Origin of the sequence: Streptomyces sp. N35 (genome assembly GCF_016464295.1) — a bacterium.
Taxonomy (GTDB): Bacteria; Actinomycetota; Actinomycetes; order Streptomycetales; family Streptomycetaceae; genus Streptomyces.
This window is the reverse complement of the sequence record NZ_JAEIMH010000031.1, coordinates 1-50,925: the sequence shown is the minus strand read 5'-3', so window position 1 is coordinate 50,925 and position 50,925 is coordinate 1. Positions and strand designations below refer to the sequence as shown.

45 protein-coding genes and 1 riboswitch are annotated in these 50,925 nt (G+C 70.2%); of the genes, 24 read left to right on the top strand and 21 right to left on the bottom strand.

Annotated features, from left to right (window positions below):
* The 5 genes from JAO81_RS18825 to JAO81_RS18805 all read right to left on the bottom strand — a co-directional run.
* Positions 1-742, bottom strand: a 742-nt coding sequence (locus JAO81_RS18825; protein WP_199549032.1) for an ABC transporter permease, incomplete at its 3' end; no start/stop codon positions are given.
* 14 nt (positions 743-756) lie between these two features.
* Entirely contained in the window at positions 757-1,668 is a 912-nt protein-coding gene (locus JAO81_RS18820; RefSeq protein WP_199549031.1) for an ABC transporter ATP-binding protein, read from the bottom strand.
* A gap of 41 nt (positions 1,669-1,709) precedes the next feature.
* Positions 1,710-2,612 carry an ABC transporter permease gene (locus JAO81_RS18815; RefSeq protein ID WP_199549030.1) on the bottom strand — a complete coding sequence of 301 codons (903 nt, stop codon included), beginning with the start codon at positions 2,610-2,612 and terminating at the stop codon, positions 1,710-1,712.
* Complete coding sequence (locus JAO81_RS18810) at positions 2,609-3,586, bottom strand: ABC transporter ATP-binding protein (protein ID WP_307813473.1); 978 nt, start codon at positions 3,584-3,586, stop codon at positions 2,609-2,611. The genes JAO81_RS18815 and JAO81_RS18810 overlap by 4 nt, the downstream gene beginning before the upstream one ends.
* A gap of 129 nt (positions 3,587-3,715) precedes the next feature.
* Complete coding sequence (locus JAO81_RS18805; protein WP_199549028.1) at positions 3,716-4,513, bottom strand: hypothetical protein; 798 nt, start codon at positions 4,511-4,513, stop codon at positions 3,716-3,718.
* 190 nt (positions 4,514-4,703) lie between these two features.
* On the opposite strand from JAO81_RS18805, the gene JAO81_RS18800 reads away from it, so the two are divergent.
* The 5 genes from JAO81_RS18800 (at position 4,704) to JAO81_RS18780 (ending at position 10,146) form a co-directional block, all read left to right on the top strand.
* On the top strand, positions 4,704-5,546 hold the full coding sequence (locus tag JAO81_RS18800; RefSeq protein ID WP_199549027.1) for a M24 family metallopeptidase: 843 nt from the start codon (positions 4,704-4,706) through the stop codon (positions 5,544-5,546).
* Positions 5,547-5,584: 38 nt separating this feature from the next.
* Complete coding sequence (locus JAO81_RS18795) at positions 5,585-7,378, top strand: SDR family oxidoreductase (protein ID WP_199549071.1); 1,794 nt, start codon at positions 5,585-5,587, stop codon at positions 7,376-7,378.
* Positions 7,375-8,331, top strand: coding sequence for a metal-dependent hydrolase (locus tag JAO81_RS18790; protein WP_199549026.1), 957 nt, complete (start codon positions 7,375-7,377; stop codon positions 8,329-8,331). Before JAO81_RS18795 ends, JAO81_RS18790 begins: the two co-directional genes overlap by 4 nt.
* Positions 8,332-8,397: 66 nt before the next feature.
* Positions 8,398-9,354 (top strand): MerR family transcriptional regulator, encoded by a 957-nt coding sequence (locus JAO81_RS18785; protein WP_199549025.1) that lies wholly within the window; start codon positions 8,398-8,400, stop codon positions 9,352-9,354.
* A gap of 249 nt (positions 9,355-9,603) precedes the next feature.
* Entirely contained in the window at positions 9,604-10,146 is a 543-nt protein-coding gene (locus tag JAO81_RS18780) for an RNA 2'-phosphotransferase (RefSeq protein WP_199549070.1), read from the top strand.
* On the opposite strand, the gene JAO81_RS18775 is transcribed toward JAO81_RS18780, so the two are convergent.
* The gene (locus tag JAO81_RS18775) at positions 10,103-10,909 is read right to left on the bottom strand and encodes an aquaporin (RefSeq protein WP_199549024.1); all 807 of its coding nucleotides are present in this window, start codon (positions 10,907-10,909) and stop codon (positions 10,103-10,105) included. The two genes, JAO81_RS18780 and JAO81_RS18775, sit on opposite strands and share 44 nt — an antisense overlap.
* 239 nt (positions 10,910-11,148) lie before the next feature.
* Between JAO81_RS18775 and JAO81_RS18770 the strand changes: the two genes are divergently transcribed.
* The 4 genes from JAO81_RS18770 to JAO81_RS18755 all read left to right on the top strand — a co-directional run bounded on the left by JAO81_RS18770 (position 11,149) and on the right by JAO81_RS18755 (position 18,288).
* The gene (locus tag JAO81_RS18770; protein WP_199549023.1) at positions 11,149-13,014 is read left to right on the top strand and encodes an HSP90 family protein; all 1,866 of its coding nucleotides are present in this window, start codon (positions 11,149-11,151) and stop codon (positions 13,012-13,014) included.
* Complete coding sequence (locus JAO81_RS18765) at positions 13,011-16,145, top strand: hypothetical protein (RefSeq protein WP_199549022.1); 3,135 nt, start codon at positions 13,011-13,013, stop codon at positions 16,143-16,145. Before JAO81_RS18770 ends, JAO81_RS18765 begins: the two co-directional genes overlap by 4 nt.
* Positions 16,146-16,272: 127 nt before the next feature.
* Positions 16,273-17,208: an LLM class flavin-dependent oxidoreductase gene (locus JAO81_RS18760; RefSeq protein ID WP_199549021.1), complete on the top strand. Its 936-nt coding sequence runs from the start codon at positions 16,273-16,275 to the stop codon at positions 17,206-17,208.
* Between the two features lie 189 nt (positions 17,209-17,397).
* The gene (locus JAO81_RS18755; protein WP_199549020.1) at positions 17,398-18,288 is read left to right on the top strand and encodes a Cof-type HAD-IIB family hydrolase; all 891 of its coding nucleotides are present in this window, start codon (positions 17,398-17,400) and stop codon (positions 18,286-18,288) included.
* A gap of 12 nt (positions 18,289-18,300) precedes the next feature.
* Here JAO81_RS18755 and JAO81_RS18750 read toward each other — a convergent pair whose 3' ends face one another.
* The 5 genes from JAO81_RS18750 to JAO81_RS18730 all read right to left on the bottom strand — a co-directional run bounded on the left by JAO81_RS18750 (position 18,301) and on the right by JAO81_RS18730 (position 27,802).
* Positions 18,301-19,365: a M23 family metallopeptidase gene (locus tag JAO81_RS18750; protein WP_233415573.1), complete on the bottom strand. Its 1,065-nt coding sequence runs from the start codon at positions 19,363-19,365 to the stop codon at positions 18,301-18,303.
* 205 nt (positions 19,366-19,570) lie between these two features.
* The gene (locus JAO81_RS18745) at positions 19,571-21,325 is read right to left on the bottom strand and encodes a GAF domain-containing sensor histidine kinase (RefSeq protein ID WP_199549019.1); all 1,755 of its coding nucleotides are present in this window, start codon (positions 21,323-21,325) and stop codon (positions 19,571-19,573) included.
* A 330-nt stretch (positions 21,326-21,655) separates the two neighbouring features.
* Positions 21,656-25,201 carry a thiol reductant ABC exporter subunit CydD gene (gene cydD / locus JAO81_RS18740; RefSeq protein WP_233415572.1) on the bottom strand — a complete coding sequence of 1,182 codons (3,546 nt, stop codon included), beginning with the start codon at positions 25,199-25,201 and terminating at the stop codon, positions 21,656-21,658.
* Between the two features lie 75 nt (positions 25,202-25,276).
* Complete coding sequence (cydB, locus tag JAO81_RS18735) at positions 25,277-26,281, bottom strand: cytochrome d ubiquinol oxidase subunit II (protein ID WP_199549017.1); 1,005 nt, start codon at positions 26,279-26,281, stop codon at positions 25,277-25,279.
* A gap of 15 nt (positions 26,282-26,296) precedes the next feature.
* On the bottom strand, positions 26,297-27,802 hold the full coding sequence (locus JAO81_RS18730) for a cytochrome ubiquinol oxidase subunit I (protein ID WP_199549016.1): 1,506 nt from the start codon (positions 27,800-27,802) through the stop codon (positions 26,297-26,299).
* Positions 27,803-28,107: 305 nt separating this feature from the next.
* Between JAO81_RS18730 and JAO81_RS18725 the strand changes: the two genes are divergently transcribed.
* Positions 28,108-28,482: a cyclophilin-like fold protein gene (locus JAO81_RS18725; RefSeq protein ID WP_199549015.1), complete on the top strand. Its 375-nt coding sequence runs from the start codon at positions 28,108-28,110 to the stop codon at positions 28,480-28,482.
* A 14-nt stretch (positions 28,483-28,496) separates the two neighbouring features.
* On the opposite strand, the gene hisC is transcribed toward JAO81_RS18725, so the two are convergent.
* The gene (gene hisC / locus JAO81_RS18720) at positions 28,497-29,573 is read right to left on the bottom strand and encodes a histidinol-phosphate transaminase (protein ID WP_199549014.1); all 1,077 of its coding nucleotides are present in this window, start codon (positions 29,571-29,573) and stop codon (positions 28,497-28,499) included.
* Positions 29,574-29,984: 411 nt separating this feature from the next.
* On the opposite strand from hisC, the gene JAO81_RS18715 reads away from it, so the two are divergent.
* The 3 genes from JAO81_RS18715 to JAO81_RS18705 all read left to right on the top strand — a co-directional run bounded on the left by JAO81_RS18715 (position 29,985) and on the right by JAO81_RS18705 (position 33,538).
* Positions 29,985-31,097, top strand: coding sequence for a LacI family DNA-binding transcriptional regulator (locus JAO81_RS18715; RefSeq protein WP_199549013.1), 1,113 nt, complete (start codon positions 29,985-29,987; stop codon positions 31,095-31,097).
* A gap of 275 nt (positions 31,098-31,372) precedes the next feature.
* Positions 31,373-32,494, top strand: coding sequence for a metallophosphoesterase (locus tag JAO81_RS18710; RefSeq protein WP_199549012.1), 1,122 nt, complete (start codon positions 31,373-31,375; stop codon positions 32,492-32,494).
* Between the two features lie 183 nt (positions 32,495-32,677).
* Positions 32,678-33,538: a hypothetical protein gene (locus tag JAO81_RS18705; RefSeq protein WP_199549011.1), complete on the top strand. Its 861-nt coding sequence runs from the start codon at positions 32,678-32,680 to the stop codon at positions 33,536-33,538.
* Between the two features lie 111 nt (positions 33,539-33,649).
* Here the strand turns inward: JAO81_RS18705 and JAO81_RS18700 are convergent, their stop codons facing one another.
* A complete protein-coding gene (locus JAO81_RS18700; RefSeq protein ID WP_307813467.1) occupies positions 33,650-34,057 on the bottom strand; it encodes a helix-turn-helix domain-containing protein in 408 nt (135 codons plus the stop codon).
* A gap of 24 nt (positions 34,058-34,081) precedes the next feature.
* On the opposite strand from JAO81_RS18700, the gene JAO81_RS18695 reads away from it, so the two are divergent.
* Complete coding sequence (locus tag JAO81_RS18695) at positions 34,082-34,495, top strand: DUF4440 domain-containing protein (RefSeq protein ID WP_199549009.1); 414 nt, start codon at positions 34,082-34,084, stop codon at positions 34,493-34,495.
* A gap of 266 nt (positions 34,496-34,761) precedes the next feature.
* Here JAO81_RS18695 and thiC read toward each other — a convergent pair whose 3' ends face one another.
* Positions 34,762-36,552 (bottom strand): phosphomethylpyrimidine synthase ThiC, encoded by a 1,791-nt coding sequence (gene thiC / locus JAO81_RS18690; protein WP_233415571.1) that lies wholly within the window; start codon positions 36,550-36,552, stop codon positions 34,762-34,764.
* A riboswitch (TPP riboswitch) is annotated at positions 36,545-36,680 on the bottom strand. (Overlaps the previous gene by 8 nt.)
* Positions 36,681-36,751: 71 nt before the next feature.
* Between thiC and JAO81_RS18685 the strand changes: the two genes are divergently transcribed.
* Positions 36,752-38,149, top strand: coding sequence for a YibE/F family protein (locus JAO81_RS18685; RefSeq protein WP_199549008.1), 1,398 nt, complete (start codon positions 36,752-36,754; stop codon positions 38,147-38,149).
* A gap of 19 nt (positions 38,150-38,168) precedes the next feature.
* On the opposite strand, the gene JAO81_RS18680 is transcribed toward JAO81_RS18685, so the two are convergent.
* The 4 genes from JAO81_RS18680 to JAO81_RS18665 all read right to left on the bottom strand — a co-directional run bounded on the left by JAO81_RS18680 (position 38,169) and on the right by JAO81_RS18665 (position 40,538).
* Complete coding sequence (locus tag JAO81_RS18680; protein WP_199549007.1) at positions 38,169-38,600, bottom strand: SsgA family sporulation/cell division regulator; 432 nt, start codon at positions 38,598-38,600, stop codon at positions 38,169-38,171.
* A 249-nt stretch (positions 38,601-38,849) separates the two neighbouring features.
* Positions 38,850-39,563 (bottom strand): IclR family transcriptional regulator, encoded by a 714-nt coding sequence (locus tag JAO81_RS18675; RefSeq protein ID WP_199549067.1) that lies wholly within the window; start codon positions 39,561-39,563, stop codon positions 38,850-38,852.
* 282 nt (positions 39,564-39,845) lie between these two features.
* A complete protein-coding gene (locus tag JAO81_RS18670; protein ID WP_165333456.1) occupies positions 39,846-40,061 on the bottom strand; it encodes a DUF5326 family protein in 216 nt (71 codons plus the stop codon).
* 159 nt (positions 40,062-40,220) lie between these two features.
* Positions 40,221-40,538, bottom strand: coding sequence for a cupin domain-containing protein (locus JAO81_RS18665; RefSeq protein ID WP_199549006.1), 318 nt, complete (start codon positions 40,536-40,538; stop codon positions 40,221-40,223).
* An 82-nt stretch (positions 40,539-40,620) separates the two neighbouring features.
* Here JAO81_RS18665 and JAO81_RS18660 point away from each other — a divergent pair, with 82 nt between their 5' ends.
* The 5 genes from JAO81_RS18660 (at position 40,621) to JAO81_RS18640 (ending at position 44,498) form a co-directional block, all read left to right on the top strand.
* On the top strand, positions 40,621-40,998 hold the full coding sequence (locus tag JAO81_RS18660; RefSeq protein ID WP_199549005.1) for a phage holin family protein: 378 nt from the start codon (positions 40,621-40,623) through the stop codon (positions 40,996-40,998).
* 3 nt (positions 40,999-41,001) lie between these two features.
* Positions 41,002-41,526: a low molecular weight protein-tyrosine-phosphatase gene (locus JAO81_RS18655; protein WP_233415570.1), complete on the top strand. Its 525-nt coding sequence runs from the start codon at positions 41,002-41,004 to the stop codon at positions 41,524-41,526.
* Between the two features lie 104 nt (positions 41,527-41,630).
* Positions 41,631-42,785 (top strand): cystathionine gamma-lyase, encoded by a 1,155-nt coding sequence (locus JAO81_RS18650; protein ID WP_199549004.1) that lies wholly within the window; start codon positions 41,631-41,633, stop codon positions 42,783-42,785.
* A gap of 234 nt (positions 42,786-43,019) precedes the next feature.
* Positions 43,020-43,925, top strand: a complete 906-nt coding sequence (locus JAO81_RS18645; protein ID WP_199549003.1) for a LysR family transcriptional regulator — start codon at positions 43,020-43,022, stop codon at positions 43,923-43,925.
* A 90-nt stretch (positions 43,926-44,015) separates the two neighbouring features.
* On the top strand, positions 44,016-44,498 hold the full coding sequence (locus JAO81_RS18640) for an NUDIX domain-containing protein (protein WP_199549002.1): 483 nt from the start codon (positions 44,016-44,018) through the stop codon (positions 44,496-44,498).
* Between the two features lie 20 nt (positions 44,499-44,518).
* On the opposite strand, the gene JAO81_RS18635 is transcribed toward JAO81_RS18640, so the two are convergent.
* Together JAO81_RS18635 and JAO81_RS18630 are read right to left on the bottom strand one after the other, a co-directional pair.
* The gene (locus JAO81_RS18635; protein ID WP_199549001.1) at positions 44,519-45,817 is read right to left on the bottom strand and encodes a globin domain-containing protein; all 1,299 of its coding nucleotides are present in this window, start codon (positions 45,815-45,817) and stop codon (positions 44,519-44,521) included.
* A 403-nt stretch (positions 45,818-46,220) separates the two neighbouring features.
* Positions 46,221-46,853 carry an HAD family phosphatase gene (locus JAO81_RS18630; protein WP_199549000.1) on the bottom strand — a complete coding sequence of 211 codons (633 nt, stop codon included), beginning with the start codon at positions 46,851-46,853 and terminating at the stop codon, positions 46,221-46,223.
* Between the two features lie 75 nt (positions 46,854-46,928).
* On the opposite strand from JAO81_RS18630, the gene JAO81_RS18625 reads away from it, so the two are divergent.
* On the top strand, positions 46,929-47,498 hold the full coding sequence (locus tag JAO81_RS18625; protein ID WP_199548999.1) for a DUF2269 domain-containing protein: 570 nt from the start codon (positions 46,929-46,931) through the stop codon (positions 47,496-47,498).
* Between the two features lie 5 nt (positions 47,499-47,503).
* Positions 47,504-48,373 (top strand): GNAT family N-acetyltransferase, encoded by an 870-nt coding sequence (locus JAO81_RS18620; RefSeq protein ID WP_199548998.1) that lies wholly within the window; start codon positions 47,504-47,506, stop codon positions 48,371-48,373.
* A 125-nt stretch (positions 48,374-48,498) separates the two neighbouring features.
* Here JAO81_RS18620 and JAO81_RS18615 read toward each other — a convergent pair whose 3' ends face one another.
* The gene (locus tag JAO81_RS18615; protein ID WP_199548997.1) at positions 48,499-49,719 is read right to left on the bottom strand and encodes an MFS transporter; all 1,221 of its coding nucleotides are present in this window, start codon (positions 49,717-49,719) and stop codon (positions 48,499-48,501) included.
* Between the two features lie 173 nt (positions 49,720-49,892).
* Between JAO81_RS18615 and JAO81_RS18610 the strand changes: the two genes are divergently transcribed.
* Both JAO81_RS18610 and JAO81_RS18605 read left to right on the top strand, forming a co-directional pair.
* Positions 49,893-50,351: a MarR family winged helix-turn-helix transcriptional regulator gene (locus tag JAO81_RS18610; RefSeq protein ID WP_199548996.1), complete on the top strand. Its 459-nt coding sequence runs from the start codon at positions 49,893-49,895 to the stop codon at positions 50,349-50,351.
* A 35-nt stretch (positions 50,352-50,386) separates the two neighbouring features.
* Positions 50,387-50,839 (top strand): GNAT family N-acetyltransferase, encoded by a 453-nt coding sequence (locus JAO81_RS18605; RefSeq protein ID WP_199548995.1) that lies wholly within the window; start codon positions 50,387-50,389, stop codon positions 50,837-50,839.
* Positions 50,840-50,925 lie beyond the last annotated feature (86 nt).

The following is a 50,925-nucleotide window of genomic DNA, read 5'->3' as shown; positions in this document are numbered from 1 at the left end:
GTGGGCCGAGGGAACAGTCGTCGCCCGCCAGCGTCAGCGTGCGCAGCTCCTGGCCCGCGTACCAGGTGGCCAGACCCGTGACCGCGGCGAGCAGGACGACCGCGGCCGGCAGGCCCACGTCGGACTTCACCAGGTCGCTGCCCGCGACCTTCTCGGCCAGGGCCAGGGCCCACTGCTGGACGCTCAGGGTGCGGGCGCCCGCGACGAGGGAGCCGAAGAGGGTCTCCCAGACCAGGGCGTAGACCAGGCCGAAGACCACCGCGTGCTTGGTGATGGTGCCCAGGAGGAGGAAGAGGGCCGCGTATGCGATCGAGGCGACGAGGGCCGCGATGGTGTACGCGACGGCCACCTGCTGGCCGTTGCCGTTGAGGATCATGCCCGCGATGAACGTGGGGATGGCCGAGAAGGCCATGGTCACGCCGATCGCGACGATCAGCTTGGTGAAGATGATCGAGGGGCGCTTGACCGGCTTGGAGAGCAGATAGACGACCGAGCCGTCGTCGATCTCCGGACCGATCGCTCCCGTGCCGGCGATGACGCCGATCAGCGGGACCATCGTGGCGAGCGCGAACCCGCCGAGGACGTCGGCGGCGACCTGGTCGTCCGCGCCGGTGAGCGCACGTACCGCGACCGAGATCGCGATGAGCAGGACCGGCAGCGAGAACAGGATCAGCGCGCGCCTGCGGCCGAGCAGGGCCCGGTAGGTGAGCCGGGCGACGGTGGGGTTATACGCCAGAGGCATAGTCGTAGCTCCCTTCAGGCCGTGACGAGGTAGGAGAAGACGGATTCGAGGGACTCGTCGGACGGCGAGACCGTCAGGAGCCGGATGCCCTGGTCGCGGGCGACGCGGGGCAGGAGCTCGGTGAAGCGGCCGAAGTCGACGGCCTGGATCAGCAGCGCGCCCTCGGTGAGGTCGACTTCGATGCCCGCCGTGGACGGGTCCGCGATCAGCGCGGCCGCGAGCTTGCGGTCGTCGCTCGAGCGGACGGTGTAGCGGTGCGGGCGGTCCGTCATGAGGCGGCGGATGCGGCGGAAGTCGCCGCTGGCCGCGTGGCGTCCGGCCACGATCACCTCGATGTGCGAGGCGAGTTGCTCGACCTCTTCGAGGATGTGGGAGGAGAACAGGACCGTACGGCCCTCGTTGCCCATCCTCCGCAGCAGGTCCATGAGGTGCATGCGCTGGCGCGGGTCCATGCCGTTGAACGGCTCGTCGAGCAGCAGCACCGACGGGTCGTGGACCAGGGCGGACGCCATCTTTACGCGCTGGCGCATGCCTTTGGAGTACGTGGAGATCTTGCGGTCCTGCGCGTACTCCATCTCGACCGTGGCGAGGGCCAGTTGGGCGGCCTTCTTGCCGAGGCCGTGCAACTCGGCGTTGGCGACGACGAATTCGCGGCCGGTGAGGAAGTCGTACATCGCCTCGCGCTCGGGGACGAGGCCGATCTCCTTGTAGATCTCCTCGTTCTTCCAGATCGGGCGGCCGTCGAGCGTGACGCTGCCGGTGGAGGGCGACAGGAAGCCGCCCATCATGTTGATCAGGGTGGACTTGCCGGCGCCGTTCGGGCCGAGCAGGCCGGTGACGCCCGGGCCGATGGTCATCGTGACGTCGTTGACGGCGACGACATTGCCGAACCAGCGGCTGGTGTGGTCGATTTCGATGGTGGCCATTGCTCAGCGCCCGGCCTTTCGGTATTCGATGCTGGCCATGGTCAGAGCCCGGCCTTTCGGTAGCGGCGCATCAGGGCTCCGTACGAGCCGGCGATCAGCGCGAAGACGACCAGGAGGTAGACGACGCCGAGTCCCGCGCCGGGTCCGTGTTCGCCCGGGAAGGCTGAGGTCGCGCCGAGGAAGGCGGTCTGCACACCGTCGATCAGGGTGATCGGCGAGAACAGGCCCAGCCACTCGACCGCGTCCCACGAGCCCTGCGCGTCGGCGATGGCCTGGACGGTGGAGACGGCCCCGTACGAGATCGTCAGTACGGCGATCACGGCGGCGACGCCGAAACCGCGGCGCGGGGTCAGGGCGGCCATCACCAGGCCGATCCCCGCGAAGAGCAGCGAGAGCAGCAGCACGGAGACCATCCCCTGGGCGAATCCCTTGGTCTGGGTCGTGAAGTCCATCTTGGCGAGCAGCGAGCCCACATAGAGGACGATCACCGGCGCCCCGGTGAGGATGAGCAGCGCCGTGGCCATGGCGGCGAACTTGGCGACCACGTAGTCGACGCGTTCGATGGGGCGCGAGAAGTACAGCGGCACGGTCTTGAAGCGCAGGTCGCGCGAGACCGACTGCGGTGCCTGGGCGGCCAGGTAGAGGCCGATGATCGCCTGCGTGATGATCGCGTAGCGGGTGTACTCGATCGGCAGCTTGGTCGCGTTGGTCGCGACGGCGACCGCCACGATGATCGCCGCCGGTACGCACATCACGGCGAACAGGATCATCGGCGTGACCTTGGACTTCGCACTGCGCCCGAGACCGTACGCGCCGCGCAGGGACTGCGAGTAGAGCGAGCGGCGGGCGTAGGCGCGGCCGAGGCGGGGGCCGTCGTAGTTGCGGTAGCCGATGTTGTGGATCTGGGTCTGAGCAGTCTGGGCTGTGGTGTTGGGGGTGCTCATCGGGCTTCCACCTCCGCGGGCTCGCCGATATGGGCCTTCGCGGGGCCGTCCTTGAACACCTCGGAGATGTGGTGCCTGCGCTGTTCCATCCGGACGAGGCCGAGGCCGAGTTCGGCGACGGTGTCCCGTACGAGGTCGTAGGTGTCCTCGCCGGTCGCCTCGAGAAGGAGGATGTGGCCGGCGCCGGGCAGGCCCTCCTCCGTCGTGGTCTGGAGGGTGACCCCGCGGGCGGCGAGCGCTTCGCGTACCGCCTTGGTGCCGTCCGGGTGCGTGTCGGTGTCGGTGACCTCGACCGCGATGGTGCCCATCGTCTGCGTGTAGTCGCTGGTGGAGCTGGAGCGGAGCAGCTTGCCGCCGTCGATGACGACGACGTGGTCGCAGGTGCGCTCCAGTTCGCCGAGGAGGTGGCTCGTCACCAGGACGGAGATGCCGAAGTCCGTGTGGACGCGGCGGATCAGGCCGAGCATCTCGTCGCGGCCGACGGGGTCGAGGCCGTTGGTGGGCTCGTCGAGGAAGACCAGGTCGGGGTCGTGGACGAGCGCCTGGGCCAGCTTGACCCGCTGCTTCATACCGGTCGAGTAGCCGCCGATGGGGCGGTAGCGCTCCTCGTACAGGCCGACGTGGCGAAGGGTGTCGGCCGTGCGCTCGCGCGCCGCGGCCGGCGGCAGTCCCGACATCCGGGCCATGTGGACGACGAACTCGGTGGCCGAGACGTCCGGCGGCAGGCAGTCGTGCTCGGGCATGTACCCGACCCGCTCGCGGATCTCGCCCCCCTTGGTCGCGACGTCCAGACCGAGCACGGCGGCTTGGCCCTCGGTGGCGGGGGACAGTCCAAGAAGAATCTTGATCAACGTGGACTTGCCGGCTCCGTTGGCACCGACGAGTCCGGTCACACCCGGGCCGATGTCCATGGAGAGCCGGTCAAGAGCGGTCACCCTGGGGAACCGCTTGCTCAGGCTTTCGGTCGCGATCACAGTCACATTCCGAAGGTAGTGGCGCGGGTCACCTCCGGCGTCAGACCCTGCTCCTGTCTGCGTATCCGACTTGGGGTGTACGGGCCCGTAGGGGTCCGACTTTGGGTGGGGGCCGTTTCGCCCGGGGGGTCAGCTGGTGGCGGCTTCGCCGCCGAGGGACGCCTGGACCTCCGCGAGCGGAACGACCTCGTCGTCGCGCGGCAGGTCGATGGTGAGGACCTCGTCGAAGTGGCTCAGGTCCTGGGTGGACTCCGGACCCGATGTGCGCACCAGGTACGGCTTGCCCCGCAGGGCCAGGTACATCGTCTGCGTGCCCTTGCCGTCCTCTGTCACCTCGAGGGGCAGCACGGGGATCCCGTCGATCTCGGTGGGCTCACCCTTCTTGTACGTGGTCCCCGGTGCGTCCTGCGTGCTCTCCAGGCTGAAGCCCTGGAAGTCACAGGGCTTCAGCATCTGTACGTACGCCATGGGGTCGGGCTGCGAGTCCAGGATCCACTTGCCCCGGAAGCGCTTGGCCGCCTCGGGGCCCGCCTGCCGCGTGAGGGACTTCTCGTCTCCGCGCATGTAGATGCCCCGCTCACCGACCCGCACCTCCATGGTGCCGGTGTCGCCCACGTCGTAGGTGATCGAGCAGCCGTTCTTCAAGTCCGACCGCGCGACGACACCCGGGGCGGCCTCGGCCGGCAGCGCCGGGGTGTAGACCCTCTGGAACGACTGCAGGTCGGCCATCACCTCGCGGGAGCGCTGCATCGCCTCCGCGCCGGAGAGCTTCTCGATGCCGTTGGACTCCTCGGCACGCCGATCGGACCGGGCCGGCTTCGCCTTGCCCTCACCACTCGCGCCCTGCGTCCCGCACCCCGCGAAGGCGAGCGCGCCGGCAGCAACAAGTGCGGGAATCCTGCGGCGGGCGCACGTACGGGGGCTCATAGGCGGAACTTATCCACCCCTTACGCAGACGATGGCCGCCGATCGTCCCGAAACGGACAGGCCCAACTGCCCGTTCCGGCAGGGTTATCCACAGCCCGTGCACACCCCTTGACGTCGCCGCCGTGCATTGTCACATTCATCAGTGTCAAGTTACGGACGCGTAGCGCACACCTGACCAGGGCGGGGTGGCATGGGCTCAACGGTTGAACTCGACACGCGACTACGGGGCTTCAAGGAGGTGCAGGCGCTCGCGTACGAGTGCGCGGAGGCGGTCGCCGCCCAGCTCACCCCCGGTGTGACCGAGCGCGAGGCCGCCCGGATGCAGCGGGTGTGGCTGCGGGAGCGCGGGGTGCGGGACTGGTTCCATCTGCCCTTCGCGTGGTTCGGGGACCGTACGGCCTTCACCGGCTTCAGGATCCCGCTGCAGTTCTTCCCGACCAACCGCGCGCTCGAGCCGGGGATGCCGTACATCCTCGACATGGCTCCCGTCTTCAACGGCTATACGGCGGACATCGGTTACTCCGGTTGCCTCGGCCCGAACCCGTTGCACGACAAGCTGCTCGACGACCTCGAAGCCCATCGCGAGCTGATCCTGCGCGAGGTGCGCGAACGGCGCCCGCTGCGGGAGATCTACGAGGACGTGGAGCTCCTGATGCGGCGGCAGGGATACGCGAACCGGCATCGCGCCTACCCGTTCGGTGTGATCGCGCACAAGGTGGACCAGGTCAAGGAGCGGCGCTTGTCACCGCATGTGTTCGGCTTCGGCACCCAGTCCCTCAAGGGCCTCGCGAGCGATGCGCTGCACGGGCACCGGGACGGCTGGTCGCCGCTGTGGTCGCCGTACAAGTTCTCCGACCACCCGCCGCAGCCGGGGCTGTGGGCGGTCGAACCGCATCTCGGATTCCGGGGCACGGGCGCGAAGTTCGAGGAGCTCCTCGTCGTGACGGATTCCAGGGACCCGGTCGAGAGCGCGTTCTGGCTGGACGACGAACTGCCGCACGTACAGCGGTGGGGACGGGAGAAGGCGGCGTGAGCACGAGCGAGGGACGCGGGAAGACCGGGAGCCAGTACATGAGCGGCGGGAGCGGACTGTTGAAGGGTGCACGCGAGCGCTGGGTGCGGACCGGGGGCGTGGAGCTGTGCGTCGCCGAACTGGGCGAGCCGGACCGGCCCACCGTGTTCCTGGTGCACGGATACCCGGACTCCAAGGAGGTCTGGTCGGAGGTCGCCGTACGGCTCGCCGAGCAGTTCCATGTGGTGCTCTACGACGTACGGGGCCACGGAAGGTCCACGGCGCCGACCCCGCTGCGCGGCGGCTTCACCCTGGAGAAGCTGACCGACGACTTCCTGGCCGTCGCGGACGCGGTGAGCCCGGACGAGCCGGTGCACCTGGTGGGGCACGACTGGGGCTCGGTGCAGTCCTGGGAGTTCGCGACGGTGGAGCGTACGCAGGGCAGGGTGGCGTCCTTCACCTCGATATCCGGTCCTTCGCTCGACCACTTCGGGCACTGGATCAAGAAGCGGATGACCCGTCCGACCCCGCGCAAGGTCGGCCAACTCCTCGGCCAGGGCGCCAAGTCCTGGTACGTGTACATGCTGCACACCCCCGTGCTGCCGGAGCTCGCCTGGCGCGGACCGCTCGGCAGGCAGTGGCCGCGGCTGCTCGCGCGGGTGGAGAAGGTGCCGGCCGGCGACTACCCCACGCCTTCGCTGCCGAGCGACGCCGCCCACGGCGCGTGGCTCTACCGGGACAACGTACGGGCGCGGCTGAGCCGGCCGCGGGCCGACGCCCATGCGCACGCGCCGGTGCAGCTGATCACGCCGACCGGGGACATGTTCCTGTCGCCGAAGCTCTACGACGATCTCGAGCAGTGGGTGCCGCGGCTGACGCGCAGGACGGTGGCGGCCAAGCACTGGGTGCCGCGGACCCGGCCGGATCAACTTGCCGCGTGGATCGGCGAGTTCGTGACATCGGTGGAGACCCCCGCGCAGACGGTGGCCGCCGTTCCCGTCAAGCGGGCCAAGCGCGCCCATGCCTATGCCCAGCGGTTCGCCGGCCAGCTCGTGCTCGTCACGGGTGCGGCGAGCGGGATCGGACGGGCGACGGCGTTCGCGTTCGCGGAGGCCGGGGCGCGCGTGGTCGCGGTGGACCGCAATGGTGAAGGGGCCGCGCGTACCGCGGAGTTGGCGGGTCTGATCGGCGCGCCCGAGGCCTGGGGCGAGCAGCTCGACGTGTCCGACGAGGCCGCCATGGAGAAGCTGGCCGAGAAGGTCGCCACGGAGTACGGCGTCCTCGATGTGCTGGTCAACAATGCGGGGATCGGCCTGTCCGGCTCGTTCTTCGCCACCACCAGCGAGGACTGGAAGAAGGTCCTCGACGTCAATCTGTGGGGCGTGATCCACGGCTCCCGGATCTTCGGCGGACAGATGGCCGGGCGCGGACAGGGCGGCCACATCGTCAACACCGCGTCCGCGGCGGCGTATCAGCCCTCGAGGGCGCTGCCCGCGTACTCGACGTCGAAGGCCGCTGTCCTGATGCTCAGCGAGTGTCTGCGGGCCGAACTGGCCGGGCAGGGCATCGGCGTCTCCGCGATCTGCCCCGGCTTCGTGAACACCGACATCACCGCGACCGCCCGCTTCGCCGGGGTCGACGCCGCCGAGGAGAAGCGCCGGCAGAAGCGCACCTCGCGGCTGTACGGGCTGCGCAACTACCCGCCGGAGAAGGTGGCCGACGCCATCCTGAACGCGGTGCTCACCAACCAGGCGGTGGTGCCGGTGACTCCGGAGGCGCGCGGCGCCCATCTGCTGTCCCGCTTCACACCCAGGGCGCTGCGGGCGATCGCACGCTTGGAGCCGCCGGTATGAGCGAGGGGGAAGGCCACTACGCGATCGTGCCGCGCCGGGTCTCCTTCGACTGGGACTCCACCCCGCTGCACTGGATACCGGACGAGCCGACGGCCACCCATGTCATCAATGTGCTGCATCTGCTGCTTCCGGCGGGCGAGCGCTGGTTCGTGAAGGTGTTCAAGGAGGCGCTCCCGCTGGTCGGGGACCCGGTGCTCCTGAAGGACGTCAAGGGCTTCATGGGCCAGGAGGCGACGCACAGCGTGCAGCACGCGCACGTGCTCGACCACCTCGCGGCCAAGGGCCTTCGGACGGAGCCGTACACGCGCTATGTGGATCTGCTCTTCGACCGGCTGCTCGGCGAACGCCCGCCGCTGGGCGCACCGATAGCGGCCCAGGAGTGGCTGCGTTTCCGCCTTGCGGTCATCGCGGCGATCGAGCAGTTCACCGCGGTCCTCGGCAACTGGGTGCTCGACGCGGACGGGCTGGACGAGGCGGGCTCGGATCCGGTGATGCTCGATCTGCTGCGCTGGCACGGCGCGGAGGAGGTCGAGCACCGCTCCGTCGCCTTCGACATGTACGAGCACTGCGGCGGCGAGGGACTGCCCCGCTACACGCGGCGCATCGCCGGCATGGCGGTGACCGCGCCGGTGATGCTCTACCTGTGGGTGTGGGGCGCCGCGTATCTCCTGCGGCACGATCCTTCCCCGCGCGCTTCGGGCAGGGGCGCCGATGGGCTGCGGAGCCCCGGGCCCGCCGGCCGGCTCAGGTACTCGCTGCGCGAGCACAACCGGGCCGTACGCAAAGGGCTGCTGCCCACCTGGAAGGAGATCGGCGCGGCCGTACCCCGCTATCTGCGGCGGACGTACCATCCCTCGCAGGAGAGCTCACTGCGCAAGGCGGTGGAGTATCTGGCCGCATCCCCTGCGGCGCGCGTCGCGGCGGGGGCGATCGGACGGTCGGCCATCGCATGAGGGGCACGCCGGTGAGCGCGTCAGTGAGCGCGCCGGGTGCGCGGCGCTGAGGAGAGGGCGGGGAGCGTGGCGGAGCAGACGTCGGGCGCGGGGCACCGGGCCGAGTACCGGATCGAGGACCTCGCCCACCACAGCGGCGCCACGGTCCGTACGATCCGCGCCTACCAGGACCGCGGCCTGCTCCCCCGCCCCGAGCGCAGGGGCCGGTCCAATGTGTACGGGGACGCCCATCTCGCCCGGCTGCGGCAGATAGCCGACCTCCTGGACCGCGGCTACACCCTGGCGTCGATCAAGGAACTCCTCGATGCCTGGGACTCCGGCCGCGGTCTCGGCGGGGTGCTCGGTCTGGTGGCCGAGGTCGACGGCCCCTGGACGGACGAGAAGGCCGACCGGATCACCCGCGCCGATCTCGACCTGAAGTTCGGCGGAGAACCGGATGAGGCGGCGGTCGAGGAAGCGGTCGAACTCGGCGTACTGGAAAGGATTCCGGGCCGGGACGACGAGTTCCTCGTACCGAGCCCTCAAGAGCTGGCCGTGGCAGCCGAATTGCACGCGGCAGGAGTGCCGCTGCACGCGATCGCCGGACATCTGCGGGAGTTGCGGGTCCAGGTCGAGCACATAGCGTCCCGTTTCCTGGAGTTCACGACCGAGCACGTCTTCCAGCGCTACCTCGAACAACAGCCGCCGACGGACGCGGACGCGACCGAGGCCGCCGCGCTCGTCCGCAGACTGCGGCCGCTCGCCCAGCAGACCGTGGACGCCGAACTCGCCCGCGCCATGCGTACGTTCGCGACACGTCATCTGCAGCAGCATCTGGGCGCGGCGCTGCCGCCGCCCACGCCGTCGGGCGACGTTCCGGTGGCGCTGCCCGTCCACACAATCGACATCGTGCGCGGCCTGGTTGGCGCGGAGGGCATCTCCGTATTCATCGCGACAGCCGCCGAACGCGAGGTGCACGCCAGGACTTTGGATGCCTTGGCCGCAAAGCCGAACGGGGAACCGGAAGTTGATCAAGTGCCCTGAGGGGGACGGGAGTTGTCCACATAATCCTCAATCAGCCTGTGGATAACCCGGGTTACCTGTGGATCATGCCTAAGTCCCGTTAAATTTCGGGGAATTCAGGACCACCTGGATCTACCTGGCTCCACCTGGCTCTACCTGGATCCAGCTGGAGCCGGACCGAGGGAAATCCGGATGCGAGAACCGGAGGGCGCCCGGCATTCTGGGGCGATGACTGACAGAGCACCCGACGAGATCAACGAGATCGCGGGGATCGACGAGAGGCGGACCGTACGCGTTTCCAAATACCTCTCCAAGCACCTGCGCCACCAGCCGGAGCGGATCGGCCTCACCCTTGACGCCAACGGCTGGGTCGAGATCGACACCCTGATCGCCGCGGCGGCCGCGCACGGATTCGTGTTCAGCCGGGCCGAGCTGGAGCATGTGGTCGCGCACAACGACAAGAAGCGTTTCGCGGTCGACGGCAGCCGGATCCGCGCCAGCCAGGGCCACACGGTCCAGGTCGACCTGGACCTGCCGCCCGCCGCACCGCCGCCGTACCTCTACCACGGCACCGTCGCCCGCAATCTGGACGCGATCCGCAGCCACGGCCTGAGCGCGATGGCCCGCCATGACGTGCATCTCTCGGCCGACCGGGAAACCGCCACGCGCGTCGGCGCCCGCCGCGGCCGCCCCGTGATCCTCTCCGTGGACGCGGGCGCGATGCACCGCGACGGCCATGTCTTCAAGGTCAGCGCGAACGGGGTGTGGCTCACGGCATCCGTACCGCCGCGGTATCTGCGCTTTCCGGGCTGACCCGACTGTCGCGACCAGGACCAGAGGCAGAGACAGAGGCAGAGGCAGAGGCAGGGCGGGCACCCGAGGCGTCCCCGCCCGCCGGCTTCCCGTAAAGGACCGCGGCCAGGGCCAGACCCAGGGCGCCACCGGCCAGTTGGGCCACGATGAAGCCCGGCAGCGAACCGGGGGAGATCCCGGTGAACGAGTCGGTGAACGCGCGCCCGACCGTCGCCGCCGGATTGGCGAACGAGCCGGACGACGTGAACCAGATCGCCGCGGCGATATACGCGGCCACCGCGACCGGCGCGAGCTGCGTACGCCCGATCCGGGTGAGACCGCAGATCAACAGCACAAGCCCCGCGGTGGCGACGACTTCACCCAGCAGCAGCCGGTCCCCGATCCGCTCCTGCGTCGACCAGACGACCTCCGCGCGCCCGAACATCGCCTCCGCGAGCAGCGCACCGGCGACCGCCCCCACCGTCTGCGCCGCGACATACGCGAGCGCTTCGCGCGGGCCCGGTCCGCTGCCGTCGCGCCGGCCCAGCCACCAGGCCGACAGCGTCACCACCGGATTGAGCTGTCCGCCCGAGACCGGCCCGAACAGCGCGATGAGCAGCCCGAGTCCGATCGCCGAGGCCAGGGAATTGGCGAGGAGCTGGACCCCGGTGTCCTCCGTCAGCCGGGCGGCCTGCAGTCCGGAACCGACGACGACGGCCACCAGGGCCGCGGTGCCGATGAGTTCGGCCGCGGCCTTACGGACCGGCGAAGCGCTGCTGTGCACGGGACTCCCCTCTTCTGTTCGCCGGGGGTCGACCCGATGCCCGATTCATTGCGAGATGAGCACCCCCGTCACCACATCGCGGAAAATGTATTCCGTAGATTGGAATTTCAACAGAGGGTGGAGGGAAATTGCCGAGCTCGATGTCAGTCCCTGGCTCTACGCTTCACCCGTCTTCGCGATCTGTGAGGGGGGGCCTCGCGGTCGCCATCCGTCCGTGCGCACACGCGAGGTGATCACCCATGACGTCCGCCGAGACCGGCAGCCCGCCGACCTCCCCCAACACCTTCCAGGTCGATCTGCGCGGCCTGGTCGACCTGCTCTCCCACCACCTGTACTCGAGCCCTCGGGTCTACGTACGGGAGCTGCTGCAGAACGCGGTGGATGCCGTGACCGCCCGCCGGGCCGTGGACGCTGACGCACCGCAGCACATCCAACTGACCGCGTGCGGCGGCCGAGTGGCGATGAGGGACAGCGGCATCGGTCTCACCGAGGCCGAGGTGCACACCCTGCTCGCCACGATCGGGCGCAGCTCCAAGCGCGGTGGAGCCGAAGGTCTGGAGAGCGCGCGGCAGGAGTTCCTGGGGCAGTTCGGGATCGGACTGCTCGCCTGCTTCGTGGTCGCGCGCCAGATCCGGGTGATCACCCGGTCCGCGCGTTCCCCCGAGGCGCCGCCCGTGGAGTGGCTGGCCTCGGACGACGGCTCGTACACCGTGCGCGTCCTGCCCGATGAGGCCAGGACCGAGCCCGGCACCACGGTGTACCTGGAGCCGCGGCGGGGCGCCGAGGAGTGGACGGCCCGGGCCCGCGTGGAGGAACTGGCCCGGGACTTCGGTGCCTTGCTCCCGTACGACATCGTCTTCGACGACGGCTCGACGCAGCGGCAGATCACCGAACTGCCGGCCGTCTGGGACCGCGGCTTCCCGTCACCGGCGGCCCGCCGCGTGGCGCTCGCCGGGCACTGCACCAGGACCTTCGGCTTCACGCCGCTCGACTCCATCGACCTCGATCTGCCGGTCGCGGGCGTCCGAGGGGTGGCATACGTCCTGCCGGAGCCGACCAGCCCCGCGCATCGCGCCGGTCACCGCGTGCACCTGAAGGGCATGCTGCTCACGGACCGTGCGGACAATCTGCTGCCGGACTGGGCCTTCTTCGTGCGCGCCGTGGTCGACACCGACACCCTGCGCCCGACCGCCTCACGCGAGAGCCTCTACGACGACGAGACCCTCGAAGCCGTACGGGAAGCGCTCGGCGGCCGCGTACGGGAGTGGCTGGCAGGGCTCGCCGTCGGCGATCCGCAGCGCCTGTCCGCCTTCCTCCAGGTGCACCACCTGGGCGTGAAGTCCCTGGCGCGGCACGATCCCGAACTGCTCGAACTCATGCTGCCGTGGCTGCCGTTCGAGACCAGCGACGGCACTGCCAACCTGGCCGAGTTCACGGCGGCGCACCAGCAGATCCACTTCACGCGCACCGTCGAGGAGTTCCGCCAGATCGCCCCGATCGCGGCGGCGCACGGCCTCGGCGTGATCAATGCCGGCTATACGTACGACGCCGAGCTGCTCGCTCTGCTGCCCGGGATCCGGCCGGGTGTGAGCGTCACCGAACTGGATGCGGGCGCCGTCACCGACCGCCTCGACACGGTCGAGGTCTCCACCGAACTGGCCCTTGCCCCGTTCCTGGCGACGGCGCGGGCCCGGCTCGACGCGCTCGACTGCGATGTGGCGCTGCGCGCCTTCCAGCCGGTGGCCGTGCCGGCGCTGTTCCTCGACGACCGGCAGGCGCGCCATGAGCGCGACCGGGCGAGCGCCCAGGAGGGCGCGCAGGCGAGCGGCGATGCGCTGTGGAGCAGCATCCTCGGCTCGCTGCGCGGCTCGGCGCCGCGCGCCCGGCTCGTCCTGAACCACAACAATGCGCTGATCAGGCGGATTTCGGCGCTCCCGGACACGGAGCTGACCGGCATGGCGATCGAGTCGCTGTACGGCCAGGCCCTGCTGATGTCGCAGCGCCCGCTGCGGCCCGCCGATACGACGCTGCTCAACCGGTCGTTCCTGGGGCTCCTGGAGTGGGCGACTCACAGCGCGGCCGAGAAGGGGGAGGGTTCGCTGTGAATCTCTCGGATCCGCAGGACATCCGGCAGGCGATCCGCCAGAACAACGGCACGCCGTACGGCACGGCCCGCTCCGCCCGCGCGGAGGAGCTGTCCGCCGCCGCCGAGCGGTCGGGCGACGCGGCCGTCCTTCGCCAAGCGCTTTTCGCGCTGGTCGACGCATACACGTGGAGCTCGGAGCGGACCAAGGCGCTCGTGCCGTTCTCCCGGCTGCTGCAGGAGTACGACCGCGACCCGGGTGCGTTCGAGGGCTGGCAGACCCACAGTCTGTTCTGGTCGTTCAAGTGGGTGACCGGCGACATCATCGACCTGCCCGAGGTCGCGATCGCCGATGTCGAATCCTGGTTCCAGGAGATGGAACGCCGCTACCGGCTGGCCGGACACAGCGAACGGGCCGTACGGCAGAGCGAGTTCTATCTCGCCGAGTCGACCGGGGACCTGGAGCGCGCCGACCGTGCCGTGGCCGGCTGGATGGCGGCCCGGCGCGACCGGATGAGCAACTGCCACGCCTGCGAACTGGGAACGCAGGGCCGCTACTGGGCCAGTCGCGGACAGGACGAGAAGGCCATGGACATCTGGCGGCCGGTGACGAGCGGCAGCTCGGCCTGCCGTGAGGAGCCCCACCGGGTGCTCGGGTACTCCCTGCTGCCCCTGCTCCGCCTGGGCCGCTTCGCCGAGGCCCGCACCCACCACCTGAAGGGCTACCGCCTCGCGCGGGGCAACGACAGTCTGCTGCGGACCATCGGCCAGCACATCGAGTTCTGCGCGCTGACCGGCAATGAGCCGCGCGGCCTGGAGATCCTCACCGAGCACGCCGCCCACCTGGGCCCGCTCGCGGACTCGGACGCCCAACTCTCCCTGAACGGCGGCATCCTGGTGCTGCTGCGGAGGCTGAAGGAGCTGGGGCACTCCGATCTGACGGCGATACGGCACGGCGGCGCCGAGCGCACGGTGGGCGAGCTGTACGACCTGCTGTACCAGCAGGCGCGTGCGATCGCCGAGCGCTTCGATCTGCGCAACGGGAACACGTACATCTCCGACCGGTTCGAGGAGCGCGTGGCGCGGCAGCCGCTGACGGACGCGCTGCCGCTGGGCATCCGCAGCGAGCGGCTGTCGGGGGTGGTGCGCTCTGGTGGGGCCGGTGGGACGGTCGGGGTGGCTGGTGTGGCCGGGGCTGGTGCGGTGGGTGGGGCTGGTGCGGTGGCCGGGGCTGGTGGCGTGAGTGCGGTGGCCGGGGCTGTCGGGTCCGCCGCGGCTGCCGAGCAGGTGGCCGGCCGGAGCTCCGCGGCGCCCTCCGGGCTGCCCGAACTCATCGAGGGGGCGCGGACGTTGCGTGACCGGCGCCACCCCGGCGCCCGGCTCGCGTGGGAGCGGGTGGCCGAGGCCGTCGGTGCGCGGGAGCCCACCGACCCGGCCCTGCCCGCCGAACTGCTCGAGCACCGAGCGGTGACGGCCGCCGAGGACGGCGCCGGGGACGCGGGCGCGCTGCTGCGTGCCTGCTCTGCCGCCTACCGGGCCGCCGGACAGGCGGCCCGGGCCGCGCTGGCCGAGCTGCATCTCGCCGTGCACGCCGCCTCGGCGGGGGAGGCGCCCGAGTCCGTACGGGAGCAGCTGGCCGTGGCCGCACAGGCCGCCGAGTCGCTGGACCCCGCGGATCCCTGGCGGTCGCGGCGGATCGCCTCGGCTGCGCTGGTACGGATCCGGATCGAGGCACAGCTGCGGGAGCGGGCGGCGGCGGAGCGGGCGGCGGCGGGGCGGGACGATGGGGACGATGCCGATGGGCGGGCCGGTCGAGCTGACCCCGTGTACGTATCCGAACTGCGGGCGTTCGTCGCGGAGACCGGTGACGGGACTGACGGGACTGACGGGGCTGATAGGGCCGACCTCGCCGATCTTGCCAACCTCACTGTCCTCACCAACCTCACCGACCTCACCGACCTCGCCGCCGAGGCGGAGACGACGCTCGCCCGACTCGCCCTGGTCGACGAGGACATCACAGCGGCCGAACTGCTGCTCGCCTCGGCAGCCGCCCGCTTCCGTGCCCCGGGCCGCCCTTGGGACGCGGCCGAACCGCTCGGCCGGCGGGCGGAGCTGCTGCTGTCCCTCGACCGGACGGAGGAGGCCGAGGCCTCGGCCCGTGCGGCACTCGACGCCGGCGCCGAGCTGACCGACCCGGAGCAGCAGGGGACTGTACGACTGGTCCTTGCGGACGTGCTGATGCGGCGCGACCAGTCGGCGGAGGCGGCCGAGCATGCCCTGGAAGCGGCGCACTGGTTCGACCAGGGCGGACTCGAAGCGGACGGCGGCGCCCATGCGCGCCGGCTGCTCGCCCAGGCGTACCGGGCACAAGACCGTGTCACGGAGGCGGCGGAGGTATTGCAGTCCGCACTCCCGGATCTCGTACGCCAGGGCCCGCGGGCCGAAGCACAGGCGCGTTCCCTGCTGGCCGAGCTGCTGCGCGAGCTGAACGATCAGCGGGCCGCGGCCGAGCAGTTCCTGCGGGCCGCCGAGGTCGCCAAGGACTGGGACGACCCGCTGCCCCAGGCCCGGTTCGCCCATGGCGCGGCCGATTGCCTGGCACGTGCGGGCCTGGAGGACGCGGCGGACGCGGCCTACGGCCGGGCCCTGGAGCTGTGGCGCGAGGGCGGTGACCGGGCGGGCGAGGTGCGGGTGCTGCGGTCGCTGGCGTGGCGCCGTTTCTGGGCCGACGGGATGGACGACCTCGAGTACGCGAGCGCCGAGAGCCTCGCACTCGCCCGCCCGCTGATGGACCGCGCACTCGCCGTACTGGACGGCGCCCAGGACCCGGACCTGCGCTACGAACGCGCGCAGACCCTGGACCAGTACGCGGAACTGCTTGCCGATTTCCTGGACGAGTACGAAGACGAAGACGAAGACGGCGGGGACGAGTACGAGGACAAGGACGGAGACGAAGACGGCGGGGACGAGCGGGAGCAGTCCCCGGACCTGAGCCTGCTCGGCGAGGCGGTGGACCTGTTCTCCCGCGCGGCACAGGAGTACGGAGCACTGGGCGACGCCCATACGGCGGCCCGGTCCAAGGCTCTGGACCGGGCAGGCAGCCTCCAGAAGCCGGCCGCGTCGGCGGTCGAGGCCGGCCCGTCCGGCGGCTGAGGCCGAGCGCCGTCAAGGCGCACCGCGAGCAGGGGACCCGGGAGTGAAGCGCTCGGGCCCCCTGCTCGCAGTGCCACTCGAACCCGCGCCTCGACGCGTGTCGACACCCCCGACGTACGCTGACGGCATGCGCCTCAGCACCGTCATCCTCCCCACCACCCCTTGGCACAACGGCGGCCGCGACAAGTGGCAGCGCGCCGAGGAGCTCGGTTTCCACGCCGCGTACACCTATGACCACCTCGCCTGGCGGACCTTCCGCGACGGCCCCTGGTTCGGCGCGATTCCGACCCTCACCGCTGCCGCCACGGCGACCAGCACCCTGCGCCTGGGCACCCTCGTGACCTCGCCGAACTTCCGGCACCCCGTCACGCTCGCCAAGGAACTGATCTCCCTCGACGACATCTCCGGCGGGCGGATCACCCTCGGCATCGGCGCGGGCGGCAACGGCTTCGACGCCACCACGCTCAAGAAGCCGGGCGAGGAGCAGTGGACGCCGAAGGAGCGGGCGGACCGGTTCGCCGAGTTCGTGGCGCTGCTCGACCGGCTCCTGAGCGAGCCGGCGGAGGTCACCAGCGAGGGCACGTTCTACTCAGCGACCGAGGCGCGCAATCTGCCCGGCTGTGCCCAGTCCCCGCGCCTGCCCCTCGCCGTCGCGGCCACCGGCCCGCGCGGGCTGCGGCTCGCCGCACGGCACGGCCAGGCCTGGGTGACCACCGGCGACCCGAAGCTGTACGAGGCCGGCACCCCCGAGCAGTCCGTCGAGGCCGTGGCCACCCAGATCGCCAAGCTCGGCAAGGCGTGCGCGGAGCAGGGCAGGGACGTGGCCGGCCTGGACAAGGTCCTGCTCACGGGCTTCACCCCGGAGTTCAACCCGGACACCCATGCCGCCGACGCCCACCCGCTGCGCTCGGTCGACGCCTTTGTCGAGTTCGCCCGGCCGTATGCCGCTCTCGGCTTCACCGAGCTGGTGATCCACATGCCGATCGCGGACTCGGTGTTCGCCGCCGACGAGCGGGGTTACGAGCAGATCGCGAAGGAAGCGGCCGCCCGGCTGAGCTCCTGAGCCTCGCGGGCCCTGAGCCTCGTACATCCTGAACCCTGTAGGTCCTGAACCCTGTAGGTCCTGAACCCCGCAGGCCCTCAGCCCCGACACCCTCAACTGCGTTACCCCAGAGCCCCGGTGGGACAGAAAGCCACTCACCGGGGCTCGCCCCCACTCAGATGTGCACCCGGCAGCCCGGCGCTCGGGCATATGCGGAACAATGCCGTTGTGACGACCTCCGCAGCAGACCAGCATCCCGTGCCCGCCCACCCCCGCCCCCGGCTGATCGCCACGGATCTGGACGGCACGCTGCTGCGGGACGACAAGTCCGTCTCCCCGCGTACGGTCGCGGCGCTCGCCGCCGCCGAGGAGGCCGGGATCGAGGTCTTCTTCGTCACCGGCCGCCCGGCCCGCTGGATGGATGTCGTCAGCGACCATGTGCACGGCCACGGCCTGGCGATCTGCGGAAACGGCGCCGCCGTGGTCGATCTGCACGGCGGCCCCGGGCAGCACCGCTTCGTGAAGCTGCGATCGATGCAGCGCGAGACCGCCCTGGACGTCATCCAGGTGCTGCGCGCGGCGGTCCCCGGCACGTCGTTCGCCATCGAGCGCACCGGCGGCATCTGCCATGAACTCGCCTATCCGCCGCTGCACATGGACCCGATCATCACCATCGCCCCCGTCGAGAAGCTGCTCGCCGAGGACTTCGACCTGGCCGACCAGCCGGTGCTCAAGCTCCTGGCCCACCACGGCGAGCTCACCCCCGACGAGTTCCTCACCCTCGCGCGCACCGCCGTCGGACCGCGCGCCGAGGTCACCCGCTCCAGCCCCACCGCGCTGCTCGAGATCAGCGCCGCGGGTGTCTCCAAGGCCAGCACGCTCGCGCTGTGCTGCGCGGAGCGCGGCATCCGCGCCGAGGAGGTCGTGGCCTTCGGCGATATGCCGAACGACGTCGAGATGCTGAGCTGGGCCGGCCGCGGCTATGCGATGGGCAACGCCCACCCGGATGTCATCGCCGCCGCCTGGGGCCGTACGGTCGCCAACAACGACGACGGCGTGGCCGTGATCATCGAGCAGCTCATCGCCGAAGCCCTCGCCTGACCTTCATCGAGGTCAGAGCTTCACACCTCGCTCGGCCAGCCACTTCCTGGGATCGACCCCCGACCCCAGATACGGAGTGAGCCGCACCTCGAAGTGCAGATGCGGTCCGGTCGAGTTGCCCGTCGTGCCCGCCTGCCCGAGCCACTGACCGGTGCGGACCTTGTCGCCCTGGTCGACGGCGGCGGAGGCGAGATGGGCATACTGCGAGTAGTAGCCGCCGGGGTGCTGGACCAGGACCTCCATCCCGAATCCACCCCCGCACGACACCTTCACCACCCGCCCTTCGCCGATCGCCCGCACCGGCTCCCCGATACCGACGGCGAAGTCCTGCCCGGTGTGCCGGTGCGCCCACCGGTCGCCGCTGCCGCCGAAGCCGGCGGAGAGTTCATACGTCTCGACCGGCGCGACCCACCTGCGGCCCTGCGGCAGCGAGGGCTGGTCGAGCCGGACCGCACCACGGCAGGCACCCGCCGCGACCTGGGCGTCCGCCTCGCTCTGCAGCGTCCACCGGGCGTCCTCGAGCTTCTTCTCGATCCCGCTCTTCAACGCGGCGAGCCGGACCCGGCGCGCATCGAGGGAGTGCCAGGCGCCAGCCGCCCGCTGCCGGTCCTCGTCGACCCTGCGGGCGGCCCGCTGGGTCTTGTCGATCAGGTGGTTCATGGCCAGATTGGCCTGCAGAGCGAGCCGCTGACCGCGCATCAGCTCGTCCGGATCGTCGGCGAGCAGCAGCTGTGCGGTGTACGGGAGGCCGCCGCCGCTTCGGTACTGGCCCCGGGCGATCCGCCCCAATTCGCCGTTCAGCCGCCTCAGTTCCTGACGCTGCCGGGCGAGCACGCCCTCCAGGCGCTCGGCCTTCTTGCGCTGGGTCTCGGCGGCCCGCCGCCCCTTTTCGTACTCCTGTGTCGCCTTCGCCGCGTTCTCGAGCAGCCGGGCCACCTTGCCGCTCGTACCGGGGCCGTGGCCGTGCCCGCCCGGGCCGTCCTCCCCCGAGTCGGAGGAGGCCGCGGGCGCGGCGAGCGCGAGCAGCAGCGCCCCGGCGAGGAGTACGGGCGGAAGGCGACGCGGCATCAGGACCATGCACGGATCGTCACCCGCCGGTTGACGCCACGCCCGTACGGACGGGGCACAGGGGTGACCCTTGCCCCATATGGGGTCAGGCAGTTGAGCCGAACAGTGGCCGGGCGTGAGCGCCGCCCCATGGCCCCCCACGCGTGTTTCACGTGAAACCGAAGCCGCCTCAGTGCCGCCCCTGCACCAGCGGGGTACCTCGAGGGCCCTTGCATCAGTGCGGCGCCTGCCACACCACCGTCGTCCCGGCCCCGTCGTCCCCGATCCCCTGCCCGTACCAGCTGTCGCCGCCGAGGGACTCGGCCCGTCGCTTGAGGTTCTTCAGCCCGCTGCGCCGGCCGCCCTCCGGAATCCCGACCCCGTCGTCGGCCACCGTCAGGCGTACGCCTTCCCGGCCGTCCGGCAGCTGGGCTCCCGCATCGACCACGACCTCGATCTGCCCGGCCTGCGCGTGCCGGAAGGCATTGGACAGCGCCTCGCGCAGCGCGGCGATCAGGTTCTTGCCGGTCAGCTCGCCGACCACGGTGTCCACCGGCCCGAGGAAACGGTGCGAGGGCTTGAACCCCAGCGGTACCGCCGCCATGTTGATCTCCCGGAGCACCCGGGTCCGCAGCCCCGACGGCGCCTCCGCGGGCCCCTGCTGCAGCGCGAAGATCGCGGTACGGATCTCCTGGATGGTGACGTCGAGCTCGTCGATCGCCTTGCCGACACCGGTCTGCACCTCGGGCACCACCGACCTGCGCTGCGCGCTCTCCAGCATCATCCCGGTGGCGAACAGCCGCTGGATCACCAGATCGTGCAGGTCTCGGGCGATACGGTCGCGGTCCTCGAAGACGGCGAGCCGCTCCCGGTCGCGCTGCGCCTCCGCCATCATCAGCGCGAGCGCGGCCTGCGCGGCGAACTGCACCGCGAGGGTCTTCTCGGCCTCGGTGTACGGCTGCGCGCCCCCCACCCGCGGCGCGGCGAGCACGCCGAGCACCCGGCCGCCGCTCTCCAGCGGAAGGAACATGGTGGGGCCGTAGGCCCGGGCCAGCTCGGTGATCAGCCGGTCGTCGGTGGCGGCGTCGTCGATGAAGACCGGTTCGCCCGAGAGCACCAGATCGACGACGGGCGATTCGGGCGGCACGAGCAGACCGAGTGCGGACGACGGCCCGCTCTCGGTGGACTCGGCCACGATCTCCAGGCCGCCTTCCTCGGCGGTGAGCAGCACGAACGCGGCCGAGGCATTGGCGAGTTTGCGCGCCTGCTCGGCCACGACGGTCAGCGATTCATCGGCGTCGGCGCCGGACAGGAGCGCGGTGGTGACCGCCACCGATCCGTCGATCCACCGCTCGCGCTGCCGGGTCGCCTCGTAGAGCCGCGCGTTGCCGATCTGGATCCCGGCCTCGGTCGCGAGCACTTTGACCATGTGCAGGTCGTAGATGCTGAAGCTGCCGCCGCCCCGCTTCTCGGTCAGATAGAGGTTGCCGAAGACCTCGCCGCCCACCCGGATCGGTACGCCGAGGAAGGTCCGCATCGGGGGGTGGTGCGGCGGGAAGCCCATGGAGCGCGGGTCCTGGGTCAGATCGTCGAGCCGTACCGTCGCCGGATCCTTGATCAGCGCGCCGAGCAGCCCGCTCCTGCCGTCCGGCAGGGCGCCGATCAGCTCCCGGTGCTCCTGCGGGATGCCGTACGTGATGAAGTCGGCGAGCCCGTCGCCCTTGTCGTTGATCACGCCGATCGCCGCGTACCTGGCGCCGGTCAGGCTGGCCGCCGTCTCCGCGATGCGGTCGAGCGTGGAGTGCAGATCGAGCCCGCTGCCCACGGAGACCATGGCCTCGAGCAGCTGCGGCAGACGGGCCGCGAGCTCCTCGGGGAGCGACTGCAGACTGCGCGCGGCCTGCTCCGCGGCGGCGGTGCCGGTCACGTCCCGCTCCGGGAAGGGAGGGGGATCCTCGGGCAGCTCTTCGGGTACGGCGGGGGCGTGCATGCCCTTGATCCTAGTTAGTCCGAATTTCAGAGGAAAGCCAGGTAGTCCCGCTCTGCCCGATTCCACCGCCGGTCAAGTGGCTCAGCCACTGGGCCACTGGGCCACTGGGCCAGCTGACTCTGGGCCAGCTGACTCTGGGCCGGCTGGCTCTGGGCCGGCGCTGTGACCCGGTGGGCGGGGCCGGTGGGCCAGGACCGGTGGCGCGGTGGACCGGTGGCGCGGTGGACCGGTGGCGCGGTGGACCGGTGGCCCAGTGGCCCGGTGGCGCAGTGGCGCAGTGGCGCAGTGGCTCAGTGGCTCAGCCACTCGCCCTCTCCCTCACCAGCCCGGCTACCCCACCAGCACCTCGGCCTCCCGCTCTCTCTCCGCCATCCGCCGCAGCGGCCCGTCCACCTCGACCAGCTCGGCGTACGCGCCCCGCTGCACCACCCGCCCGTGCTCGAGCACCAGGACCTCGTCCACCGCGTCGAGCCCGGCCAACCGGTGCGTGATCAGCACGGTCGCCGTACCCTCCGTCGCCGCGAGCAGATCGGCGGTCAGCGCGTCGGCGGTCGGCAGATCGAGATGCTCGGCCGGCTCGTCGAGGACAAGGACGGGGAACCGGGCAAGGAGCGCCCGCGCCAGCGCGAGCCGCTGCCGCTGGCCGCCCGAGAGCCGGGCCCCGTGCTCGCCGACGAGCGTGTCCAGACCGTCGGGCAGCGAGTCCACCCACTCCAGGAGCCGCGCCCGTGCCAGCGCGTCCCTCAGCTCACCATCCGAGGCGTCCGGCCGGGCAAGCCGCAGGTTCTCCCGTACGGAGCTGTCGAAGAGGTGCGCGTCCTGCGCGCACAGCCCGACGAGCCGCCGCACCCCGTCGCTCTCCAGGCTGTACGCATCCACCCCACCCAGCGCGTACGCGCCCTCCCGTGCGTCGAGGAACCGCAGCAGCACCTGCGCCAGCGTCGTCTTGCCGGACCCGGACGGTCCGACGACCGCGATCCGCCGCCCTTGCCGCAGGGTCAGGTCGACCCCGGCGAGCGCATCCCGGTCCTGGCCCGCGTGCCGGGCCGAGATCCCGCGCAGCTCCAGTGGGAAGGGCCCGGCGGGCACCGTGCCGGGCGTCGCCGGCTCCCGTACGGGCGCGGGCGCGTCGAGCACCTCGAAGACCCGCTCCGCACTGCGCCGCACCCGCTGGCGGTACTGCACGGCGAGCGGCAGCCCGGTCACGGCCTCGAACGCGGCCAGTGGAGTGAGCACGACGACAGCGAGCGAGACCCCGCTCAGGCGCCCGTCACCGACCGCCGCCACTCCCACGGCCCCGGCCGCGACCACGGTGAGCCCGCAGATCAGCGCGCTGAGCCCGGCCCCGAGCGCGGTCGCCCCGGCCCCCCGCGATGCGATCCGGGTCAGCTCGGCGTCGGCGGCGCGGGCCTTGTCCGTACGGGAGGGCAGCGCGCCCGCGACGGTCAACTCGGCCGTCCCGGTGAGCAGATCGGCCACCCGCGTCGACATCTCCCCGCGCGCCGGTGCGAGGCGCCGCTGGGCCCGGGGGCCCACGACCCCCCCCACCCACGGCCCCCCGCCGCCGGCGAGCAGCAGACCGGCGGCCAGCAGGGCGCCGGCCTCCGGAAGCAGCCACGCGGTAAAGCCACAAGCGCCCAGCCCGACCACCGCAGCCGCACCCGCCGGAAGCAGCCACCGCAGCCAGTAGTCCTGCAGCGCGTCCACATCGCCGACGAGCCGGGCGAGCAGATCACCGCGCCGGGTCTTCCGGAGCCCGGCCGGTGCCAGCCGCTCCAGCCGCCGGTAGACGGCGACCCTGGTGTCGGCCAGCATCCGAAGGACCGCGTCATGGGTGACCAGGCGCTCGGCGTACCGGAAGACCGCGCGGCCGATACCGAAGGCGCGGGTCGCGGTGACGGCCACCATCAGATGCAGCACGGGCGGCTGCAGCGAGGCCTTGGAGATCAGCCAGCCGGACGTGGCCATCAGGCCCACCGCACTGCCCAGCGCGAGCGCGCCGAGGAAGAGACCGAGCAGCAGGCGACCGCGCCGCGCACCGGCCATCTTCCGTACGCGGGCGAGCACTCCGTGCTCGGGGACGGTCTCCAACGGATCCGCGACCGTCGCGGCGACCAGTCCCTCGCCCCCGGCGGCGGCCTCGGCGACCCCATCCCGTACAGCCATCGGCACGGCAGGTGTGGCCAACTCCCCGCCCGACTCCCCGCCCCGCTCCCCGGCCAACTCCCCAGCCGACGCACCCCCTTCGATCCGCACCACCCGGTCCGCCACCGCGAGCAGCGCCGGCCGGTGCACGACGAGGAGCACGGTGCGACCGCGAGCCAGCCGCCGTACCGCGTCCACGATCTGCGCCTCGGTGGCCCCGTCGAGCGCGGCCGTCGGTTCGTCGAGCAGCAGCACCGGGCGGTCCGCGAGGAACGCCCGGGCCAGCGCGAGCCGTTGTTTCTGCCCGGCCGAGAGCCCGGCCCCGTCCTCACCGAGCAGCGTGCCGAGGCCCTCGGGCAGCGCGTCCACGAACTCGAGGGCTCCCGCGTCCCTCAGCGCCCGGCGCACCTGCTCGTCGTCGGCGTCCGGCCGCGCGAGGCGTACGTTCTCCGCCAGCGTCCCTGCGCATACATGCGGACGCTGCGGCACCCACGCCACCTGCTCGTGCCAGGCGCCGGGCGCCACGGACGCGAGATCCGTCCCGTCGACCCGGATACGCCCCTCATCAGGCCGTACGAAGCCGAGCACGGCATGCAGCAAGGTGCTCTTGCCCGCGCCGCTCGGCCCGACGAGCGCCACGGTCTCGCCCTCGCCGACCGTGAACGACACGTTCTCGACGGCCGCCGTATCCCGCCCGGGATAGCGCACGGTCACGCCCTCGACGCTCAACTCCCCGCGCGGCGCGGGCCCGTCGCCGGTCGCCGGCAGCGGCGTCTCCAGTACGTCGAAGATCTCCTCGGCGGCCGCGAGCCCCTCCGCCGCCGCGTGGTACTGCGCCCCGACCTGCCGCAGCGGCAGATACGCCTCGGGCGCGAGCACCAGGACGACGAGGCCGATGTAGAGGTCCAACTCGCCGTGCACGAGCCGCATTCCGATGGTCACCGCGACCAGCGCGACCGACAGGGTGGCGAGGAGTTCCAGGGCGAAGGACGAGATGAAGGCGATACGCAGGGTCCGCATCGTGGCCTGCCGGTACTCGCCGGTGATCTTCCGGATCGACTCGGCCTGCGCCTTGGCCCGCCCGAACACCTTGAGCGTGGGCAGCCCGGCGACCACATCGAGGAAGTGCCCGGAGAGCCGCGAGAGCAGCTTCCACTGGCGGTCCATCCGGGCCTGGGTCGCCCAGCCGATCAGGACCATGAAGAGCGGGATCAGCGGCAGCGTGACCACGATGATCGCCGCGGACACCCAGTCCTCGGTCACGATCCGCGCGAGCACCGCCACAGGCACCACGATCGCGAGCCCCAACTGGGGCAGATAGCGGGCGAAGTAGTCGTCGAGCGCGTCGACCCCGCGGGTGGCGAGGGCGACCAGCGAGCCGGTCCGCTGACCGCTCAGCCAGCCAGGGCCCAGCGCGGTCGCCTGCCCGAGCAGCCTCCCCCGCAGCTCGGACTTCACCGCCGCACTCGCCCGGTGCGCGGCCAGCTCCGTGAGCCAGCCGACCAGGCCGCGGCCCACGGCGACCGCCGCGAGCCACAGCAGCGGTGTGCCCAACTCCCCTGCGGAGAGCCCCTTCTCGAAGCCCCCCACCACCACTTCGGCGATCAGCATCGCCTGGGCGATGACCAGACCGGCCCCGGCAAGACCGAGCACCACGATCGCGATGAGGAAGAGGCGGGTGGCCCCTGCGTAGCGGATGAGGCGAGGGTCGACCGGTTTCACGTGAAACATCCTCCAGTACGAGAAAGGGGTGCGCCAACAGCTCGTATCGGAGCAGTTGTTGGCGCACCCCTGGACATCACACGCTCAGTGCGAGTCAGCCGCGATGTGCCGCGTACCGATCCGCTTGCGGAACACCCAGTACGTCCAGGACTGGTAGAGCAGCACGATCGGAGTGGCGATCGCCGCGCACCAGGTCATGATCTTCAGGGTGTACGGGCTGGACGAGGCGTTAGTGACCGTGAGGTTCCACTCCTCGTTCAGCGAGGACGGCATGACGTTCGGGAAGAGCGTCAGGAACAGCATGGCCACTGCCGCCGCGATCGTGATCCCGGACAGTGCGAACGACCAGCCCTCGCGCCCGACCTTGATGGCCCCGAGCGCACTGACCAGGGCGAGCACCGCCACGATCATCGCGACCAGGGACTTGCCGTCACCGTTGTCGATCTGGGTCCAGATCAGGAAGGCGAGCGCGAGCACGGCCGTGACGAGCCCGAGCGTGAGCGCCAACTTCCTTGCCCGTACCCGGATATCGCCCTCGGTCTTGAGCGCCACGAACACCGCACCGTGGAAGGTGAAGAGCGTGAGCGTGACAAGCCCGCCGAGGATCGCGTACGGGTTGAGCAGATCCCAGAAGGTGCCGACGTACTCGAAGTCCTTGTCGATCTTCACGCCCCGCACGATGTTGGCGAAGGCCACACCCCACAGGAGCGCCGGGACCAGCGAGGTCCAGAAGATCGCGTGCTCCCAGTTGGACTGCCACTTGTCCTCGGGCCGCTTGTGCCGGTACTCGAAGGCGACACCGCGGATGATCAGGCAGATCAGGATGAACAGCAGCGGCAGATAGAAGCCGGAGAACAGCGTCGCGTACCACTCGGGGAACGCGGCGAAGGTGGCACCGCCGGCCGTGAGCAGCCAGACCTCGTTGCCGTCCCAGACCGGGCCGATCGTGTTGATCAGGACCCGGCGTTCGGTGCGGTCGCGGGCGAGCAGCTTGGTGAGGATGCCGACCCCGAAGTCGAAGCCCTCGAGGAAGAAGTAGCCGATCCACAGAACGGCGATCAGCACGAACCAGACGTCGTGGAGTTCCATATCCCTCTTCCTCCCTCAGTACGAGAAGGCCATCGGCCGGTCGGAGTCCTTCGGGTCCCCGCCGATCTTCGTCGGCGGGTTGAGGTCGTCCTCCGTGAGCTCCGGCGGTCCGGCCTTGGCGTACTTGGCGATCAGCTTGACCTCGATCACGGCGAGCGCCGCGTAGAGCAGCGTGTAGATGCTCATCGAGGTGATGACCTCGCCCTGCGAGACATTGGGGGAGACGGCGGCCGAGGTCTTCATGACGCCGAACACCACCCACGGCTGGCGGCCCATCTCGGTGAAGATCCAGCCCCAGGAGTTGGCGATCAGCGGGAAGAGCATGGTCCACAGCAGGAGCAGCCAGTACCACTTGCCCCACTTGGCGCTCAGCGGCTTCTTCCAGACCACCAGATGCGGCACTTCGTCCTCACCGACCCGCAGCGCCTGCGGAAGCATGAACTTCTTCCGCGTCAGCCAGAGGCCGAGCAGTCCGATGCCGAGCGAGGCCATCCCGAAGCCGATCATCCAGCGGAAGCCCCAGTAGGCGACCGGGATGTTCGGCCGGTAGTCACCGGGCCCGTACTTCTCCTGCATCTCCTTCTGAAGGTCGTTGATGCCGGGGACGTACTCGTCGAGGTTGTTGTGCGCGAGGAAGGAGAGGAGGCCCGGAATCTCTATGGCGACCTTGTTGTGGCCCTCGTCGACATCGCCGTACGCGAAGATCGAGAACGGCGCGGACTCCTCGCCGTCCCACAGCGCCTCGGCCGCGGCCATCTTCATCGGCTGCTGCTCGAACATGATCTTGCCGAGGTGGTCGCCGCTGACCGCGGAGAGCACCCCGCTGATGGCGAGCGTGACCAGACCGAGCCGCAGCGAGGTCTTCATGGTCTCGATGTGCTTCTTGCGCATCAGGTGGTACGCGGCGATGCCCGCCATGAACGCACCACCGACCATGAACGCACCGGTCATGGTGTGGAACATCTGCGCAATGGCGGTGTTCTGGGTCAGGACGTGCCAGAAGTCGGTGAGTTCGGCACGGCCCTTCTCCTCATTGATCTTGTAACCGACCGGGTGCTGCATCCAGGAGTTGGCCGCGAGGATGAAGTACGCGGAGAGGATGGTGCCGATCGAGACCATCCACATGCAGGCCAGGTGGATCTTCTTGGGCAGCTTGTCCCAGCCGAAGATCCACAGACCGATGAAGGTCGACTCGAAGAAGAAGGCGATCAACGCCTCGAACGCGAGGGGCGCGCCGAAGATGTCACCCACGAAGCGCGAGTAGTCGGACCAGTTCATGCCGAACTGGAACTCCTGCAGGATGCCGGTCACGACACCCATCGCGATATTGATCAGGAACAGCTTTCCCCAGAACTTGGTCGCCCTGAGGTACTTCTCCTTCTCTGTCCGAACCCACGCGGTCTGCAGGCCGGCCACGAGAGCCGCGAGCGAGATCGTGATGGGGACGAAAAGGAAGTGGTAGACGGTGGTGATGCCGAACTGCCATCGCGCCAGGGTCTCCGGCGCCAGAGCCAAGTCCACGTCGTCAGTCTCCTTACGTCGCCGTGGTCACTGCGGCAGTTTGCCCGCATTGTCCTAGTCATCACGGGATCAAACGGGACACGTTTGTGAACGCGTTCACATTCACAAGCATTATGTCGTACGGATTGTCGGCAACTTCGAGGGGGTCCCCTTCCGCGCTTCCACCCCATATGACGGGCGGGGACTCGCCGTTGTGACATCACAGGCGGGCGCGCTCGAGGATTTCCGCGCGACATCCGCGACGGGGCGGCCACCGATCGAGACGGCCCTTCCCAAGAACTTCAACATCTTGTTGAATCCGCGGCATGCAGATACGCATCTCCTGGCCCGCAGACCATTTGACCGCGACGCTCGAGGACACCCCGACCAGCCGTGCCCTGGCCAAGGCACTCCCGATCACCTCCTCGGCCGCCACATGGGGCGAGGAGGTGTACTTCGACACCGGTGTCAGCGTGGAGCGCGAGGCCGGCGCCGAGCAGGTCGTCGACCCCGGCACCGTCGCGTTCTGGACCGACGGCGACGCACTCGCGCTGCCGTACGGCCCGACGCCGATCTCACGCGGCGAGGAGTGCCGCCTCGCGAGCCCCTGCAATCTGCTGGGCGCGCTCGACGGCGACCCCCGTCGCCTCGCCACCGTCCGTAACGGCGACCCGATCCGCGTGGAACTGGTCACCGACTAGCCGGCCCGAAGGAGTCACAGCTCCTTGCGGAAGGCCTCCGCGGCCCCCAGGAAGAGGTCGTTGGCCTCTTCCTCGCCGATCGTGACCCGCACACCCTCACCGGGGAACGGACGCACCACGACACCGGCCTTCTCGCACGCACCCGCGAACTCGACCGTGCGCTCCCCGAGCCGCAGCCAGACGAAGTTGGCCTGCGTCTCGGGGACGGTCCAGCCCTGGGACCTGAGCGTCTCCAGCACCCGGGCGCGCTCGGTGACCAACGAGCCGACCCGGCCGAGCAGTTCGTCCTCGGCCCGCAGCGAGGCCACCGCGGCATCCTGCGCGAGCTGGCTCACACCGAACGGGACCGCCGTCTTGCGCAGCGCGGCCGCGACCGGCTCATGCGCCACCGCGAAACCGACGCGCAGACCCGCGAGGCCGTACGCCTTGGAGAACGTGCGCAGCACGCAGACATTGGGCCGGTCCCGGTAGATCTCGATACCGTCCGGCACCTCGGCGTCGCGGATGAACTCGCGATACGCCTCGTCGAGCACCACGAGCACATCGCTCGGCACCTGGTCGAGGAAGCGCTCAAGCTCGGCCCGGCGCACCACCGTGCCCGTCGGGTTGTTGGGGTTGCAGACGAAGATCAGACGGGTGCGGTCGGTGATCGCGGCCGCCATGGCGTCGAGGTCGTGCACCTCCCCCGCGGTCAGCGGCACCTTCACCGAGGTCGCACCGCTGATCTGCGTGATGATCGGGTACGCCTCGAAGGAGCGCCACGCGTACATCACCTCGTCGCCCGGGCCGCTGGTCGCCTGGATCAGGGACTGGGCGACACCGACCGAGCCCGTGCCGGTCGCGAGATGCGTGAGCGGGACGCCGAAGCGGTCCGACAGCTCGTTCATCAGGCCCGTGCACGCCATGTCCGGGTAGCGGTTGAAGCTGCCCGCGGCCGCCGTCACCTGCTCCATCACTCCGGGGAGCGGGGGATACGGGTTCTCGTTGGAGGACAGCTTGTACGCCACCGGGCCGCCGGCCGCGGCAGGCTTGCCCGGCTTGTAGGTCGGGATGCCGTCCAGCTCGGCGCGCAGCTTCGGGCTCTGGCTCACCGCGGGTCCTCCTCATGCCACGAGAGGCTTCGTGCCACTCAGGTTCGAATACTGCTCACTCTATGAGGATTCCGTCCGCCTGCGAATGGCCTGTGGATAACGAGAGCGACGTGGGGCGAAGGCCGCGGGAGCCGCGGCGTGTACGAAGAGGGGGAGCGCCCTGCACGATGCCGCGCGCCGGTGGCTCGCGCCGTGGCGCGCATCACCCGTGAAGGTGAGTTGAGACCAGTTCGAAACATGTGCCACTTGCCAGGCGCATGTACCCACACGGCCTGGCGATGGAGCAGTAAGCCCTTAACTACCTTGGTATCAATGGGAACTGAGGGTAGTGGACCTTGCAGAAACGTGCCTGTCAACGAGTGCATATGCGCCCCCGTCGACCACCCTCATGAGCCCTACTATCGGCTCGCCATGACAGCAGCAGGGAAGCACCAGGTGAGCCGAGCGGGCACCCCCCGCGGAGGCGGCAGCCGGCAGGGTCGGGCGGGCATCCGGGACGTGGCCGCCGCTGCCGGTGTCTCCATCACGACCGTCTCCGACGCGCTCAACGGCAAGGGCCGGCTCCCCGACGCCACCCGCCGCCATGTCCGCGAGGTCGCCGACCGGTTGGGCTACCGCCCGTCCGCGGCGGCCCGCACGCTCCGTACCGGAAAGTCGGGCCTCATCGGCCTGACCGTGACGACCTACGGGGATGAACCTTTCACCTTCACCGAGTTCGCGTACTTCGCGGAGATGGCAAGAGCCGCCACCTCCGCCGCGCTCGCCCGCGGCTATGCGCTGGTCATCCTGCCCGCGACCTCGCGCCATGACGTGTGGTCCAACGTCGCTCTCGACGGCACCGTCGTGATCGACCCCTCGGACCAGGACCCCGTCGTGAGCGAACTGGTCCGCCAAGGCTTACCCGTGGTCTCCGACGGCCGCCCGGCGGGCTCGCTCCCGGTGACCGCCTGGGTGGACAACGACCACGAGGCCGCCGTGATGGAGATCCTCGACCATCTCGCCGCCGCCGGCGCCCGCCGGATCGGCCTGCTCACCGGCACCACCACGGACACGTACACGCACCTGTCCACCACCGCGTATCTGCGCTGGTGCAAGCGCGTGGAACAGGACCCGGTGTACGAGGCCTACCCGGCGCACGACCCGTGCGCGGGCGCCGTCGCAGCCGACCGGCTGCTCGCGCGCCCCGACCGGCCCGACGCGGTGTACGGGCTCTTCGACCCCAACGGGACCGATCTGCTCGCCGCCGCCCGGCGCTACGGACTGCGCGTACCGGACGATCTGCTGCTCGTCTGCTGCAGCGAGTCCGCGGTGTACGCCACCACCGAGCCGCCCATCACCACGCTCTCGCTCAAACCGCGCCGTATCGGGACGGCCGTGGTGCAGTTGCTCATCGATGCCATCGAGGGGGTCGATTCGGCGGCCCCGCTCGAGCAGGTGATACCGACCGAGCTGATCGTCCGCACCTCCTCGCAGCGCCGCCGCCCCCGCACGACGGTGAGTCCGCCACGTACACCCGAGCAGTGAACGGGGCCGCCGGGCGCCGCACGTCGCCCGGCGGTCGCACCGAAACGGTGGACGGGACGTTCCGAAACGGTCGCCGGGCGTTCCGAAGCGGCCGCAAGGTGCTCGCAATTCGGGAGAAATCCCCTTCACTCCCGAGTCCTGCCACGATTCACCACCCCTGGTGCATCACAGAGCGCCAGGCGCATTCCTATGATGGGCGCACGACACCACGGGCAGCCGCGACCAGGCCGTCCGATCCGGTGGCGGAATGCGGCGCAACGGTGGTGGAGGGGTCGATGACTCAGGGGGCCGGTCAGGGACCCGTGGTGCGTACGGACACGGTCCGCGACTTCCGCGTACCCGCGTATGTGCAGCAGACCGCCGGCTTCGGCGAGGCGCCCGAGCGTTTCGGTGACGCCGCCGACCACTTCGGTGACGCCGGCGACCACTTCGGCGACGCTGCCGACCGCTTCGGCGACTCCGGCGAGCCCGAGGGCTATACGCCGACCCAGCGCGACCTTCCGGTGATCAACCGCGGGGACACCCTGCAGGTCCCGGTGCCGGACCAGGCGCCCGCGCCCGAGCCGTCCGGCGACGAGCTCGGTCCGCTGTACGTGGTCGGCGATGTGCACGGCTACCTCGACGAACTGCTCGCCGCGCTGCGCGAACAGGGCCTCGTCGACGCCGACGGCGACTGGTGCGCCGGGCATGCGCGCCTGTGGTTCCTCGGCGACTTCACCGACCGCGGGCCCGACGGCATCGGCGTCATCGACCTGGTGATGCGGCTCTCCGCCCAGGCCGCAGCGGCCGGCGGCTACTGCAAGGCGCTCATGGGCAACCACGAGCTGCTGCTCATCGGCGCCAAGCGTTTCGGCGACACCCCGGTCAACTCCGGTGCGGGCACCGCCACCTTCCAGGCGGCCTGGCTGCTCAACGGCGGCCAGAAGTCGGACATGGACCGCCTGCAGGACGTCCATCTGCAGTGGATGTCCCGGCTCGACGCGATCGAGCTGGAGGACGACCATCTGCTGATGCACTCGGACACCACGGCGTATCTCGACTACGGCGATTCGATCACCTCGGTCAATGACACGATCCGAGAGGCCCTCACGCGCAATGACGCGGACGAGTGCTGGGATCTCTTCCGCAAGTTCACCAAGCGCTTCGCGTTCCGCGATCAGTCGGGACCCGAGGCCGTACGGGAGTTGCTCGGGGTGTTCGGCGGCAGCAGGGTCGTCCATGGCCACAGCCCGATCCCGTATCTGCTCGGCGAGGTGGGCTCGGAGGACGGCGCGGACGGGGGCGGACCGCAGGTCGAGGGCCCGCATGTGTACGCGGACGGTCTTGCCGTCGCGATGGACGGCGGAGTGACCATGGCCGGAAAGCTCCTGGTCCGCCGACTGCCCTTGGATAGCTGAGCGATTACGGGGCAGGTGCACAGGACCTACTCCCTGGTCGGCCCCCGGGCCAATTTCCGGAAACCCCCTGTCACCGCGTGCCTGAGCCGCTCTACCATCGGCTTATCCGTAGCAGGCTCTCCTCCGTTTCCGCCCCACTGCCCGAGATCGAGCGGGAGTCACGGCCCTACGGAGCATCGGGGGATGCACATGAACAGCGCTCCGCACCTGCTGAACGAGGACCGCCAGGACTATGAGCGGGTCCTCGATGAAGCGCTGCGCTCCGCGCCGCACCGCCCTGATCTGGCCGCCGTGGGCGACCGTCTGAACCCGGAACAACTGCGCACGATGGCGCTCAACGCGACCGCGCTCATCACCGCCGCTGCCGCGGCCGAGTACGACCACTACGTCAAGGTCCGCGAGGAGCTGCGCGAACCCGCACGCACCGAGACCACGGTCTCCGAATCCGGCCCGTCCGAGCCGTCCGCGTCCTCATCGGGGCCGATGGGCCTGGCCACGAGCATGGGCGAGGTCGCGGAGGGCGCGGGTCTGGTCGCCGTGGTCGCGGTCCTGGCGCCGGTCCTGGCCGGCACGGCGGCCGCGATCTTCCTGCTCATCGGCTACATCCTGAAGATGCTCACCCCTGAACCCGCCTTCGCCGACACCCTGTTGACGGCCGGCTGGTTCTTCGGGGCCCTCACCGCGGCGGGCATCCTGATCGCCGCGGTCGGACTCCTGATGACCGCGCTGCGCAACGGGTCCAGCTCGCTGACCGCGGCCGGAAGCGGTGAACTGACCGAGGAGGTCACCCGCGCCAGGGAAGCCTGGCGGGACGCGCTCCTCGAGCGGGGCGTGCTCCCCTTCCTCCGCGAGGCACTGGCCGACCCCGGCACCGTCAGGCATCCCACCGCGAGCCCGCCGGCCGGCCGGATGCCCCAACTCGGCTACCACCGCCCCGGCTTCAGCAGCCCGGACGGCGGCCCCCCTGCGGGCCCCAAACCCAGCTACTCGAGCCCGGACTTCTCCAGCCCGGACTTCGGGGGGCCGGAGCATCAGCCGGACTGAGACCTGGGCGTGGGCGCTCTCGGGCGGTGAAGGTGAGGTCTGCGCGGTGAAGCTGAGTCCTGCGCAGGGAAGTCGAGGCCCGTGCGGGGAAGTCGAGGCCCGTGCGATGAGTCAGGCCGGCTCCGCCTTCGGCCCGCTGCCTCGTAGCCGCAACAGCCGTTCCCCGGTCGCGTACAGCGTGACCAGGAGCGGGCGCAGGGCCAGACCCGCCTCCGTGAGCTCATAGCGCGTACGGACGGGAAAGCCGCGCCGGCGCTCGACCGAGACCAGACCGCTCTCCTGCAGGGTCCGCAGCCGCTCGCTGAGGACCTTCGCGGAGAGCTCGGGCAACCGCGTCCGCAGCTCCGTGAAGCCACGGGGACCGCTCATCAGCTCCCGCAGCACCAACGTGGTCCAGCGGCCCGAGACGGCCGCCAGCGCGGCCTCCACCGGGCAGTCCGGCTCGGGGCGCCGGGTCCGGCCGGCCTCGCCGGGCACCAACTGCGGGTCCCAGGCGTGGATTTCCGTTTGGTGACCCACTTCGCCGGACTGTTCACTCGCCGTATGACGCATCGTCCCAGTGTGCCGCTGTCCACCACCGCCGCCGAGCATCCGTACGCCTTCGCCCGGGCTTTCAACACCTTCGATCCGGTGGCCCTGGACCAGCTCTACGAACCCGGTGCGGTCTTCGTGCCCGCCCCGGGCCGCGAGGCCACGGGGGCGGAGCGGATACGGGCGAACGCGGCGTTCCTCGGGCTGCGCGTGCCCATCCGTGTGACACCGCGGCACACCTACGTGTCCGGCGATCTGGCGCTGCTGATCGTCGACTTCGTGATCGACGGAGTCGCCGCCCACGGCAGCCCCGTCCACATCGAGGGCACCGCCACCGACGTGGCCCGCCGGGGCCCGGACGGCTACTGGCGCTACGCCATCGACAACCCCTTCGGAACCGCACACGATGCGGCCCGGCCCGAGTAGACGGACCGGTACGACGACTCTTCGGTGCAGCCTCTCGGGCGCCGCGGTGGAACCGTCCCGGGCGAGCACGTGGTGGAACCGTCCCGGGCGAGCACGTGCAGGAGGGCCCGCAGCCCGGCCCCGGAATCCACCTGCAGCCTGATCAGGCCGTCGAAGCCGCTGTACGACTCGCCACGGTCACGCTCGCGTGCGGGCCCCGCGTACCGCTCGGCGCACCCGGTGTGCGGGGCCGGCCAGTTGGGCCCGGCCCCGCACACCACGGTGGCTCAGTCCGCGATCGGCAGATAAACCCGGTTCCCGGCGGCGGCGAACTCCTTGGACTTCTCCGCCATCCCCGCCTCGACCTCCGCCTGCGACTCGCCGTGCTCGCGCCGGATGTCGTGCGAGATCTTCATCGAGCAGAACTTCGGCCCGCACATCGAGCAGAAGTGCGCCGTCTTCGCAGGCTCCGCCGGCAGCGTCTCGTCGTGGAACTCACGAGCCGTGTCCGGGTCGAGGGCCAGGTTGAACTGGTCCTCCCAGCGGAACTCGAAGCGCGCGTCCGAGAGCGCGTCGTCCCAGTCCTGGGCGCCCGGGTGCCCCTTGGCCAGATCCGCCGCGTGCGCCGCGATCTTGTACGTGATGACGCCGGTCTTCACGTCGTCACGGTTGGGCAGGCCCAGGTGCTCCTTGGGCGTGACGTAGCAGAGCATCGCCGTGCCCCACCAGCCGATCATCGCTGCGCCGATGCCCGAGGTGATGTGGTCGTACGCGGGCGCGATGTCCGTGGTCAGCGGGCCCAGCGTGTAGAACGGGGCCTCCTCGCAGATCTCCTGCTGGAGGTCGATGTTCTCCTTGATCTTGTGCATCGGGACATGGCCCGGGCCCTCGATCATCGTCTGGACGTTGTGCGCCTTCGCGATCTTGTTCAGCTCGCCCAGGGTCTCCAACTCCGCGAACTGCGCCCGGTCGTTGGCGTCCGCGATCGAGCCGGGCCGCAGACCGTCGCCCAGCGAGTACGTGACGTCGTACGCGGCGAGGATCTCGCAGAGCTCCTCGAAGTGCTCGTACAGGAAGGACTCCTTGTGGTGCGCGAGGCACCACGCGGCCATGATCGAGCCGCCGCGCGAGACGATGCCGGTCTTGCGGTTGGCCGTCAGCGGGACGTACGGCAGGCGCACGCCGGCGTGCACCGTCATGTAGTCCACGCCCTGCTCGGCCTGCTCGATGACCGTGTCCTTGTAGACCTCCCAGGTGAGCTCCTCGGCGCGGCCGTCGACCTTCTCGAGGGCCTGGTAGAGCGGCACCGTGCCGATCGGGACCGGGGAGTTGCGCAGCACCCACTCGCGGGTGGTGTGGATGTTGCGGCCGGTCGAGAGGTCCATGACCGTGTCGGCGCCCCACTTGGTGGCCCAGGTCATCTTGTCGACCTCCTCCTCGATGGAGGAGGTCACGGCCGAGTTGCCGATGTTGGCGTTCACCTTCACCAGGAACCGCTTGCCGATGATCATCGGCTCGATCTCCGGGTGGTTGATGTTCGCCGGAAGCACGGCGCGGCCCGCGGCGATCTCGTCCCGTACGACCTCGGGCGCGACGTTCTCGCGGATCGCCACGTACTCCATCTCCGGCGTGATCTCCCCGCGCCGGGCGTACGCGAGCTGCGTGACGGCCTCGCCGCCACGGCCGCGGCGGGGCAGCCGCGGCCGGCCCGGGAACACCGCGTCGAGGTTGCGCAGATTGCCCCCGCGCGGCGAGGTGTGCTTGATGCCGTCGTCCTCGGGGCGGACCGGCCGGCCCGCGTACTCCTCGGTGTCGCCGCGGGCGATGATCCAGTTCTCCCGCAGCGGCGCGAGGCCGCGCCGTACGTCGGTGTCGGCGTTCGGATCCGTATACGGGCCCGAAGTGTCGTACAGCGTGACCGACTTGCCGTTGGTGAGGTGCACCTGGCGCACCGGCACCTGCATGTCAGGGCGCGAGCCCTGGACGTATGCCTTGTGCCAGCCGATGGACTTCCCGGCCTCCTCCTCGGCCGCAGCAGAGGTGCTGGAGGCAGGCGTGCGTACGTCCTGTGTGGTCATGAGACCTACTCCCTACGCCGGCATTACCCGGTAACAGGTTCGGCGGTCGACGCAGCGGATATCCGTACATCCCGTACGGAGGTCAGCGCCCTCTCAGCCCGGTGCTCCGAGCTCCCGCGTGTGCAAAGGTGCCCCCACGCTAGCGTCATGTCGGCCACGCTGAACAGAGGGCCCCTGTCGTTCTTGCGATGATCGGTCGGTGACCACCACGCCTCAGCCACCTCAGCAGCCGCCGCTTCCCCCCACAGATCACGGGCACGGCCCGGCTCCCGGCGGGCACGGCCACTCGCACAGCCACGGGCCGGCCGCCCCGGTCTCCAAGCATCTGCGCAAGGTGATCGCGGCCGTCCTGATCCCGTTCGCCACGGCGGTCCTCGTCGGGCTCGCGATCCTGTGGCCCGGCGGTACGCCCGAGCACGAGCGCACCGGTGTCGGCTTCGACCGGCAGACGTACGCGGCGAAGGTCACCGATGTGCAGCAGGTCGACTGCAAGGACGTCAACGCCTCCCAGGTCCCGCCGACCGGCGACACCTCCACGGCCGAGGGCAACTCGGCACAGCAGCAGGCGACCGGGGAGTGCAAGAAGGCGACGGTCGAGGTGACCGCCGGTCCCGACAAGGGCCGCAAGTTCACCGAGATCGTCCAGCCGGACGCGCCACGGCAGTTGGAGGAGGGGCAGGAGGTGGTGGTCGCCTACGCCCCCGACGCACCCGAGGAACTCCAGTACTCGGTGACGGATGTGAACCGCGGCACCCCGATGTGGCTGCTCGCCGCGATCTTCGCGCTCGTGGTGGTCCTGGTGGGCCGGATGCGCGGGGTGATGGCGCTCGTCGCGCTCGCCGTGAGCTTCGCGGTCCTGACCCTCTTCATCCTGCCGGCGATTCTGCAGGGCTCGAACCCGCTGGTGGTGGCGGTGGTCGGGGCCAGCGCGATCATGCTGCTCGCGTTGTACATGTGCCACGGACTCACCGCCCGTACGTCGGTGGCGGTGATCGGCACGCTGATCTCACTGCTCCTGATCGGGCTGCTCGGCTCGCTGTTCATCGGCTGGGCCTCGCTGACCGGCAACACCGACGACAACACCGGTCTGATCCACGGTCTCTACCCCGAGATCGACATGAGCGGTCTGCTGCTCGCGGGCGTCATCATCGGTTCGCTCGGTGTGCTCGACGACGTGACGGTCACGCAGACCTCCGCCGTCTGGGAGCTGCACCAGGCCGATCCGTCCATGAGCGCACGGCAGTTGTACCGCGCGGGCATCCGGATCGGCCGCGATCACATCGCGTCGGTGGTCAACACCCTGGTCCTGGCGTACGCGGGCGCCGCGCTGCCCCTGCTGCTGCTCTTCTCGATCGCCCAGTCCAGCGTGGGGACGGTGGCCAACAGCGAGCTGGTGGCGGAGGAGATCGTACGGACCCTCGTCGGCTCGATCGGCCTGGTGGCGTCCGTACCCGTGACGACGGCGCTGGCGGCGCTGGTGGTGGCGAAGGACAAGGGCCCGGGCACGGCGGCGACCGATCCGGGGTCCCTGACCTCCACGGGCCGGATGAAGGCGGTCAAGCTGGGTGGGGGCAGCGGTCGGCGGCGCAAGAAGTAGCCCCGTACGACATGGGGTCTCAGCCCGTGGTGTCCGCCAGGATCCGCCCCAGCGCCTCGTCGAGATGCGTGTCGAAGTCGGCGAGCGCGCGCTCCTGGCCCAGCGGGACGAGCCGGTCCGTACGGTCGAGGAAGGCGATCAGCGGCGCGATGGAGACCTTGAACAGGGCCTGATCGGTCCCCACTTGGAGCCGGATCAGCGCGTCGCTCAGTGGGTCGCTGCCATGCGGTGCGATGTGTACATCGCCCTCGCCGCAGGGCCCGTTGACTCCGTCGACCAGCAGCTCACGGCTGAACGCCCAGGTCACCGGGGCGTCTCCGGGCAGATGGAAAGTCAGGCGCACGGCATAGGGGTCACGCGTCTCGTACCGGAGCTCCACCGGGATGCGAAAGGAGAGCTCCTCGGAGACGAGAAAGCTCATCATGACCTCTGCGTGTACGGACTCGCGCATCGCCTACCCCGTCGTCTGCCGCGTCTTGAGTTGGGCCCGGAACCGTGTACCAGGTTTCACGTCCAGGAATCATCTTCCTGATGCTCCTGGCAGTTTGCTGAACGTACTCATCGGATCACAAGGAGTGAGTTTTCAGATACTGATACGCCACGCGCCGCACCCGCACAAGCACTCGCCAGGGCACTTCGGAGGGTGACACGGGCGCTGATTCCGTAAAGCGTGCGGGCATCGTGGACCGGTCCCGCGGCTTCACAGGCTGATCGAGAACGCCAGCGACCCCAGCTTGCGCCCCACCTCCGCCTGCAACTGCCGTGCCGCGGGCAGCAGCCGGCCCGCCTGGTGCGCGGGAAGCGAGATCGCGATGGTGGCGGCGGTCGTACCGGCCGTGATCGGAATGGCGGCGCAGACCTGGCCGAGCGCGTACTCCTGCCGCTCGATCACCGGCTGCATCCGGGGCAGCGCGGCGAGCCGGCGCAGCAGCGTGCGCTCGTCGCGGACGGAGTACGGGGTGACCGGCTGGACGGGATGGCGCGCGAGATGGTCGCGCCGGGCCTCGTCGTCCAGCTGCGAGAGCAGGCACTGGCCGATCGCATGGGCGTGCGCGGTCTGCCGGAAGGCGGCCCACTCCTCGACGGCTCGGGTGCCCGGACTGTCGGCGACGGCCTCGACCTCGACCTCGCCGTCCCGGTAGACGGCGAAATAGGTGGGCACACCGATCACATCGCGCCAGTGCTCCATGACCTCACCGATCATGGCGCGACGTTTCTCCTTGGCCCCGCTGCTGGCAAGGCGCTCGGCCGCGTCACCGAAGACGAAGACGCCCTTGTCGCGGCGGAGATAGCCCTCGTGAGCCAGGGTGCGCAGGAGGTGGTACGCGGTGGGCAGGGGCAGTCCGGCCTCGCGGGCCAGCTGCTTCGCCGGGGCGCCGCCGGCATGCGCCGCGACCGCCTCGAGCAGCCGCATCGCCCGCTGTACGGACCCGATCAGGGTCGGCGCGGGCGAGGCGGTCGAGGCGGCGGGGGTCGAGGCGGTGACGGATTCTGCCGAGGCCACGGTGCACTCCCCAGGCGCGAGGGTTCCCCCGCCTGTGGGGTGCGGGGGTGGGCGGTCCGATCGCGCGGGGCCTGGGCCTGTCGCCCCGCGTCGGTTTCCGGACTTTAACGGCACCGGACCTGATGTGCAGGCCCTGGCCGGAAACTTCCCCCGGGCGAGCGAACCGGCACCCGGTTCACCCCTGTGGGAACGTCACCACTCGCTACGCGAAGACGCGCTCGAGTCCTTGAACTTCCGTACGAGATAGATGAGTCCACCGACCAGGGCGGCGAAGACCAGGACCTTGAAGAGGAGGCCGACGACGAAGCTGACGAGCGTCCACAGCACGCTGCCGAACACCACGAGGGCGATCACCGGGATCGCGATCCACTTCACCCACCACGGCATCCCCGCGAGTATCTCCTTCATGGCGTCCTGCCTTTCTGCCCCGGCCGATCTCCGGCCCGGATTCCTGGGACCTCCCTGTGAGCTCCTGCCTCGATGCTAGGCGGACGGGGGTGCCCTGCGGGGCCCTCGCAGCCCTTGTCCTTCCCTGAAGCACCCCCTAGGGGCGGACCTGGTCCGGCCTCAGCCTTCGGGCGGCGAGAAGACCACGAGAACCCGGAGATCCTCGCTGATGTGATGGAACTTGTGCGGCACACCGGCCGGCACATAGACCACGCTCCCGCGCGCCACGGTCGTCGTCTCCATGCCCACGGTGAGCGAGGCCCGGCCGCTCACCACGAGGTACACCTCGTCCTGCTGATGCGGCTGCTGCGGATCGGACTGCCCGGCGTCCAGGGCGTACAGCCCGACGGACATGTTCCGCTCCCGCAGAAACTGCAGGTAGGCCCCGTCATTGGCGGCCCGTTCCGCATCGAGCTCATCCAGTCGGAACGCCTTCATACCCGTCTGCTCCCCTGCCCGCCGTACGCCTGGTGCCGCACGCCGGTGCCCGGCCGCGATCACGTCTGCCACGATCAGACACATGAAGAATTTCGTAGTCAAGACGATCGCCAACTCGGCCGCCCTCGCCGTGGCCATCTGGCTGATCGACGACATCACGCTCCCCGGCAACAGCACGCCCCGCAAGGTGCTCACGCTGATCCTGGTCGCGCTGGTCTTCGGCCTGGTCAACTTCCTCGTCAAACCGATCGTCAAGCTGCTGACGCTCCCGCTGTTCATCCTGACGCTCGGCCTGATCACCCTCGTGGTCAACGCGCTGATGCTGCAGCTCACCTCGTGGCTCGCCGACAAACTGAACCTCAGCTTCCATGTCGAGGGCTTCTGGACGGCCATCGTCGGCGGCCTGATCATCAGCATCGTGTCCTGGGCGATGCACATGGTCCTGCCGGACAAGGACTGAAGGATGGCGGCGCATATGGCGGCGTACCCGGAGGGCGCCTTCCGCGTCTGCTTCGTCTGCACCGGCAACATCTGCCGCTCCCCGATGGCCGAGCAGGTCTTCCGCGCATACGTGACGGAGGCCGGCCTCGACTCTCTGGTCGAGGTGGACAGCGCGGGCACGGGCGGCTGGCACGAAGGGGACGGCGCGGATCCGCGTACGGTCGCGGTCCTCGAGGAGAACGGATACGGCAGTGAGCACGCCGCCCGGCAGTTCCGGGCCGGCTGGTTCGCGCGCCTCGACCTGGTGATCGCCCTGGACGAGGGCCATCTGCGCGATCTGCGCCGCCTCGCCCCGACCCCCGCGGACGCCGCCAAGGTACGGCTGCTGCGCGCGTACGACCCGGGCGCGGAGGGCGACTTGGACGTCCCCGATCCGTACTACGGCGGGCGCGACGGCTTCGACGCCTGCCTGGAGCTCATCGAGGCGGCCTGCCCGGGACTGCTCTCGGCTGTGCGGGGCGCGCTCGGTGAGAAGGGGGCCGCGTGAGCGGGGGTGTGGAACCGCAGGGCATAGGTGAGATGAATCCTGAGGGCATGAGGGACGTAGATCCTGAGGGCACAGGGGGCATGGATCCTGAGGGCACAGGGGACATGGATCCTGGAGACATAGGTGAGCCGAAGGACGGGCTCGGGGAGAGCACACGGGCGCTGCGCGCCGGCCTCCCCGAGCCCGTTCAGTTTCAACCGCCGTTTCCCGGGCCGGTGTTCACCTCGCACTACCACCTGGCCGGCGACCCGACCGGCCCGTACACCTACGGCCGCGACGAGAACCCCACCTGGAGCCTGCTCGAGCGGGCGACAGCCGAGCTCGAATCCCCCGCGGATCCCCGGGCGCAGGCGCTCGTCTTCGGCTCCGGGATGGCCGCGGTCAGTGCCGTCCTGTTCTCGCAGCTGCGCACCGGTGACGCCGTGGTGCTGCCGTCGGACGGCTATCAGGCACTTCCTCTCGTACGGGAGCAGCTCACCGCGTACGGCATCGAGGTCCGCACCGCCCCGACCGGCGGCGGCGCCCAGCGTGACCTGCTCGACGGCGCCCGGCTGCTGTGGCTGGAGACCCCGTCGAATCCCGGGCTCGACGTCTGCGACATCCGCGCCCTCGCCGAGGCCGCGCACGCGCACGGTGTGCTGGTCGCCGTCGACAACACCCTGGCCACTCCGCTCGGCCAGCGCCCGCTCGACCTCGGCGCGGACTTCGCCGTGGCCGCCGCGACCAAGGGCCTCACCGGGCACGGCGATCTGCTGCTCGGCTATGTGACCTCACGCGATGCGGCACTGCTCGAGCCGGTACGGCGGTGGCGGAAGATCGTCGGGGCGATTCCCGGGCCGATGGAGGCCTGGCTCGCCCACCGCTCCCTGGCCACGCTCGAGCTGCGGCACGCGCGGCAGTGCGCGAACGCTCTCGCTCTGGCCGAGGCGTTGAGCGCCCGGGCCGAGGTGTCGGGGCTGCGCTATCCGGGGCTGCCCGACGACCCCTCGTATGCGATCGCGGTCCGGCAGATGCGGCGCTTCGGCAGCGTCGTGTCCTTCACGCTCGGCTCGCGGGCGCGGGCCGAGCGCTTTCTCGCGGCGCTGCGGCTGGTCGACGAGGCCACCAGTTTCGGGGGCGTACGGTCCACCGCCGAGCGCCGTGGACGGTGGGGCGGGGACGCCGTTGCGGAGGGCTTCATCCGCTTCTCGGTGGGCGCGGAGGACCCGCAAGACCTGGTGAGAGATGTGCTGCGCGCGCTGGAAGTGTCGTCCGCCTAGTACGCCGCCCGCTGCCACGCAGTACCCCGGCTACGTACAACGGACGGCCCGAGCCTCCCCCCTCGTGGCTCGGACCGTCCCGGTTCTGCGCGCGAAGAACCGCTCGAATAAGGCTAGTTGACTCTGTGTCAGTGTCCAATCACGGTAGCGACAGCGACCTATCGACTTATTTATAGTTGGGCGGGTCCGGGCACCGCGCGCGAGCGGTGCCCGGCCATGAGGGGGAGGGGACGCATGGATCTGGCCCTGCTGCGGACGTTCGTCACGGTGCACCGGGCCGGCTCCTTCACCCGCGCCGCCGCGCTCCTCGGGCTCTCACAGCCGGCGGTCACCTCACAGATCCGCACCCTGGAGCGGCAGTTGGGCCGCCCCCTGTTCTTACGGCAGGCACGGGGCGTGACCCCCACCACGATCGGCGACGAGCTCGCGCACAAGGCCGCGCCCCATCTGGACGCGCTGGTCGAGATAGCCGAGAGCGGGATCGCCGAGGAGTCCTCCGTACGCACGCTCCATCTGGCCGGACCGCCCGAGTTCACCGCCGAGCGTGCCCTGCCCGCGCTCACCGCCCTGACCGGCGAGGACGGTCAGGGCTTCACTCTGCGGGCTTCGTTCGGCACGGCCGAGGAGACCTTGGAGGGCCTGGCCGCCGGTCATCACGATCTCGCCATCTCCGCGGCCCGGCCACGCGGCGGGCTGCTGACCGCCACCGCACTCTGCGACGAGGAGCATGTCCTGGTCGCGGCGCCTTCCTGGCAGCAGAAGCTCGGTGTCGGCGCGATACGCCGCCATGGCGCGCTCGCCCTGGAGGGCCTGCCGGTCGTGGAGGTGCATGAATCACTGCCGCTGGTCGCCCGCTACTGGGCGGCCGTTTTCGACACCCGGCCCGCCGCCGCGGGCACCGTGGTCGTCCCCGATCTGCGGGCCGTGCTCGCCTGCGCCGCCGCGGGCGCCGGGTTCGCGGTGCTGCCTCGCTATCTGTGCCAAGGCGCCCTGGAACGCGGCGACGTGGTCGCGCTCCTCGAACCGCCGGTGCCTCCGCTGCGCACGTACTTCCTGGTCGTCCGCACCGGCACCCTCGCCATGCCGCATATCGCGCGGGCGCACGAGTGGCTTCTGGGGGCGGCAACCGACTGGTGCTGAGCGCCGGCGGACCGGCGTCGAGCTCCGACTCGGAACGCTTCAGGACCCCCGCCGTGTTTCACGTGGAACATGACGGGCCACATTTCCTCCATGACCGTCCGACCCGTGGTCAAGCGCACCGCACGAGCCGTCCTGCTCGACGGCGACGACCTGATCCTGATCAAGCGCACCAAGCCCGGCATCGATCCCTACTGGGTCACACCCGGCGGGGGAGTCGAGGCCGGGGACGCGACCGTGGTCGACGCCCTGCACCGGGAGGTGTACGAGGAGCTGGGCGCCAAGATCACTGATGTCGTGCCCTGCTTCGTGGACACTGTCGAACACATCGGTGCCGACGGCGGGGCCACCGGCGTGAAGGTGCAGCACTTCTTCGTCTGCCACCTCGAGTCCATGGACCCCTCGCTGCGGCACGGCCCGGAGATGGAGGAGGGCATCGGCGAGTACGAGATCGTCAAAATCCCCTTCACCCGCGTCGGGATCGCCTCGGTCCATCTCGTACCGCTGTCGCTGCGGCACTATCTCGACGGCAATATCGAGGGCGTACGCGCGATGCACGCGCCCGACTTGGGCTGAGCACTGCGCACGTCACGCGATCAGTGCGCTGCGGCGACCAGTTCCTCGAACTCGTCATGCCGTATGCGCTCGGACGGTATCCCCGCGCCGAGCAGCGCGTCGATGCCGTTGCGGATCATGCCGGGCGGTCCGGACAGATAGGCGTCGTACTCGTTCCACGGCCCGTAGTCGCGTACGGCGTCCGGCAGTTGGACATGGTGGCGGTCCAGGCGGTCCACGACGGGGCGCACGGCCAGCCACGGGTGGGACTGTTGCAGCCGGAGCATGGTGTCGATGTCGTAGAGGTCGTGATCACTGCGGGCGCCGTAGAAGACCTCGACGGGCCGGCGCTCGCCGTGCTCGGCGACATCCTCGATCAGCGCCTTGATGGGCGCTATGCCGGTGCCGCCGCCGAGGCAGAGCATCCCGTTCTCGGTGGTGTGGTCGACCGTCATGGTGCCGGCGGGCGGTCCCAGACGCAGGGTGTCGCCGGGCCGGGCGCGGTGCACCAGGGCGTTGGAGACCCAGCCGGCCGGGACGGCCTTCACATGGAAGGAGAGCAGTCCGTCGGTCCGCGGCGCGGAGGCGAAGGAGTAGTGCCGCCATATTCGCGGCCACCAGGGGGTCTCGAGGCTGGTGTACTGCCCGGCGAGGAAGGGGTACGGCTGGTCGGGCCGGACCGTCACCACCGCTATGTCGGGGGTGCGTTGATCGTGCGCGACCACCTCGGCGTACCACCAGGGCGGCGACTTCCGCTCGTCCTCGGCCGCGGCGTCGATCATCACCTGCGAGATGGTGGTGTACGCGCGGACCCAGGCGGCCTCGGTCTCCGCGTTCCAGCTGTCGGTCGCGTAGTGGCTCAGGGCGCCGAGCAGCGCCTCGCCCACGGCCGGGTAGTGCTCGGCATGCGTGCCGTACTTGCGGTGGCCGCGGCCGAGGTGCTGGAGATACGTGACCAGGACCTGCTTGTTGTCGATGTGCTCGGCGGCGGTGAGCAGCGCCTTGAGCAGCCGGTCGCGCTGGGTGTCCATCGAGGCGGGGAACATGCTGCGCAGGTGGGGGTGGCGCACGAAGAGCAGCGCGTAGAAGTACGAGGTGACCTTGTCGGCGATGGGGCCGATCTCGGCCATGGTGCGCTGGATGAGCTGGGCGTCCGGCGAGGGAGCGGGCCGGGGGGCCGGCGGCCGGGGAGCGGTGGCGGTGGCGGTGGGGGTGGGGGCGGTGGGGGTGGTGGCGGCCGGCTCAGGGTTCGACGGGCTGACCGGCTTGTGCGGGGTGAACCAGCCGCCGTCCTCACCTGAAATGCCGTTATCGGCCGACGTGGTGGTCGGAGCGTCCATGTTGTGCCTCGCCTCGAACATCTTTCGGTCGGTCTGTGCACTTCCCTGTCGGAAGTTGCGCGATATTCCCCGCTCTGCATCACATGTGCTGTGTCACACGTCGCTCTGCAGCAATGCGGCCGCCGCATTCACCTCCGGACATACCGTCATTACCGGCGCACCGGAGAATGTGAGAGAGGCCGCAGTCCCGCCACGGCAGCGTGGCATGCATTGCGTGGACATCGGACAAATAGCGGGAAGTCCGGGTAACCGATCCCTCCATGACGTTAGGCTGCAGTGACCTGCGTGCCGGGAACCACAAGGGCCCCAGCACGAACCGGAGTCGACCATACCGGCCGCGCTCCCCCGCACAAGCCCCTTCCCCTGTTCGCGAAATTCAGCTACTACTCACCGGTAATTTCCCTTACGGAACCGGCTTCACGATTTCGCAAGCCTCGCGCAGATCACGGCCCGTATAGGCGTGAGTGGCCAGTTGAGCCACGTGATGATCCGCATTCACGGCCACCGAGACAGGCACCGCGGCGAACAGTTCGGCATCCGAGCGTGAGTCGCCGTACGCGACGCAGTCGGTTCTGGCCAGTCCGAATGATTCACAGAGCGCGTCCGCGATCTTCACCTTTCCTCCAGCATCGAGAATGCCGGCGGGATCGATAGGTGAGGCGAACGGCACATTCGGAAAGACCGATCCGTGGGCCGCATGTGCTCCCCAGCCGAGCAGGCGCTCCACGAAGAACGAGGGCGACAGCGACACCACCGCCACGTACTCCCCGCGCGCCCTGATCGTGGCCCAGGCCTCCTCGATACCCGTCAGCCAGGGCGCACCCTCGAAGGCGGCCGTCACATCGGCGACGGTCAGCTGCGCCCAGAGTTCGCGCACACGTACCGCGTACTCCACCGGGCTGAGCCGCCCGGCGACGAAGGTCCGTTCGATCTCGGTGATCTCGGCACCCAGGCCGAGCTGCCGGGAGATCTCCACGGGGGCCGCGCTGCCGTGGAGCAGGGTCCCGTCCAGGTCGAAGAGGTGAAGGCGTGACATACGCCGACGCTAGTACGTGCGGTTACTCCCGCTGTCAGACGACCCGGGGCCGTCCTCGGCGGCACTGTGTTTCACGTGAAACTAAGCCGCCCCGCACGCCGGGCCACCCTCGTCGTCCATGTCGCCGCCGCTGCCGGCTGGCTCGGGCTCACGCTCGGGCTGCTGGCCCTGGCCACCGCGGCGATCACCACCGATTCCGCGGCCACCACCGAGGCCGCGGTCCGCTCGATGAAGATCTTCGCGGACTGGCTGGTACTTCCGCTGGCGCTGCTCACGCTGCTCAGCGGACTCCTGCTCTCGCTCGGCACCCCTTGGGGTCTTGCGCGGCACCGCTGGGTCTACACCAAGTTCTGGATGACCCTCGCCACGACCGCGGCCTCCACCTTCGCGCTGCGCCCCGGAGTGACCCACAACGCCGAGGTTGTCGCCGCGGGCGGAGCGCTTCCCGACCCCACGGACCTGGTCATGGGCCCGATCGTCTCCCTCTCCGCGTATCTCTTCATGACCGTGATCTCGGTGCTCAAGCCCTGGGGTCTGACGAAGCGCGGCCGCAAGCAGCGCGCCGGCTCGGCGGAGCGTGGCCGAAAGCACGGCCCCGGCTCCCGGAAAGCACTGGACGCGAAGGCCGTCCGTCAGCCAGCCTGACCCCCGTGTCGACACCTTCCCTTGCTGACCTGCCCGTACGCCGCCTCACCCCGCGCGATATGCCTCTCTGTGCGGACCTCTCCGAGGACCGTGGATGGCCGCGCGAAGAACACAAGTGGGGCCTGCTTCTCTCCGCCGGACAGGGCTACGGCATCGACGACCCTGCGGGTGGCCTGGTGGCCGCCTGCACGGTCACGTCGTACGGCACATCGGATCAGCCCGAACTGGCCGCGATCGGCATGGTGTTGGTGGCCCAGCGGCACGCCCGTCAGGGTGTGGGACGGCGGCTGATGAAGGAGGTGCTCGCGCTCCTGGAGGGCTCTCCGATCACGCTGCACGCGACGCCGAACGGTCAACCGCTGTATGAGGAGCTCGGTTTCAAGACAATCGGCCGTGCCGAGATGGTGCGCGGCCACTTCCGCGCCTTCGGCCCGGCGCCGGCCGTACCCACGCGCGCGGCCACGGCGGAGGACCTCCCGGCGCTGCTCCGCCTGGACGCCGAGGTCTTCGGCCCGGACCGCACCCATGTGCTCACGCGCCTGCCGGCCTTCGCCGACCAGCTGCGGGTGGCGGAGTCCTCCTCCGGTGAACTCCTGGGCTACGCGGCCGCCTGGCCCAATATGCAGACCCACGTCATCGGCCCGCTGATCGCCCGTGACACGGAGACGGCGAAGTCCCTGGTGGCCTCGCTGGCGGCGCGCACCGACCGCCCGCTGCGCACGGATATCGACGTCCGCCACGAGGAGCTCCTGACCTGGATCAAGTCCCAGGGTGTGGAGCCGGTGGCCTTCAACGCGGTGATGGCGTACGGCATCCCGGAACTCCCCGGCGACTGGCCCCGCCGCTTCGCACCGCTGACGGTGGCGGCGGGCTGAGCGCTCAGCCGCCTTGAGGCCGGCCGGATCGTCAGCGTCGGCCGGACCGGTCAGCGCCGGGCAGAACGGTCAACGTCGGGCGGCCGGTCGGCGCCGCGCGGGCCGGTCAGCGCCGGGCGGACCGGTCAGCGCCGGGCGGACCGGTCAGCCACCACAGCCGATGCGGCCGGCGCGCCGCTCGCGACCACCCGCCCCACCGACCCGGACCGCCGCTCGAGCCCGGCCGAGACGAAGGCAAGGACCAGCGCGGAGGCGGCAAGCAGCGCACCCACCCAGTTGGGCGCGGTGTAGCCGAGCCCGGCCGAGATGACCACGCCGCCGAGCCACGCGGCCAGCGCGTTGCCGAGGTTGAAGGCGCCGATGTTGACGGCGGAGGCCAGCGTCGGTGCCCCGGCGGCCTGATCGAGCACCCGCTTCTGCAGCGGCGGAACCGTGGCGAACCCGAGCGCACCGACCAGCGCGATGGTCACCGCCGCCGCGATCTTGTTGTGCGCGGTGAGCGTGAAGAGCGCGAGCACAACGGCAAGGGCGCCGAGCGAGACGTACAGCATCGGCATCAGCGCCCGGTCGGCGAACTTGCCGCCGACGAGGTTGCCGCCCACCATGCCGAGCCCGAACAGGACGAGCAGCCAGGTCACGGAGGAGTCGGCGTAGCCGGCGACGTCGGTCATCATCGGCGTGATGTAGGTGATCGCCGCGAAGACACCGCCGAAGCCGAGCACGGTCATCGCCATGGCGAGCAGCACCTGTACATTGCGGAACGCGGCGACCTCATGCCGCAGCCGTACGCCCTCGGGCTTGGGCAGATCCGGCACCAGCCTGGCCACACCGAGCAGCCCGACGACACCGAGCACCGCGACGATCCCGAAGGTCACGCGCCAGCCGAGACTCTGTCCGACGAGGGTGCCGAGCGGGACGCCCACGACATTGGCCACGGTCAGACCGGTGAACATCATCGCGATCGCACCGGCCTTCTTCTCCGGCGCGACCAGCTCGGCCGCGACCACGGAGCCGATGCCGAAGAACGCACCGTGCGCCAGGGAGGCCACGACCCGGCCGGCCAGCATGACGCCGAAGGCAGGGGCCAGGGCGGAGAGCACATTGCCCACGATGAACAGGCCCATCAGAAGCATCAGCATCCGCTTGCGCGAGATCTTCGTGCCGAGCGCCGTCATCAGCGGGGCGCCGAGGACCACACCGAGCGCATAGCCCGTGACGAGATAGCCGGCGAGCGGAATGGAGACATCGAAGTCCGCCGCGACCTCGGGCAGCAAGCCCATGATCACGAATTCGGTGGTGCCGATCCCGAAGGCCCCGATCGCCAGGGCCAGGAGTGCGAGAGGCATGAGGGGGTTCACCTTCACAGGAGGATGCGCGCCGTACTGTTGCTCCAGCGCCTTACAAGCGTCCACAATAGTTGCAGACGCGGGCTAATCGCAAGCGCGGGCTATTGCGTCCGTGTTCTATCCTGGTGATCCAGGCGATCCTGGTGCACAGCAGTGCCCGAAGGGAGAGAGCCATGACCGCGACCGACCCCGCGATGACCGCCCTCGCGCAGAGCTGGTGCGCGCTCTCGCTGCTCCACGGCCAGATCGAGACCCGTATCGAGAAGGCACTGCAGAGCGCCCACGACCTCAGCGTCCGCGAGTACTCCCTGCTCGACGTACTGAGCAGGCAGCACAGCGGCCCCGGCGGCCATCTGCAGATGAAGCAGGTCGCCGACGCGGTGGTGCTCAGCCAGAGCGCGACCACCCGCCTGGTGGCCCGCCTCGAGGACCGGGGACTGCTGACGCGCTACATCTGCGACACCGACCGCCGCGGTATCTACACCGACGTCACGGAAGAGGGCCAGGCCCTCCTGGCCGCGGCCCGCCCCACCAACGACGGCGCCCTGCGCGAGGCCCTCGACGAGGCGGCCCGCGATCCGGACCTTGCCCCCCTTGTCCGGGCCGTCGAAGAGCTGAAGGTGCCCGCTTAGTAAGCCGCTCGGGGCCGCTGCATAAGGTCAGGCCCATGAGCGATCTCGAGATCCGTCCCGCGTCCCCGGAGGACATCCCGGCCATCGTCGCCATGCTGGCCGACGATCCGCTGGGCGCCCAGCGGGAGTCCCCCGACGACCTCACCCCGTACCGCACGGCCTTGGACCGCCTGGCCGGCGACCCGAACCAGCATCTGATGGTCGCCGCCCGCGCGGACAAGGTCGTCGGCACGCTGCAGCTCACGGTGATCCCGGGCCTCTCCCGCCGCGGTGCCACCCGCTCGATCATCGAGGGCGTACGGATCCACGCGGACGAGCGCGGCAGCGGACTCGGCACCCGGCTCATCGAGTGGGCGGTGGACGAATCCCGGCGCCAGGGCTGCCAGTTGGTCCAGCTCACCTCGGACGCGACCCGCACCGACGCCCACCGTTTCTACGAGCGGCTCGGCTTCGAGCCCTCCCACGTGGGATTCAAGCTGCCGCTGTGACCGGTTCGGGGTTGTGTTTTACGTGAAACACGACCCCCAACACCTCACGCACCCCGACACCCCACCCCCCCCCACACCCCCCGCCC

What these genes read in the sequence shown, in the direction of transcription:
- JAO81_RS18820 (WP_199549031.1), bottom strand. Translation starts at nt 1,668, where the DNA reads ATGGCCACCATCGAAATCGACCACACCAGCCGCTGGTTCGGCAATGTC.
- JAO81_RS18815 (WP_199549030.1), bottom strand. Translation starts at nt 2,612, where the DNA reads ATGAGCACCCCCAACACCACAGCCCAGACTGCTCAGACCCAGATCCAC.
- JAO81_RS18805 (WP_199549028.1), bottom strand. Translation starts at nt 4,513, where the DNA reads ATGAGCCCCCGTACGTGCGCCCGCCGCAGGATTCCCGCACTTGTTGCT.
- JAO81_RS18800 (WP_199549027.1), top strand. Translation starts at nt 4,704, where the DNA reads ATGGGCTCAACGGTTGAACTCGACACGCGACTACGGGGCTTCAAGGAG.
- JAO81_RS18795 (WP_199549071.1), top strand. Translation starts at nt 5,585, where the DNA reads ATGAGCGGCGGGAGCGGACTGTTGAAGGGTGCACGCGAGCGCTGGGTG.
- JAO81_RS18790 (WP_199549026.1), top strand. Translation starts at nt 7,375, where the DNA reads ATGAGCGAGGGGGAAGGCCACTACGCGATCGTGCCGCGCCGGGTCTCC.
- JAO81_RS18770 (WP_199549023.1), top strand. Translation starts at nt 11,149, where the DNA reads ATGACGTCCGCCGAGACCGGCAGCCCGCCGACCTCCCCCAACACCTTC.
- JAO81_RS18760 (WP_199549021.1), top strand. Translation starts at nt 16,273, where the DNA reads ATGCGCCTCAGCACCGTCATCCTCCCCACCACCCCTTGGCACAACGGC.
- JAO81_RS18755 (WP_199549020.1), top strand. Translation starts at nt 17,398, where the DNA reads ATGCGGAACAATGCCGTTGTGACGACCTCCGCAGCAGACCAGCATCCC.
- JAO81_RS18750 (WP_233415573.1), bottom strand. Translation starts at nt 19,365, where the DNA reads ATGGTCCTGATGCCGCGTCGCCTTCCGCCCGTACTCCTCGCCGGGGCG.
- JAO81_RS18745 (WP_199549019.1), bottom strand. Translation starts at nt 21,325, where the DNA reads ATGCACGCCCCCGCCGTACCCGAAGAGCTGCCCGAGGATCCCCCTCCC.
- cydD (WP_233415572.1), bottom strand. Translation starts at nt 25,201, where the DNA reads ATGTTTCACGTGAAACCGGTCGACCCTCGCCTCATCCGCTACGCAGGG.
- cydB (WP_199549017.1), bottom strand. Translation starts at nt 26,281, where the DNA reads ATGGAACTCCACGACGTCTGGTTCGTGCTGATCGCCGTTCTGTGGATC.
- JAO81_RS18725 (WP_199549015.1), top strand. Translation starts at nt 28,108, where the DNA reads ATGCAGATACGCATCTCCTGGCCCGCAGACCATTTGACCGCGACGCTC.
- JAO81_RS18715 (WP_199549013.1), top strand. Translation starts at nt 29,985, where the DNA reads ATGACAGCAGCAGGGAAGCACCAGGTGAGCCGAGCGGGCACCCCCCGC.
- JAO81_RS18710 (WP_199549012.1), top strand. Translation starts at nt 31,373, where the DNA reads ATGACTCAGGGGGCCGGTCAGGGACCCGTGGTGCGTACGGACACGGTC.
- JAO81_RS18705 (WP_199549011.1), top strand. Translation starts at nt 32,678, where the DNA reads ATGCACATGAACAGCGCTCCGCACCTGCTGAACGAGGACCGCCAGGAC.
- JAO81_RS18695 (WP_199549009.1), top strand. Translation starts at nt 34,082, where the DNA reads ATGACGCATCGTCCCAGTGTGCCGCTGTCCACCACCGCCGCCGAGCAT.
- thiC (WP_233415571.1), bottom strand. Translation starts at nt 36,552, where the DNA reads ATGACCACACAGGACGTACGCACGCCTGCCTCCAGCACCTCTGCTGCG.
- JAO81_RS18680 (WP_199549007.1), bottom strand. Translation starts at nt 38,600, where the DNA reads ATGCGCGAGTCCGTACACGCAGAGGTCATGATGAGCTTTCTCGTCTCC.
- JAO81_RS18675 (WP_199549067.1), bottom strand. Translation starts at nt 39,563, where the DNA reads ATGCGGCTGCTCGAGGCGGTCGCGGCGCATGCCGGCGGCGCCCCGGCG.
- JAO81_RS18670 (WP_165333456.1), bottom strand. Translation starts at nt 40,061, where the DNA reads ATGAAGGAGATACTCGCGGGGATGCCGTGGTGGGTGAAGTGGATCGCG.
- JAO81_RS18665 (WP_199549006.1), bottom strand. Translation starts at nt 40,538, where the DNA reads ATGAAGGCGTTCCGACTGGATGAGCTCGATGCGGAACGGGCCGCCAAT.
- JAO81_RS18660 (WP_199549005.1), top strand. Translation starts at nt 40,621, where the DNA reads ATGAAGAATTTCGTAGTCAAGACGATCGCCAACTCGGCCGCCCTCGCC.
- JAO81_RS18655 (WP_233415570.1), top strand. Translation starts at nt 41,002, where the DNA reads ATGGCGGCGCATATGGCGGCGTACCCGGAGGGCGCCTTCCGCGTCTGC.
- JAO81_RS18650 (WP_199549004.1), top strand. Translation starts at nt 41,631, where the DNA reads ATGGATCCTGGAGACATAGGTGAGCCGAAGGACGGGCTCGGGGAGAGC.
- JAO81_RS18645 (WP_199549003.1), top strand. Translation starts at nt 43,020, where the DNA reads ATGGATCTGGCCCTGCTGCGGACGTTCGTCACGGTGCACCGGGCCGGC.
- JAO81_RS18640 (WP_199549002.1), top strand. Translation starts at nt 44,016, where the DNA reads ATGACCGTCCGACCCGTGGTCAAGCGCACCGCACGAGCCGTCCTGCTC.
- JAO81_RS18635 (WP_199549001.1), bottom strand. Translation starts at nt 45,817, where the DNA reads ATGGACGCTCCGACCACCACGTCGGCCGATAACGGCATTTCAGGTGAG.
- JAO81_RS18630 (WP_199549000.1), bottom strand. Translation starts at nt 46,853, where the DNA reads ATGTCACGCCTTCACCTCTTCGACCTGGACGGGACCCTGCTCCACGGC.
- JAO81_RS18615 (WP_199548997.1), bottom strand. Translation starts at nt 49,719, where the DNA reads ATGCCTCTCGCACTCCTGGCCCTGGCGATCGGGGCCTTCGGGATCGGC.
- JAO81_RS18610 (WP_199548996.1), top strand. Translation starts at nt 49,893, where the DNA reads ATGACCGCGACCGACCCCGCGATGACCGCCCTCGCGCAGAGCTGGTGC.
- JAO81_RS18605 (WP_199548995.1), top strand. Translation starts at nt 50,387, where the DNA reads ATGAGCGATCTCGAGATCCGTCCCGCGTCCCCGGAGGACATCCCGGCC.